Raw genomic sequence first — 57,671 nt, forward strand, 5'->3', positions numbered from 1 at the left:
TGAAAGAACCGGTGGAGCGGTAGTTCAGTTGGTTAGAATACCTGCCTGTCACGCAGGGGGTCGCGGGTTCGAGCCCCGTCCGTTCCGCCACTTATTTGATTATGCCTGCTAATTTTAGCAGGCATAATGTTAAGCGTAATTTAGGGGCGTAGCTCAGTTGGTAGAGCACCGGTCTCCAAAACCGGGTGTCGCGAGTTCGAGTCTCTCCGCCCCTGCCATATCAGAGCCCTTCGCGAAAGCGAGGGGCTTTTTTTTATCTAAAATTCCCTGACTGTTCCCCGCAAACACATTACTCCTCAATGCACACACCTTTCATTGCAGACATTTGCACACTTTAAGCGCAATACCGCCGCTATTTTCGGTTATTTCTGGTCATATTTTGGCTAAATACATGCACTAAATGATTGTTATCCCCATATGTGACCCCGCTCATGCTCCCTTTTTCCCTGTGTACTAAACCTAATCATCGTCTTATGACGACAACCAGAACCTGACATGACTCTTTCCCCCTTTTTACGACGTAATTGTCGTGACGGGTGAATGCGTATATCAGGTGCATGTTCTGGCCGTACCCAACGAGTCATAACAAAAAGTAGCTCAGACTACACGCGAGGAAAGAAACATGTACAAACGCTTATTTGTGGCAGCAGCAGTAGCAACAGCACTTTGTGGTGCGGCACAGGCAGCTCCGCTGGTTGTGGGTTTTTCTCAGATCGGCTCAGAGTCTGGTTGGCGTTCAGCAGAGACTAAAGTGTCTAAGTCAGAGGCGGAAAAACGCGGGATCACACTGAAAATTGCGGATGCTCAGCAAAAACAAGAGAACCAAATTAAGGCAATACGTTCGTTTATTGCACAAGGCGTAGATGCCATCTTTATTGCCCCGGTAGTCGCAACCGGCTGGGCTCCTGTACTGACAGAAGCTAAAGAGGCGAAGATCCCCGTATTCCTGTTGGACCGAACTATTGAAGTCAGCGATCCTTCTCTGTACACCGCCGCTGTCGCGTCTGACAGCGTTTACGAAGGTAAAGTTGCCGGTGACTGGCTGGTGAAAGATGTCGCGGGTAAGCCTTGTAACGTGGTCGAACTGCAGGGAACCGTCGGCGCAAGCGTCGCGTTAAACCGTAAAAAAGGGTTTGCGGATGCGCTTAAAGCGGCACCAAATGTAAAAATCATCCGCTCACAGTCTGGTGACTTTACCCGTAGCAAGGGTAAAGAGGTCATGGAAAGCTTCATCAAAGCTGAACAAAATGGCAAAAACATTTGTGCCGTCTATGCACATAACGATGACATGGCAATCGGTGCAATCCAGGCCATCAAAGAAGCGGGTCTGAAACCAGGTTCGCAGATCAAAATTGTCTCCATCGACGGCGTTCCTGATATCTATAAAGCCATGCTGAATGGCGAAGCCAATGCTTCTGTCGAGCTGACACCTAACATGGCCGGTCCTGCATTCGATGCATTAATCGCCATGAAAAAAGACGGTACTCAACCGAAGAAATTTATTCAGACTCAGTCCGCTTTGATCTTGCCGGATATGGCTCAGAAAGAATACGACATGAAAAAAGACATGGGTTATTAAGCCGATTTTACCGGTCTGTCTGATGGCAGGCCGGTAGAAATTATTCCCTTTCCGCCGATGGCGGATGCAGCAGGAGTAGTGACGTGACGGATAATCCAGGTTCAGCAATGCTGCTCGATGTGCGCGGCCTCTCTGTAGAATTCCCCGGCGTTAAGGCGCTGGAAAATGTCGACTTTACCCTCGAACGTGGTGAAATAGTTGCTCTTTTAGGCGAGAACGGTGCCGGTAAATCTACAATGATTAAAGCCCTGACGGGCGTCTATAAACGCTCTGCCGGACAGGTATTTTTGAATGGTACATCCATCGAGCCTGTTAATACCGCGCATGCCCAATCACTGGGAATCGGTACGGTTTATCAGGAAGTGAATCTCCTGCCCAATATCTCTGTTGCAGCTAATCTTTTCATCGGGCGCGAACCTACCCGTTTTGGTCTGGTGAATCAGCGCAAGATGGAACAGCAGGCCGGGGCGCTTCTGGAAGGCTACGGGCTGCATCTGGATGTCAGTCAGCCACTCTCAACTTACTCCATTGCGATTCAGCAAATCGTGGCAATTGCCCGCGCCGTTGACCTTTCTGCGCAGGTCTTAATCCTTGATGAACCCACCGCCAGCCTTGATGCAAAAGAAGTCAGCATGCTGCTCGATATTCTCGTCCAGCTTCGGGACAAAGGCGTGGGGATGATCTTTGTGACCCATTTTCTTGATCAGGTTTACCGAATCAGCGATCGCATCACGGTGTTGCGAAACGGCAAACGTGTGGGTTCCGAGCGTACCGTGGATTTACCGCGTATCGATCTTGTTCCAATGATGCTGGGCCACAGCTTTGATGAAAGCCTGCTCAAACGTACGGAACACAGAAATGTCACTGGCGAACCGCTGGTCGATTTTAAAGATTATGGCCGCCGTGGTGTGGTTGAGAATTTTGATCTTCACGTTCGTCGTGGCGAAATTGTCGGTCTGGCAGGATTACTTGGATCCGGACGGACAGAAACTGCCCAGCTGATTTTTGGCATAAAAGGTCATGACAGCGGTAAAGCGCAGGTCGATGGGCGGGCAGAAACCATCAGTACGCCGCGCAAAGCCGCAAAGCTTGGGTTTGGTTATTGCCCGGAGGATCGCAAAACTGACGGTATTATTGGCGCGGCCACGGTGAGAGAAAACATTATTCTCGCCTTACAGGCTCAGCGCGGTTGGTTACGTCCTTTGCCGTTGAAAGAACAGCATCAGATCTCTGAAAAATTCATCAAACTTCTTGGTATTCGTACTCCCGGAACCGAGCAGGAAATCCAGTATCTCTCCGGCGGAAATCAGCAAAAAGTGTTGCTGTCCCGCTGGCTGGCGACCAATCCCCGCTTTCTTATCCTTGATGAACCCACCCGCGGTATTGATGTGGGTGCGCATGCTGAAATCATTCGTCTGATTGAAAAACTGTGCGATGAGGGGCTGGCGTTGCTGGTGATTTCTTCTGAACTGGAAGAGCTGGCGGGTTATGCCGATCGGATCGTGGTACTGCGCGATCGTCGTCATGTCGCCGAAATTGAGCAGGCTGAGATCTCCGTGCCAGCCATTATGAAAGCCATTGCGGCTCAGTGAGGAGATAGCGATGAGTAACAGGAGTCTGCCGATGACAGGAACACCGCGCAAAGTTCGATGGGTATTTCCTAAGGGCGCCACTCAAATCGGGGCGTTCATCGCAATATTATTGATCGACAGCCTGGTGGCACCGGGCTTTTTCTCCATCCACATTCAGGATGGCCGCCTGTTCGGCAGTCTGGTTGATATCTTCAATCGTGGTGCACCGGTGGCGCTGCTTGCACTTGGAATGACGCTGGTGATTGCGACCGGTGGTATCGATCTCTCCGTCGGTGCCGTCATGGCTATTGCCGGTGCGACGGCAGCCACCATGACGGTTCAGGGTTATCCGCTGATGATGGTGCTGCTGGCTTCTGTGGGGGTCGGCGCCGTGTGTGGCCTGTGGAATGGTTTTCTGGTTGCCGTTCTGCAGATTCAGCCGATTGTCGCAACTTTGATGCTGATGGTGGCCGGGCGCGGTATTGCACAGCTCATCACTGAAGGGCAAATCGTTACCTTCGAACATAATGGCTTATCGCAGTTTGGCAGCGGCTCTCTATTTTACCTGCCGATGCCGGTCATCATTGTGGTCGTGATGCTGTTCCTGGTGTGGGCGCTGACGCGGAAAACGGCGCTTGGCTTGTTTATTGAGTCAGTTGGGATAAACATCCGCTCGGCTTATAACGCGGGTGTGAATGCGCGTCTGGTGCTGATTTCCACTTATGTGATTTGCGGGATCTGCGCGGCGGTTGCCGGCGTGATTGTGACCGCCGATATTCGCGGTGCGGATGCCAATAATGCGGGGTTGTGGCTGGAGCTGGACGCAATTTTGGCCGTGGTCATTGGCGGTGGGTCGTTGCTCGGCGGGCGCTTCAATTTGCTTCTCTCGGTCATTGGGGCGCTGATCATTCAGGGTATGAATACTGGCATCCTGCTCTCAGGTTTTAAGCCTGAATTTAATCTGGTGCTGAAAGCGCTGGTGGTACTGGCCGTCCTGGTGGTGCAGTCGCCACGGGTATCGCTCAGTAATCTGTTCCGGAGGAAGGGATAATGCTGAAAAGAAATTTGCCCCTGCTGATTACTATCGTGGTGTTCCTTGCCGGATATGGTTATTGCTTCACGCAATTTCCCGGATTCGCCTCCACGCGGGTCTTCTTTGATTTACTGACCGATAACGCGTTTCTTGGGATTGTCGCCGTCGGTATGACGTTCGTCATTCTCTCTGGTGGTATCGACCTTTCCGTGGGCTCTGTCATTGCCTTTACCGGCGTGTTGCTGGCAAAACTGATTGGCGAATACGGTGTCGCGCCCGGCTATGCGTTTGTGATTGTCCTGCTGATGGGGGCGATGTTTGGCGCGCTGATGGGTTGGATTATCGACACCTTAAAGCTCCCGGCTTTTATCATCACCCTTGCCGGTATGTTTTTTGTGCGCGGGATGAGTTTTATCGTGTCGGAAGAGTCGCTGCCCATCAATCATCCTGTTTATGATTTTCTCGCCAATTTCGCGTGGAAAATGCCGGGAGGAGGCCGCTTTACTCTGTTGGCGCTGGTCATGCTCATGGTGGTTTTCGTGGGGATTATTCTGGCGCACCGTACCCGTTTTGGTAACAACGTTTATGCGGTCGGCGGCAGTAATGTTTCGGCTGCGCTGATGGGCGTTCCGGTCAGACGCACCACGATTTATATCTACATGCTGTCGAGTACGCTGGCGGTTCTTTCCGGCATTGTGTTCTCACTCTACACCTCTGCGGGCTACGCACTGGCTGCCAGCGGCGTAGAGCTGGATGCTATCGCCTCGGTGGTGATTGGCGGTACGTTACTCAGCGGCGGTGTAGGCACCGTGCTCGGAAGCCTTTTCGGCGTGCTGATTCAGGGTTTAATACAAACTTACATCACCTTCGACGGCACGCTCAGCTCCTGGTGGACCAAAATCGTCATGGGCATCCTGCTGTTTGTCTTTATCGGCTTGCAGAAGGGCATGGGGTCATTCTGGACCGCCAGAAGAGCACGTCACCCGCGCCCTGAGCCAACCTGATCGCGGCAGGCTCAGAGATGAGTGATCAGCGGTGTTTTGAGTAACTGACGGATCAAAACCTGCTGATCGCTGTTTTGCAGCCACACCGCGTAGAGCGGGCGGATCACCGGTGGAACGTCTTCATGCACCGCAAGTTGTGGGTATTCTTTTGCCCAGTGTGCAGGCAGGAAAGCACAACCACCGGTTTGTTCAAGCAACTGACGCGTCAGATGTGCCGACGTTGTTGTCAGCACCGGCTCCTGATCGCTGTTCTGCAATTTTTCCTGCTGTGGAAAATCTGCCCCCCATTCCAGCTTCACGTAAGGTGAATGCTCGCTTCTGACCGTTTTCTGCGATGAAAAGAGTCGTAACGAGAAATTACCCAGCAACTGGCTTGAGAGTTCATCCATCTTTGGCGGCTCGGTAGTGATCAGCAAATCCAGTTGTCTTTCATGCAATTGCTTCACCAGTGACTGGCGTAACGCGATGCGCGCTTCCAGCCGTAACGTGTCACGTTGCACATAGAGAGACTGCATCCAGGGGGTCAGATACGCTTCCCAGAGCGATGCCGTGGCACCAATCGACAATTCTGTGTGCTGTAACGAGCGTATCACCTCTTTTTTCGCCAGTTGCCAGGTAGACATCAGATTTTCGGCGTAAGGCAGCAGGCGCTCTCCTGCGGGCGTTAAGCGGATATTATTTCGATGGCGGGTGAATAAATTCGCACCAAGTTGAGTTTCCAGTTGCCGGATACGAAAGCTGACAGCGGATTGCGTAAGATAGAGAGATTCCGCCGCCCGACCAAAGTGGCGAGTTCTACTGACCTCCAAAAAGGTTTTCAGTAATTCCGTGTCCAAAACCATCTCCAATTATTTTTGTCGTTAAGATTTAAATGTTTTGTTTTACACAATGTCAAGCCTAACTAATACTCCGCGCCATAACAGCACGACCATGAGAGAATTAGGAGCGTGTCAGATGGCGGAAAGCTTCACCACGACAAGTCGTTTTTTTGATAATAAACATTACCCTCGCGGGTTCTCCCGGCATGGCGATTTCACCATTAAAGAAGCGCAAATGCTAGAACGTTACGGCTTTGCCTTTAACGAACTGGATTTGGGAAAACGCGAGCCAGCAACCGACGAAGAAAAGCTGTTCCTTGAGGTTTGCCGCGGTACGCGTGAACCGGTAACGGATGCAGAAAAAGTGTGGAACAAATACATTGTCCGCACGCGTCGTCCGAAGAAATTCCACACGTTGTCTGGCGGTAAGCCGCAGGCTGACGCTGTAGAAGACTACACGGAAAGCGACGACTAATGAAACGGGGCTCTGCCCCGTTTTTTTATGCCAGACTCTTATGCAGCGTTAACAATAGCCTATCCATGCTGCGATAGCTCAGCGCCTCCGCAATATGTTTGCGTTCAATGGCTTCACAGCCCCCCAAATCGGCCAGCGTTCTCGCGACTTTAAGAATGCGATGCCAGGCTCTCACCGACAATCCCAGTTTATGCAGCACCTCTTCCAGAAATTCCGCATCCGCTTTGGTTAAAACACAATACACCTCAACTTCACTGCTTTTGAGATGGGCGTTAATTTTCCCCGCCCGGTTTAACTGAATGTCCCTGGCGATCAACACCCGCTCCCGCACTTCTGCGCTACTTTCCCTCACGACAGGCGCATGATTTTGCTGGCTCAAAATACCCGGCGGTAAAAGCGGTACTTCAATCGATAAATCGAAACGGTCAAGGAAAGGCCCTGATAGCCGGCTCAGATAGCGTAAAACCTGCTGTGGCGGCGTGCGGTTATGGACGCCCTGATAATGTCCGGTTGGGCTGGGATTCATCGCGGCAATCAGTTGTGCTCTTGCCGGATAGCGTACTTTCGCCCGGGCGCGGGAAATGGTGATTTCGCCGGACTCCATTGGCTGGCGCAGAGCATCCAAAACCTGACGCTGAAATTCAGGCAGCTCATCAAGAAACAGAACACCGTTGTGGGCCAGAGAAATTTCTCCCGGTCTGGGCAACGAACCGCCGCCAACCAGCGCACTCATTGACGTGCTGTGATGCGGCGCGCGAAACGGGCGAACGCGGGAAAACTCGCCGTCTTCCTCCGGGTTATACACCAGGCTGGCGATGGCCGCGGTTTCCAGTTTTTCTTCATTGCTCAGGGGCGGCAGCAATCCGGGTAACCGGCTGGCGAGCATGGTTTTGCCTGTGCCAGGCGGGCCAATCAGCAGTAAGTTATGGCCGCCTGCAGCGGCGACTTCCAGCGCTCGCTTGGACTGCTCCTGACCGATGATTTCGGCAATGTCGGGCGGATTCACCTGAGCGGAAGGCTGCGCCGGGTATTCGATGGTCGGCAGGTTGTCTTCGCCCTGAAGAAAGGCGCAAACCTGTAGCAAATGTCCGGCGATGCGCGCGACGCCGGGATCCAGCAGCGTCATTTCCGCCTGATTGTTTTGCGGGAGGATCAGGATGCGCCCCTCTTTTTGCGCCTCAAGTGCGGCCGGGATCGCGCCGTTAACGCTGCGCAATGCGCCTGAAAGCCCGAGTTCGCCTAAGAATTCATATTCATTCAGCTTATCTCCCTGCAATTGCTCAGAGGCCACCAGAATCGCCAGGGCTATCGACAGATCGTAGCGGCCGCCTTCCTTGGGTAAATCTGCGGGCGCGAGGTTCACGGTGATGCGCTTTGCCGGGAAAGTGAATCCGCAGTTAATGATTGCGCTGCGCACACGGTCCCTGGCTTCCTTAACGGTGGTTTCAGGCAATCCGACCAGCGTCAGCGCGGGTAAGCCGTTGCTGATATGCACTTCGATAGAGACGCCGGGTGCCTGAACGCCCAGCGATGCGCGCGTAAATACCACGGCTAATGACATGCTTTTTCCTTTGCGGTGAAAATTCCTGACAACAGCATGCCGTAATGCCCAACAGTTGCGGAAATAAGATCTCAGCCCTGCGCAACGTTACGCAAAAAATCTCATGAAGTTAGCAAATGAAATCAAAGGGCTGTGCGGCGTCTCGCATAACTCGCAACATCCTCTAACAGCTTGTGGTGTCTGGAAACAAATTAGCGGGCTAATTAAGTTGCTGGTTTGTGCATCAGCGGTGTTTAATTTGAATGTATTTAACAATAAACAAACAAATACCAATTATTAATTAACATCTCTCTGCCTCACCGAGGATTTTCCGGATCGGCTCGTTGAGCGCATTGCCTGCATCTTTCCGGAATAGGGATACACCCATGTTTGGTTGGACTTCACGGCAGCGAAACGTTGCCATCGCCAGTTTTTTGAGCTGGACTCTCGACGCCTTCGATTTCTTTATTTTAGTCTTTCTTCTCAGTGATATAGCGGCCGCATTTCAGGTGGATATCAAAGAGGTCACGCTGGCTATTTTACTGACGCTGGCAGTGCGGCCGATTGGCGCGCTGGTGTTTGGGCGGGCAGCGGAAAAATACGGGCGTAAGCCGGTGCTGATGGTGAACATTGCCTGCTTTTCCATCTTCGAACTGTGTACGGCAGCAGCACCGTCGCTGACCATTTTCCTGATCCTGCGTGTGATTTACGGGATCGCGATGGGCGGTGTCTGGGGCGTGGCGTCATCACTGGCGATGGAAACCATCCCCGACCGTTCACGCGGCATGATGTCGGGGATTTTCCAGGCCGGTTATCCGTTTGGTTATCTGCTGGCGGCGGTGGTGTACGGGCTGTTCTCAGAACTGGTTGGCTGGCGCGGAATGTTTGTGATCGGTGCGGTGCCCGTTTTCCTGCTGCCGTTCATCTGGTTCAAAGTGCAGGAATCACCTGTCTGGCTGGCCGCCCGTGAGCGAAAAGAAAGTACAGCGTTGCTGCCGGTGCTGAAATCGCACTGGAAACTCTGCGTCTATCTGGTGGTGCTGATGGCGGCGTTCAATTTCTTCAGCCACGGAACGCAGGATCTCTACCCCTCATTCCTGAAAGTTCAGCATGGTTTTGATGCACATACGGTCAGCCTGATCGCCATCAGTTACACCATAGCCTCGATCATCGGCGGTATCTTCTTTGGCACGCTGTCAGAGAAAATCGGGCGGAAAAAAGCCATTATTATCGCGGCCTTACTCTCATTACCGGTGATCCCTCTGTGGGCTTTCTCCAGCGGAACCTGGACCATCGGGCTGGGGGCTTTCCTGATGCAGTTTATGGTACAGGGCGCGTGGGGCGTTATTCCGTCTTATCTCACCGAGCTGGTGCCGGCCAATACCCGCGCGGTGCTGCCCGGTTTTGTTTATCAGCTTGGGAATCTGCTGGCGTCGGTCAATGCCACGTTGCAGGCAAGCATTGCTGAAAGTCACGGACATAACTACGGGCTGGCGATGGCCATTGTGGCCGGGACGGTGGCGATCGTGATTTCTGTGCTGGTGGCGTTTGGCCGGGATACGCGCGGAAAAGCGATAACAGGAGCAATAAATAATCAGGCGACCGATCAACCCGCTAAGGTTTGATTTTTCACTGAATTTTTCGCTGATGCTGCGACGGGCCGCAATTAATAACGCAAGAAAAATGTTGTCATTAAATGCATTACTGTGATAACTCTGTAGGCAATCGTTCGCAATATGAATTATAGAAACCGAAAAATGAAAGCCCTTCTCCTCGTAGTTAGCCTAGTCGTGATTAGCGTGGTGGTGATTATTATCCCACCGTGCGGGGCTGCACTTGGACGAAGAAAGGCTTATTAAACAAGCCTGAACCTGAAAAGAAACCCCGCACCGAAAGGTCCGGGGTTTTTTTTTGGGTCAGGAATTTCAGAGAACAGTGAAGCGGGGTCGGAAAATGAGCAACAGCATAATGTTCTGCACTTGTCGCAAAAAGGCAGGAGAATAAGGATGAACGGAGCACAGTGGGTAGTACAAGCGTTGCGTGCGCAGGGGGTAGATATGGTGTTTGGTTATCCCGGCGGGGCAATCATGCCGGTATACGATGCACTGTATGACGGCGGCGTGGAACACCTGTTGTGCCGGCATGAGCAAGGTGCCGCAATGGCCGCCATCGGCTATGCCCGTTCAACCGGAAAAGTCGGCGTGTGTATTGCCACTTCCGGCCCTGGCGCGACCAACCTGATCACCGGTCTGGCCGACGCGCTGTTAGATTCCGTTCCGCTGGTGGCCATCACCGGTCAGGTCGGCTCCGCCTTTATCGGCACCGACGCTTTCCAGGAGATCGACGTTTTAGGTTTGTCCCTGGCCTGCACCAAACACAGTTTCCTGGTGGAATCGCTGGACGCACTGCCGGAAATCATGGCTGAAGCGTTTGCCATCGCCAGCTCAGGCCGTCCGGGCCCGGTGCTGATCGACATCCCGAAAGACATCCAGCTGGCGACCGGCGAACTGCCACCCCATCTGCTGGCGGTGGAAGAATCTTTCCCGCACCCGGTTGCTGAACTGGAACAGGCCCGCGCCATGATCGCCGCCGCTCAAAAACCGATGCTGTATATCGGCGGCGGTGTCGGGATGGCGCAGGCTGTTCCGGCATTACGCGATTTTATCTCGGTCACCGGCATTCCTGCGGTGGCCACGCTGAAAGGCCTGGGCGCGCCGGATGCCACTGACCCCTGCTATCTGGGCATGTTGGGAATGCACGGCACTAAAGCGGCGAATCTGGCGGTTCAGTCTTCTGACTTACTGATCGCCGTTGGGGCTCGCTTCGATGACCGTGTGACCGGAAAACTGAACACCTTTGCGCCGCACGCAGCGGTTATCCATATGGATATCGATCCGGCTGAGCTGAACAAACTGCGTCAGGCGCACGTGGCGTTGCAGGGTGATCTGAATGCGCTGTTACCGGCGCTGCAACAGCCACTGAAGATCAACGCATGGCGTGATGAAGTGATGACGCTGAAAGCGCAGGGCGAATGGCGCTACGACCATCCGGGCGAAGCGATTTATGCGCCGCTGCTGCTGAAACAAATCTCCGATCGTAAATCGGCGAATACCGTGGTGACGACTGACGTCGGCCAGCATCAGATGTGGACCGCGCAACATATGCAGTTCACCCGCCCGGAAAACTTCATCACCTCCAGCGGTCTGGGCACGATGGGCTTTGGCGTTCCGGCAGCCGTCGGCGCACAGGTTGCCCGCCCGGATGACATGGTGATCTGCGTTTCCGGTGACGGTTCCTTCATGATGAATGTTCAGGAACTGGGCACCATCAAGCGAAAACAGTTGCCCGTTAAAATCCTGCTGCTGGATAACCAGCGGTTAGGGATGGTTCGACAGTGGCAGGAATTGTTCTTCGACGGACGCTTCAGTGAAACCAACCTCTCCGATAACCCCGATTTTGTGACGCTGGCCAGCGCATTTAACATCCCCGGCCAACGTATTCACCGTAAAGACCAAGTCGATGCCGCTCTGGACGCCTTCTTCAACAGCGAAGGTCCGTATTTGCTTCAGGTTTCCATCGACGAAAATGAAAATGTCTGGCCTCTGGTGCCACCGGGCGCAGGCAACGAAACCATGTTGGAGAAAATGTCATGATGCAGCATAACGTCTCAATCCAGGCCCGTTTCCGCCCTGAAATGTTGGAACGCGTATTACGCGTTGTTCGCCACCGTGGTTTTCAGGTATGCGCGATGAACATGACCCCGATGGTCAATGCGGAAAACATAAATATCGAATTGACCGTTGCCAGCCAGCGGCCGGTAGATTTACTGTCTTCACAGTTACGCAAACTTATGGATGTCGCCTGTGTCGAGATCCAGCAACACACATCACAACAAATACGCGCGAATGCGTGAGTAATAGGGACGATAAGAATGACGAAGAAAGCTGATTACATTTGGTTCAATGGTGAGATGGTTCCGTGGGCAGACGCGAAGGTTCACGTGATGTCACACGCGTTGCATTACGGCACGTCTGTTTTCGAAGGCGTACGTTGCTACGACTCCCATAAAGGTCCGGTCGTCTTCCGCCACCGTGAACATATGCAGCGTCTGCGCGATTCCGCCAAAATCTACCGTATGCCGGTTTCTCAGAGTGTTGATGAGCTGATGGAAGCCTGCCGCGAAACCCTGCGCAAAAACAATCTGGTCAGCGCCTATATCCGTCCGCTGGTGTTTGTGGGCGATGTCGGCATGGGCGTGAATCCACCGGATGGCTACAAAACTGACGTGATCATTGCCGCCTTCCCGTGGGGCGCCTATCTGGGTGAAGAAGCGCTGGAACAGGGCATCGACGCGATGGTGTCTTCCTGGAACCGCGTTGCCGCCAACACCATTCCCACTGCCGCGAAAGCCGGTGGTAACTACCTGTCCTCATTGCTGGTCGGCAGCGAAGCGCGTCGCCACGGTTATCAGGAAGGTATCGCGCTGGACATTCACGGTTATGTCTCTGAAGGTGCAGGCGAAAACCTGTTTGAAGTGAAAGAAGGCATTCTGTTCACGCCTCCGTTTACCTCTTCCGCGCTGCCGGGTATCACCCGTGACGCTATTATTAAACTGGCGAAAGATATGGGTCTGGAAGTGCGTGAGCAGGTATTGTCCCGTGAATCCCTGTATCTGGCAGATGAAGTCTTCATGTCCGGCACCGCCGCAGAAATCACGCCAGTACGCAGCGTGGACGGCATTCAGGTCGGCATCGGCAAACGTGGTCCGGTGACCAAACAAATTCAGGATGCGTTCTTCGGCCTGTTCACCGGCAAAACCGAAGACAAATGGGGTTGGCTGGATCCTATCAATCCACAGTAGTCAAAAGAATAAGAATTGCGCAGGTAGCGATTTCGCTGCCTGCTAAACAGAAATGATTTGGAGTGAACAGAGCATGCCTAAGTACCGTTCCCACACCACGACTCATGGCCGCAACATGGCTGGCGCCCGCGCATTATGGCGTGCCACCGGCATGACCGATGACGATTTCGGTAAGCCCATTATTGCCGTCGTCAACTCCTTTACCCAGTTCGTACCGGGCCACGTTCACTTGCGCGATCTGGGTAAACTGGTTGCCGAGCAAATCGAAGCCTCCGGCGGCGTAGCGAAAGAATTTAATACCATCGCCGTGGATGACGGGATCGCCATGGGTCATGGCGGCATGCTGTATTCATTGCCTTCGCGCGAACTGATCGCGGATTCCGTGGAATACATGGTGAACGCACACTGCGCCGATGCCATGGTGTGTATTTCCAACTGCGACAAAATCACCCCGGGAATGCTGATGGCGTCACTGCGCCTGAACATTCCGGTGATCTTCGTTTCCGGCGGTCCGATGGAAGCCGGTAAAACCAAGCTGTCCGACAAAATTATCAAACTCGACCTGGTCGATGCGATGATTCAGGGCGCAAACCCGAACGTCAGCGATGCTGACAGCGAACAGATCGAACGTTCTGCCTGTCCGACCTGTGGTTCCTGTTCCGGTATGTTCACCGCCAACTCCATGAACTGTCTGACCGAAGCGCTGGGCCTGTCTCAGCCGGGTAACGGTTCATTGCTGGCGACCCACGCCGACCGCCGGGATCTGTTCCTGAATGCCGGTCGTCGTATCGTTGAGCTGACCAAACGTTATTACGAAAAAGATGATGAATCCGCGTTGCCACGCAACATCGCCAGCAAAGCGGCATTCGAAAATGCCATGACGCTGGATATCGCCATGGGCGGTTCCACTAACACCGTTCTTCACCTGCTGGCTGCGGCGCAGGAAGGCGGCATCGAATTCGATATGATCGACATCGACCGTCTGTCACGCGTTGTACCACACCTGTGTAAAGTGGCACCGAGCACGCCGAAATACCATATGGAAGACGTTCACCGCGCCGGTGGCGTGCTGGCAATTCTGGGCGAGCTGGATCGTGCGAACCTGCTGAACCGCGACGTGAAAAATATCCTGGGCCTGAATCTGACGCAGACGCTTGAACAGTACGACATCATGCTGACCAAAGACGAAGCGGTGAAAAAAATGTTCCGCGCAGGCCCGGCAGGTATCCGTACCACGCAGGCATTCTCTCAGGATTGCCGCTGGGACACGCTGGATGATGACCGCGCGGAAGGGTGTATCCGCTCGCTGGAACATGCGTTCAGCAAAGACGGCGGTCTGGCCGTGCTTTACGGCAACATCGCCGAAGCGGGCAGTATCGTGAAAACCGCAGGCGTGGATAAATCCAACCTGACTTTCCGTGGCCCGGCCAAAGTGTACGAAAGCCAGGATGATGCGGTTTCCGCAATTCTCGGTGGCAAAGTCGTGTCCGGCGACGTCGTGGTTATCCGCTACGAAGGGCCAAAAGGCGGTCCGGGCATGCAGGAAATGCTGTATCCGACCACCTACCTGAAATCCATGGGTCTGGGCAAAGAGTGTGCGCTGATCACCGACGGTCGTTTCTCCGGCGGCACTTCCGGCCTGTCCATCGGCCACGTTTCTCCGGAAGCGGGCAGCGGCGGCATGATTGCGCTGGTGGAAGATGGCGACATCATTGATATCGATATTCCGAACCGCAAAATGGTACTGGACGTTCCTGCGGCTGAACTGGCTGCCCGTCACGAGGCCGAACTGGCGCGCGGCGACAAAGCCTGGACGCCGAAGAACCGCGAACGCGTGGTGTCTCTGGCGCTGCGTGCTTACGCATTGCTGGCGACCAGTGCCGATAAAGGCGCCGTTCGCGACAAGTCTAAGCTGGGAGGCTAAAGGCCATGGCGGTATCTCAACCTCTGCCCGATCAACCGGGTGGTGCCGAATATCTGCGCGCCGTGCTGCGTGCGCCGGTTTATGAAGTCGCACAGGTGACGCCTTTGCAGGTCATGGAAAAGATCTCTTCCCGGCTGGGTAACACCATTCTGGTGAAGAGGGAGGACCGCCAGGCTGTTCACAGTTTTAAACTGCGCGGTGCGTATTCCATGATCGCCAGCCTGACCGAAGAGCAGGCCGCGCGCGGCGTGATTACGGCTTCTGCCGGTAACCACGCACAGGGCGTTGCGCTGTCGGCCACCAAAAAAGGCATTAAATCGCTGATCGTGATGCCGGTGGCGACCGCTGACATCAAGGTCGATGCCGTGCGTAATTTCGGTGGCGAAGTGCTGCTGCATGGTGCGAATTTCGATGAGGCGAAAGCCAAAGCGATAACGCTGTCGCAGGAACAGGGCATGACCTTTGTGCCGCCGTTTGACCATCCGGCGGTGATCGCCGGCCAGGGCACGCTGGCGATGGAACTGCTGCAACAGGATGCGCATCTGGACCGCGTCTTCGTGCCTGTCGGCGGCGGTGGTCTTGCGGCGGGTGTCGCAGTACTGATCAAACAGCTGATGCCGCAGATTCAGGTGATCGGCGTTGAAGCGGAAGATTCGGCTTGTCTGCGCGCGGCGCTCGATGCCGGTGAACCGGTTGATCTGGCGCGTGTCGGGTTGTTCGCCGAAGGCGTGGCCGTGAAGCGCATCGGGACGGAAACCTTCCGCCTGTGTCGTGAATATCTGGATGATGTGATCACCGTTGACAGTGATTCCATCTGCGCGGCCGTGAAAGATTTGTTCGAAGATGTGCGTGCGATTGCTGAGCCTTCCGGCGCGCTGGCGCTGGCGGGGCTGAAGAAATACGTTCAGCAGCACAACATTCAGGGCGAGCGTCTGGCGCATGTGCTTTCCGGCGCGAACGTGAATTTCCACGGTCTGCGTTATGTGTCAGAACGCTGCGAGCTGGGCGAGCAACGCGAAGCGCTGCTGGCGGTGACCATTCCTGAGCGCAAAGGCAGCTTCCTGAAATTCTGTCAGCTGTTGGGTGGCCGTTCGGTAACGGAGTTCAATTACCGTTATGCCGATGCCGACAACGCCTGCATTTTCGTCGGCGTGCGTCTGACGCGCGGACATGCGGAACGTCTGGAAATCATCGATGAACTGAATCACGACGGTTATCAGGTGGTCGATCTTTCTGATGATGAAATGGCGAAACTGCATGTGCGTTACATGGTGGGCGGGCGTCCGACCAAGCCTCTGCGCGAGCGGCTTTACAGCTTTGAGTTCCCGGAATCCCCCGGCGCTTTGCTGAAATTCCTGCACACGCTGGGCACGCACTGGAATATTTCGCTGTTCCATTATCGCAGCCATGGCACCGATTTTGGTCGCGTGCTGGCAGCCTTTGAGCTGAACGAGGAAGAGCCGGAGTTCGAACAGAACCTGAAGGCGTTGGGTTATGACTGTCACAACGAAAGTGATAATCCTGCATTCCGCTTCTTCTTAGCGGGCTGATAACGAAAACGGGACGCCTGAAAAGCGTCCCGTTTTTTATTGCCTGAAAGGCTCAGAGTAACTGCCAGAACGCGTCAATCAGCGGTTCGTTGAGGCGTTTTTTCTGCACGCAGACGCCCAGCTCCAGCGGTGCGCCGACCGCAACGTTATCCAGAATGGTAATGCGGTTGCGGATGGATTCCGGGCTGTTGTCGACCACGACCGACGGGATCAGCGCAATGCCGCAGCCAAGCGCGACCATCGAGACAATCGCTTCATGGCCGGACACCGTGGCGTAAATCAGCGGATTAGTCAGACGGTTGCGTTTGAACCAGATGTCGATACGTTTTCGCGCCGGGCCATGCTCGGGAAGAATAAACGGGATCCGCGACCAGTCGGGATGAGGTTCGCTGACCTGGGTGCGCACCGCGCAGGGCAGCGAAGGCGAAATCAGGATCATTGAGATTTCGCCAATCTTTGCGAAATCGACGCTGCCCGGCAAACTTTCAGGATGTCCGGCGATACCTAAATCCGCGTCGGTAGACTGCACTTTTTCGACCGCATCGGCGGCATCGCCGGTGGTCAGTTTAATTTCGACCAGCGGATGCTGTGCGCGGAAGCGGTCCAGAATCGGCGGCAGATGGCTGTAGGCGGCGGTCACCGAGCAAAACAGACGCAGTTCGCCGCTCAGCGTCGGGCCATGCTGATCCAGCCCGCTGCGCAGTTGCTGGTAATGCAGCAGCGTCTGCTGGGCAAAGTTTCTGAGCTGTTCGCCCGCACTGGTCAGCTGCACGGTGCGGTTATCACGCTGAAACAGCGGCTGGCCGAGCTCCTCTTCCAGCCGCTGGATCTGGCGCGAAAGCGTGGACGGGCTGACATGCATCGCCTTCGATGAACGGCCAAAATGGCGGCTTTCCGCCAGATGTAAAAACAGTTTCAGATCACGTAAGTCCATAACGATTACCCGGTTTTCTCGCATTAAAGATGGCTGTTCAGGAGTATTGCATAATCTGCAACGTCATCTTCGTAATATATCAATTTAAGCAATATGTCGCATGACATATAGTGAATTCACGGCGTTCACCGGCTCACCGGTGAAACAAAAAATAACAGCACTTACCTCGAAAGAACGGAGCAAGACATGGCTAACTATTTCAACACACTGAACCTGCGTCAGCAGCTGGCACAACTGGGCAAATGCCGCTTCATGGGTCGCGATGAATTCGCCGACGAAGCCAGCTACCTCAAAGGTAAAAAAGTGGTGATCGTGGGCTGTGGCGCACAAGGTTTGAACCAGGGTCTGAACATGCGTGATTCTGGCCTGGATGTGTCATATACCCTGCGTGCAGAAGCGATTGCCGAGAAGCGCGCTTCATGGCGTAAAGCGACTGAAAACGGCTTTAAAGTCGGCACCTACGAAGAACTGATCCCGCAGGCGGATCTGGTCGTTAACCTGACGCCAGACAAACAGCACAGCGCGGTAGTAAAAGCCGTTCAGCCTCTGATGAAGGATGGCGCAACCCTGGGCTATTCCCACGGTTTCAACATCGTTGAAGTGGGCGAGCAAATCCGTAAAGACATCACCGTGGTGATGGTTGCGCCGAAATGTCCGGGTACCGAAGTACGTGAAGAATACAAACGCGGTTTCGGTGTACCGACGCTGATCGCAGTTCATCCGGAAAACGATCCGAAAGGCGAAGGCATGGCGATTGCTAAAGCCTGGGCAGCAGCCACCGGCGGCCACCGTGCGGGCGTTCTGCAGTCTTCCTTCGTTGCCGAAGTGAAATCTGACCTGATGGGCGAGCAGACTATCCTGTGCGGTATGTTGCAGGCCGGTTCTCTGCTGTGCTTCGACAAACTGGTTGCTGACGGCGTTGATGAAGCTTACGCAGAAAAACTGCTGCAGTTCGGCTGGGAAACCATCACCGAAGCGCTGAAACAAGGCGGCATCACGCTGATGATGGATCGTCTGTCCAACCCGGCGAAACTGCGTGCTTATGCACTGTCCGAACAACTGAAAGAGATCATGGCGCCACTGTTCCAGAAACACATGGACGACATCATCTCCGGCGAATTCTCCAGCGGCATGATGGCTGACTGGGCGAACGACGACAAAAATCTGCTGACCTGGCGTGAAGAAACGGGCGCCACCGCGTTCGAAAACGCACCACAGTTCGACGGTAAAATCTCCGAGCAGGAATACTTCGACCACGGCGTTGTGATGATTGCGATGGTGAAAGCGGGCGTTGAGCTGGCCTTCGAAACCATGGTGGCTTCCGGCATCATCGAAGAATCCGCTTACTACGAATCACTGCACGAACTGCCGCTGATCGCCAACACCGTTGCACGTAAGCGTCTGTACGAAATGAACGTGGTAATCTCTGATACCGCTGAATACGGTAACTACCTGTTCGCTAACGCCGCCGTGCCGTTGCTGAAAGAGTTCATGACCACGCTGCAGGCGGGCGATTTGGGCAAATCAGTGGCTGAAACGCAGGTTGATAACGCACAGCTGCGTGATGTTAACGAAGCGATTCGCAATCACCCGATCGAGTCAATTGGCCGCACTCTGCGTGGCTATATGACTGACATGAAACGCATTGCGGTAGCGAGTTAATTCGTTAACCCTCAGGTATGAAATAGAAATAAAAAGGGCACTGCATGAAAATGCGGTGCCCTTTCTTTTGGTTCTGACAGAGGCAGAACTTAGTTGCGGTACAAAATCTTAATGATGTGGTAACCGAACTGAGTGTGCAGCGGGCCTTGTGGCTCGATCAGCGGTGCAGAGAAAACCACTTTGTCGAAAGCCGGCACCATTGCGCCTTGCTTGAATTCACCTAAATGGCCGCCTTTCTTACCTGACGGGCAGGTAGAGTGCTTCTTAGCCAGCTTCTCAAAATCGCCACCGTTCTTCAGTTGTTCCAGAAGTTCCAGTGCCTGTGCTTCTTCCTTTACCAGGATATGCATTGCTGCAGCAGTTTTTGCCATGATGTAGACCTTTTTGCGAGAGTGTTTCCAGACGCGTAATGTAACATCTGCAACGGCGCATGGGGAATCCGGCCTGCGTTCCGGGATAACAAATTGCACGGTAAAGCCTGTCAATCTCAGCCGACGTTTCTGCTACAATCGCCGTCCTTGTCTATCAGGTGAGCAAAAATACGCCATGCGATTAAACCCCAGCCAACAACACGCCGTCGAATCTGTCACCGGACCCTGCCTGGTTCTGGCGGGTGCCGGCTCCGGCAAAACCAGGGTGATTACCAATAAAATCGCACACCTGATCCGTGAATGTGGCTATCAGGCACGTCACATTGCGGCCGTGACCTTTACCAACAAAGCCGCGCGCGAAATGAAAGAGCGTGTCGGGCAAACCCTCGGGCGCAAAGAAGCGCGGGGGCTGCTGATTGCCACCTTCCATACGTTGGGGCTGGAAATCATCAAACGCGAATTTGCTGCGCTGGGCATGAAATCTAACTTTTCTCTGTTTGACGATCAGGACCAGCTGGCGCTGCTCAAAGAGCTGAGCGAGAAGTGGCTGGAGAACGACAAAACGTTATTGCAGCAACTGGTGTCCACGATCTCAAACTGGAAAAATGATCTGGTGGATCCTTCTCATGCCGCCGGGCTGGCGCGTTCGGAACGCGATCAGATTTTCGCGCATTGCTACAGCCTTTATCACGACCACATGCGCGCCTGTAATATTCTCGATTTCGACGACCTGATACTGCTGCCGACGCTGCTGTTGCAGAAGAATGAAGAAGTGCGCGAGCGCTGGCAGAACAAGCTGCGTTATCTGCTGGTCGATGAATATCAGGACACCAACACCAGCCAGTACATGATGGTGAAACTGCTGGTGGGTAACCGCGCGCGCTTTACGGTGGTAGGGGACGATGACCAGTCGATTTACTCCTGGCGCGGCGCACGACCGCAAAACCTGGTGCTGCTGAAAGAAGATTTCCCGCAGTTGCAGGTGATCAAGCTGGAGCAGAACTACCGTTCCACGCAACGCATCCTGAAAGCCGCCAACATCCTGATCGCCAATAACCCGCATGTGTTCGAGAAGCGTCTGTTCTCTGAGCTGGCTTACGGCGAATCACTGAAAGTTGTGACGGCGAATAATGAAGACCATGAAGCGGAACGCGTCGTGGGCGAGCTGATCGCTCATCACTTCATCAATAAAACCGCTTACGGCGATTACGCGATTTTGTACCGCGGTAATCACCAGTCACGTCTGTTTGAAAAAATGCTGATGCAGAACCGCATTCCGTACCGGATTTCCGGCGGCACCTCTTTCTTCTCACGCCCGGAGATCAAAGACCTGCTGGCGTATCTGCGCGTGCTGACCAACCCGGACGATGACAGCGCTTTCCTGCGTATCGTGAATACGCCGCGTCGCGAAATCGGTGCCGCCACCTTACAGAAACTGGGGGAGTGGGCGAATCAGCGTAACAAAGGGTTGTTCAAAGCCAGTTTTGATATGGGGCTGAGCCAGTCCCTGACCGGTCGCGGGCTGGAAGCTTTGCAACGTTTCACCCACTGGATGGGCAGTATTTCCGAGCTGGCAGAACGTGAACCTGTCGCCGCCGTGCGGGATTTGATCCACGGCGTTGATTACGAAAGCTGGCTGTTCGAAACGTCGCCGAGCCCGAAAGCCGCCGAGATGCGCATGAAAAACGTCAATCAGCTGTTCAGCTGGATGACCGAAATGCTCGAAGGCACCGATCTGGATGAGCCGATGACGCTCACGCAGGTGGTCACGCGCTTTACGCTGCGTGACATGATGGAACGCGGTGAAAACGACGAAGAGTTGGATCAGGTCCAGCTGATGACGCTGCACGCCTCAAAAGGCCTTGAGTTCCCGTATGTCTATCTGGTCGGTATGGAAGAGGGGCTGTTGCCGCACCAGAGCAGCATTGATGAAGATAACGTGGATGAAGAGCGGCGTCTGGCTTATGTGGGCATTACCCGTGCGCAGAAAGAGCTGACGTTTACCCTTTGCCGTGAGCGTCGCCAATATGGTGAGCTGATCCGCCCGGAACCGAGCCGTTTCCTGATGGAATTACCGCAGGACGATCTGGCGTGGGAAAGTGAACGTAAAGTGGTGAGCGCGCAGGAACGCATGGTGAAAGGGCAGAGCCATCTGGAAAAAATCCGTGAACAACTGGCGAAAGCCAAAGGCGGAAACTGACAGACAAAGAAAAGGCAGGGGATAAACCCTGCCTTAGTAGTATGACGGTGTGTCGAAAAATTCAGCTCTGCTCTTCGACAAACAGCGGCCAGTGGACATAACTCTGCCAGTGACTTTCCTGTTCTAACTCTTCCGCACGCAGCGGATGCTGTTCCAGCCAGCCCTGCGGCACAATCACACTCAGCTCATCATCGTTAGCGCGTAAACGCACGGCAGGCAATGTGTCGTCGCGACGACGGCTGGCAAAGATAATCGCCAGGCGCAGAATTCGGCAAAGGCGCTGCGCCAGACGAGGCGGCAAAGCATTTTGCTCATTCAGCAACGGCAAATCGAGTGTGCTGTTCTGGTTTTGCAGAAGGGTCGCCAGCAGTTTTTTCTGTGCCGGAGTGAAACCCGGTAAGTCTAAATGCCGGATCAGATAAGCCGCGTGTTGCGGGGCTTTTTTGAAATCGACGCTCAAACCTATTTCGTGGATCAGACAGGCGCTGTTGAGTAACTCACGGGCGCGGGCATCCAGCTTCCATTCCTGTGCCACCTGCAGCGAGAAGTTCTCCGCCAGTTGTGCCACGCGTTGCGCCTGCTCGTTATCCAGCAAATAGCGACGTTGCAGATTACGCAATGTACGCTGGCGGATATCGTGCTCGATCGGCAAATGCAGCATGCCGTACACCAGACCTTCGCGCAGCGCGCCGCCGGCCAGTGTCATCGTTTCGATGTTCAGCGTTTTGAAAATGGCGATCAGAATGGACAGTCCGCTTGGGAAAACCAGCGCACGTTCGAGAGTCAGGCCTTCAATTTCCAGCTCTTCCAGTTTGCCGCACTGAATCGCGCGCTGTTTGAGCTGCTGAAGTTTTGGCAGAGTGATGCGCTCATCCATGCCTTGCGCGACCATGATTTCCTGCAAAGCCTGGACGGTGCCGGAAGCACCGACGCAGATTTGCCAGCCGTTCGCGATAAGATCCGGTGCCACCGGCAGGATCATCTCGATCGCAGCCTGTTCGGCCTGATCGAAGTTTTCCTTTGCCAGATTGCGGTCGGTAAAATAGCGCTCCAGCCAGGTCACACAGCCCATTGGCATGCTGAAAAGGGTAATCGCCTGTGCGCCGACACCGGTCACTAATTCGGTGCTGCCGCCGCCAATATCCACCACCAGACGTTTATCCGGACCCCCCGTGGTATGGGCGACGCCGTGATAAATCAGGCGGGCTTCCTCTTCACCGGTAATCACCTGAATCGGGCAGCCAAGGATTTCCTGCGCTTTGATGAGAAATTCATCGGCATTACTGGCAAGCCGCAGCGTCGCCGTGGCGACCACGCGGATTTGTGCGCGTGGGATATCCTGCAATCTTTCAGAAAACAGCTTCAGGCATTGCCAGCCGCGTTGCATGGCTTCCTGAGAAAGCAGGTTCTGCTTATCCAGACCGGCAGCCAGACGCACTTTGCGCTTGATTCTGGCGAGGGTCTGGATACTGCCTGCCACCTCACGAACAACCAGCATATGAAAGCTGTTAGAGCCCAGATCGATTGCTGCGTAGAGTGAGGTGGAGCTTAGCATAGGTTATCAGCCCGGACGTTTACGGTTGCTGCGCGGTGCACTGCTGCGACGCGAAGACGAATTGCTGTTACGACGCGGACCATTGCCGGTACGTGAACGTGCCAGACGTTTTGGCGCAGGCAAATCAGTCAACAGTGCTTCGCTGCTGTATTTGCTGACCGGAATACTGTGGCCGGTATAGGTTTCGATCGCCGTCAGGTTCAGGGCATATTCTTCACATGCCAGGCTGATGGAATGACCGCTCAGACCAGCACGGCCGGTACGACCGATGCGGTGAACGTAATCTTCACAGTCATCAGGTAAGTCATAGTTGAAGACGTGTGTCACGGCAGGAATGTGCAAGCCGCGCGCAGCCACGTCGGTGGCAACCAGAATATCCAGCGTGCCTTTGGTGAAGTCTTCCAGAACGCGCAGGCGTTTTTTCTGAGGAACGTCACCGGTCAGCAAACCGACGCGATGACCATCGGCAGCCAGATGGCCCCAGACGTCTTCACAGCGGTGCTTGGTATTGGCGAAAATGATGCAGCGGTCTGGCCATTCTTCTTCAATCAGCGTCTGCAACAGGCGCATCTTTTCTTCATTGGAAGGATAGAACAGCTCTTCCTGAATACGGTGACCCGTTTTTTGCTCCGGTTCGATCTCAATCGACTCGGCATTATTCATGTTTTCAAACGCCAGTTCTTTCACGCGATAGGAAAGCGTTGCTGAGAACAGCATGTTCAGACGTTCAGTAGCAGGCGGCATCCGGCGGAAGATCCAGCGGATATCTTTGATGAAGCCCAGATCGAACATGCGGTCTGCTTCATCCAGTACCACCACCTGAATCGCGCCCAGGTCGATGTGGTTCTGTTTTGCGTAATCGATAAGACGGCCAGTGGTCCCAATCAGGATGTCCACGCCGCTTTCCAGAACTTTAAGCTGTTTGTCGTAGCCATCACCGCCGTATGCCAGACCTAATTTCAGGCCGGTAGACTCGGATAATGCTTCGGCATCGGAGTGGATCTGCACCGCGAGTTCACGTGTAGGTGCCATGATCAAGGCACGCGGCTGGTTGGTCTTACGACCCTCCGCAGCAGGGTGAGAAAGCAGATAATGGAAAGTAGACGCTAGAAAAGCCAGCGTCTTGCCGGTACCGGTTTGCGCCTGACCTGCAACATCACGCCCAGCGAGCGTGATTGGCAATGCTAATGCCTGGATAGGTGTGCAGTAATGGAAGCCTTTCTTTTCAAGGGCTTCCACTGCAAGCGGGTGCAGGGCGAAGTCGGAAAACTTCTTTTCGGTCAAGTGTGTTTTGCTCATAGTGTGGTAGAATATCAGCTAACTATTGCTTTACGAAAGCGTATCCGGTGAAATAAAGTCAACCTAATGTTGGTTAATGCTACATCAACAAGGTAAAGATAATCCTTTGGAGTAGAACATGAGCGATAAAATTATTCACCTGACCGATGACAGTTTCGACAACGACGTATTGAAAGCCGAAGGGCTGGTGCTGGTCGATTTCTGGGCTGAGTGGTGCGGACCATGTAAAATGATCGCTCCGATTCTGGATGAAATTGCCACTGAGTTCGAAGGCAAGCTGACCATCGCGAAGTTGAACATCGACGAAAACCCAGGTACTGCACCTAAATACGGCATCCGTGGTATTCCTACCCTGCTGTTATTTAAAGGCGGCGAAGTCGCAGCAACTAAAGTTGGCGCACTGTCGAAAGGTCAGCTGAAAGAGTTCTTAACAGCTAATCTGTAAGCGGTCGGGATGACCCAAGCCAGGTGTTTAGCGGGCTGCCGTGTTTTTCACAATGTCCGCTAGACGCCTGTCAAGAAGCGTGCTAAGTTTACGCTTACTGCAAATAGAGCTTACCTGTAGTTTGATTCTTACGTTTTACTCTGTTGTGTCAAAAACATCTGCCTGATAGTTTCTTTGAATAAAAATTAAATTGAACTGGCACTGTGCTTGACCATCTAACGGTTTTGAAAAAATCGGCTTTAAGACACCTCAATATCAGTTTGCCCCTCTAGAATCGCTCGCTGGCGACTGCCTGCGGCTGGATTTTTAAGCTGTTACTTGAGTGTTCTACACAAACAGGCATGGATGACCCTGCCATACCCATTCACGACAGATGTTCGAGACATACCCCGAGTTTAAGAACCCACCATTATGAATCTTACCGAATTAAAGAATACGCCGGTCTCTGACCTGATTGCACTCGGCGAAAATATGGGACTGGAAAACCAGGCCCGCATGCGCAAGCAAGACATTATCTTTTCAATATTGAAGCAGCATGCTAAAAGCGGAGAAGATATCTTCGGTGATGGCGTCCTCGAGATATTGCAGGATGGATTTGGTTTCCTCCGCTCCGGAGACAGTTCCTACCTCGCAGGCCCCGACGACATCTACGTATCTCCAAGCCAAATCCGCCGCTTCAACCTTCGCACTGGCGACACCATTTCCGGTAAAATCCGCCCACCTAAAGAAGGTGAACGCTATTTTGCCCTGTTGAAAGTTAATGAAGTTAACTTCGACAAACCAGAAAACGCCCGCAACAAAATCCTGTTTGAAAACTTAACCCCTCTGCACGCAAATTCACGTCTGCGCATGGAACGTGGTAACGGTTCAACCGAAGATTTAACGGCACGCGTACTGGATCTGGCTTCTCCAATTGGTCGCGGTCAACGTGGTCTGATTGTTGCTCCGCCGAAAGCCGGTAAAACCATGCTGCTGCAAAACATCGCAACCAGCATTGCGTACAACCATCCTGACTGTGTGTTGATGGTTCTGCTGATTGATGAACGTCCGGAAGAAGTGACCGAGATGCAACGTCTGGTGAAAGGCGAAGTTATCGCATCCACCTTTGACGAACCGGCTTCCCGCCACGTTCAGGTAGCCGAAATGGTTATCGAAAAAGCGAAACGCCTGGTTGAGCATAAGAAAGACGTCATCATCTTGCTGGACTCCATCACTCGTCTTGCTCGTGCTTACAACACCGTGGTTCCGGCGTCAGGTAAAGTCCTGACCGGTGGTGTTGATGCCAACGCCTTACACCGTCCAAAACGTTTCTTCGGTGCAGCACGTAACGTGGAAGAGGGCGGAAGCCTGACCATCATCGCGACCGCGCTGGTCGATACCGGTTCTAAAATGGATGAAGTTATCTATGAAGAATTTAAAGGTACCGGCAACATGGAACTGCATCTGGCGCGTAAAATCGCTGAGAAACGTGTGTTCCCAGCCATCGATTACAACCGTTCTGGTACCCGTAAAGAAGAGCTGTTGACCACGTCTGAAGAGCTGCAAAAAATGTGGATCCTGCGTAAAATTATCCATCCAATGGGTGAAATTGACGCGATGGAATTCCTCATTAACAAGCTCGCCATGACCAAAACCAATGACGATTTCTTCGACATGATGAAGCGTTCGTAATTTGGTGTAAAAGTCAGCTAACGCCACGCTAAGCCGTGGCGTTTTTTGCATTTGGTGGCTACCATAATGCAACTTCGGAGAAATAGTCAGATTATTCGGATAATAACTGATGGTTTTTCCATTGCCCTTTCTTTATTTTGTCGGCGGACTGTCTGATGACATAAAGAAAGGGCAACAGATAAGGTATTGCCTGAGACAAACCATCACTGTCACCCCATGATTAGATATAAGACTGTGAGGTTTATGATGTTCTTGCGCTCAACTCCACGCACCTTATTTTTGCAGAGATCTCTTAACTGTGAACTTACTCAATATGAGTACTGAACTCGTCGTCGTTTTCTTATTTTCATTCCTGTTTTTATTCGTTGCCAGGAAGGTTGCGTATAAAATCGGGCTGGTCGATAAACCCAATTTCCGCAAACGCCATCAGGGTATGGTTCCACTGGTCGGCGGTATCTCCGTTTATGCAGGGATCTGCTTCACCTTCCTCATTACCGATTATCGAATCCCCCACGGTCAACTTTATCTGGTCTGCGCAGGCTTGCTGGTGCTCGTCGGTGCGCTGGACGATCGCTATGACATCAGCGTAAAAATCCGTGCGCTGGTGCAGGCGACGGTCGCGGTCATCATGATGAGTTTTGCGAACCTCACGCTGCGGAATCTCGGCCATCTGATCGGCCCGTGGGAAATGGTGCTCGGGCCGTTTGGCTATCTCTTCACGCTCTTTGCTGTCTGGGCTGCGATCAATGCTTTTAACATGGTCGACGGCATAGACGGTTTACTGGGCGGACTTTCCTGCGTCAGCTTTGGTGCGATGGGCATCATCATGTACGACAGCGGACACATGGAGCTGGCATTGTGGTGCTTCGCGATGATTGCGGCGACGTTGCCTTACATCCTGCTTAATCTGGGTGTTTTGGGCCACCGCTACAAGGTCTTCATGGGCGATGCGGGCAGTACGCTGATTGGCTTCACGGTGATTTGGATCCTGCTGCAAAGCACGCAAGGCGAATCACACCCGATGAATCCGGTGACCGCGCTGTGGCTCATTGCCATCCCGCTGATGGATATGATTGCTATTATGTATCGTCGGCTGCGCAAAGGCATGAGCCCGTTCTCGGCCGACCGCCAGCATATTCATCATTTGATCATGCGCGCCGGTTTTACTTCCCGGCAGGCCTTTGTTTTGATCACCCTTGCGGCTGCAATCCTTGCGGTTATTGGCGTAATTGGAGAACATCAGCCGCTGGTGCCTGAATGGCTGATGTTGGTTTTATTCTTCCTCGCATTCCTGCTTTACGGCGTGTGCATTAAACGCGCCTGGCGGGTTGCACGGTTTATTAGACGGGTAAAAAGGCGTTTACGCCGCTCCTCCGTTCACTGATCAATTTTAACCCGAGGCTTACTGGCTGTGGATAAATCAGAAATGACAAGTAACCAGAATGAACGCGCCATCGAAAACGAACTCGATATCCGCGGCCTGTGCTGCACTTTATGGAAAGGTAAATTCTGGATTGCGGGTCTGGCAATACTGTTCGCACTTGTCGCTCTCGGCTCCTCCTATCTGATGAAACAAGAGTGGAGTTCAACGGCGATCACCGACCGCCCGACGGTAAACAACTTGTCTTCCTATTTCTCTCAGGCGCAGTTCCTGCGCAATCTGGATATGCGTACTGCGCCGCAGACTGATGCGAGCCGGCCACCGATTTCAGATGAAGCCTACAACGAGTTTGTGATGCAACTGGCGGCTTATGACACCCGCCGGGATTTCTGGCAGCAATCTCCTTACTACAAACAGCGTAAGGAAGGTGATGCGCGTGCGGATGCCGTCTTACTGGATGAACTGATTAACGATATCCAGTTCACCGCACGCGACGGCATCAAAGTGCCGAACGATATTGTCAAACTGACCGCTGAAAACTCCGCCGATGCTAACAAGCTGCTGCGCCAGTATGTGAATTTTGCCAGCGCCCGCGCCTCTCAGTATCTTTACGATGAACTTCAGGGCGCATGGGCCGCACGTACGCAGTCGATGAAAGCGCAGGTAAAGCGTCAGGAAGAGGTCGCACAAACCATTTTCAAACGTACTGCGAATAACACCGAGCAGGCGCTGAAAATTGCTCAGCAGCAGAATATTAATAAGAGTATGACGGAAACCCCCGCTGAAGAACTGCCGGACTCCGACATGTTCCTGCTCGGTGTACCGATGCTAAAAGCGCGCCTTGAACTGCTACAAGCTTCAGGCCCTGGCTACGATCTGGAGTATGATCAGAACCGCGCGATGCTTTCGACGCTAAATGTTGGCCCGACGCTGACCGCGAAGTTTCAGACTTACCGTTATCTCCGTACGCCTGAAGAGCCTGTAAAACGTGACAGCCCGCGCCGCGTATTCCTGATGATCATGTGGGGTATTGTCGGTGGTCTGATCGGAGCAGGCGTTGCCCTGACGCGTCGTAAAAATAAGAGAAACACATTGTGAAAGTGTTGACGATCTTCGGCACCCGTCCGGAAGCCATAAAAATGGCGCCGCTGGTGCATGCTTTGTCGCAGGATGCGGCATTTGAATCCAAAGTTTGTGTCACGGCACAGCACCGTGAAATGCTCGACCAGGTATTGCGTCTCTTTGAAATTACACCGGATTATGATCTCAATATCATGAAGCCGGGACAGGGATTGACTGAAATTACCTGCCGGATTCTGGCCGGGCTGAAACCCGTGCTGGATGATTTCAAGCCTGATGTCGTGCTGGTTCATGGCGATACCACGACCACGCTGTCCGCCAGTCTGGCGGCGTTTTATCATCAAATCCCGGTGGGTCACGTTGAAGCCGGATTACGCACCGGCGATCTCTCGTCGCCGTGGCCGGAAGAAGCCAACCGTCTGCTGACGGGGCATCTGGCCAAATGGCATTTCGCGCCGACGGAAAATGCCAAAGCGAATTTGCTCAGGGAAAACATCCCCGCGCAGGGGATTTACGTTACCGGCAATACGGTGATTGATGCCTTGCTGTGGGTCAGGGATCGCTTCAGCAGCGATGATTCACTGGCGCAACAACTCGCCGCCAGCTATCCCTTCCTGGACGCAGATAAAAAGCTGATTCTGGTCACCGGTCACCGCCGTGAAAGCTTTGGTGGCGGGTTCGAGAGGATTTGCACTGCGCTTGCTGACATCGCCCGCCAGCACCCGGATGTCCAAATTGTGTATCCGGTGCACCTCAATCCTAACGTCACCGAGCCGGTGAATCGCATTCTGCATGGCATCGATAACATTGTGCTTATCGACCCTCAGGACTACCTGCCGTTTGTCTACCTGATGGACAAAGCCTATCTGATCCTGACGGATTCCGGCGGTGTGCAGGAAGAAGCGCCGTCGCTGGGTAAACCGGTGCTGGTGATGCGGGAAACGACAGAGCGTCCCGAAGCCGTTGATGCCAAAACAGTCCGGCTGGTTGGCACGGATACCGCTAAAATTGTAGAGGAAGTGACCCGCCTGCTGACGGATGAAGATGAGTACGACAGCATGAGCCGGGCGCACAATCCTTACGGTGACGGACATGCGTGTCACCACATTCTTGACGCATTGAAAAATCATTGGGTATCGCAATGAGCTTTAACACGATCTCTGTTATCGGACTGGGTTACATCGGTCTGCCTACCGCCGCTGCTTTTGCTTCGCACCAGAAAAAAGTGGTGGGCGTGGACATCAATCAGCACGCGGTCGACACCATTAACCGTGGCGCCATTCATATTGTTGAGCCCGATCTTGATCTGCTGGTGAAGCAGGCAGTCGACGACGGATTCCTGCGTGCCGTGACTCAACCGGAACCCGCAGACGCTTTCCTGATTGCCGTGCCGACGCCATTCAAAGGCGATCATCAGCCGGACATGAAATTCGTCGAATCTGCCGCGCGCTCACTGGCACCGGTGCTGAAGAAAGGCGACCTGATCATTCTGGAATCGACATCGCCGGTCGGCGCGACGGAGCAGATGGCCGCATGGCTGGCAGAAGCGCGTACTGACCTGAGTTTCCCGCAACAGGCGGGTGAGCAGGCAGATATCAGCATTGCGTATTGTCCGGAGCGTGTATTGCCAGGGCAGGTGATGGTCGAGCTTATCAAAAACGATCGTGTTATCGGTGGCATGACGGCGCGTTGTTCGCAGCGTGCCAGCGAGCTGTATAACATTTTCCTCAAAGGGGAATGTGTCGTTACCAATTCCCGCACCGCCGAAATGTGCAAGCTGACTGAAAACAGCTTCCGCGATGTGAATATCGCTTTTGCCAATGAGTTATCGCTGATTTGCGATGCGCAGGGGATTAACGTCTGGGAGCTGATTGCGCTGGCGAACCGCCATCCACGCGTGAATATTTTGCAGCCAGGCCCTGGCGTGGGCGGTCACTGTATTGCCGTTGATCCGTGGTTTATCGTCGCGCAAAACCCTGAGCTGGCGCGGATTATCCGCACCGCCCGCGAAGTGAACGACAGTAAACCGCACTGGGTGGTCGATCGCGTGAAAGCGGCGCTGGCAGATTGCCTGACCGCCACCGGAAAACGTGCCGCCGATGTGAAAATCGCCTGCTTTGGCCTGGCATTTAAACCCAATATCGACGATTTGCGCGAAAGCCCTGCGGTTGAAGTTACGCATCTGATTGCTGACTGGCATGCCGGCGAAACCTGGGCAGTCGAACCGAATGTTCATCAGCTTCCCGCTTCTCTGGCCGAAAAAGTCACCCTGCATTCTCTGGAAGAGGCGCTGGAAAGTGCCGATCTGCTGGTCATGCTGGTTGATCATGCGTCCTTTAAAGCGATCCCCGCCGCTCAGGTTGTTCAGGCATGGATCGTGGATACAAAAGGCGTATGGCGATAAGCCTGCGCGGCACGCTTGACCCCCTCAGCTGGGAGAGTGAATTCTTCCGGTTGCAGAGCGCGAAGCTGACGCTCGATGATTCTGCAGGCGACGTCACGGCGCAGGCTCTGGCAGCGTATGCGCTGGTGCAGGTGAAAGTCGCCGCCGACCAGCTGCCCACGCTGGATGCGCTCTCTGCGCTGGGCTTTCGTCTGGCGGAAGGCGAAACTGACGTGTGTATCAATGTGGTAGCGCAGGATAGCGCGCTGACCGCAGGGCGCCTGGCTGTGCCGGAAGAGATCCACGATGTGGTGGCGATCGCCCGTCAGGCGTTTCACCTCAGCCGTTTCCGCGCACCCTGGTATCAGCCGGATGACAGCGCCCGTTTCTATGCTATGTGGGCAGAAAAAGCGGTGCTCGGCACCTTTGATCATCTTTGCCTGTGGGCAGAGGATCAGGGGAAGGACGCCGGATTTGTGACGCTGCGAAAGCTGTCGACAGATGAAGCAAGAATTGGCCTGCTGGCCGTCAGACCTGAGTGTCAGGGGCGGGGAGTGGGCAGAATATTAATGGCGGCTGCGAAACAGTGGTGTGCTGAACAGGGAGTGTCGCGTTTACACGTCGCCACCCAGACCGGCAACCTCGCGGCCTTAAACCTTTATCTCGCCAGCGGTGGCAAAATCACCCGCGCGGCGTACTGGTTGTACAGGTGAAACAATGATCCCTTTTAATGCGCCGCCGATCGTCGGTACTGAAATTGATTTTATGCGTGAGGCAATGAGCAGCGGCAAATTGTGCGGCGATGGCGGGTTTACCCTGCGTTGCCAGAAATGGTTTGAGCAGCGTTTCAATTGTCCGAAAGTGTTGCTGACGCCGTCCTGTACCGCCTCGCTTGAAATGGCCGCGCTTCTGCTGGATATCCAGCCCGGCGACGAAGTCATCATGCCGAGTTTCACCTTCGTTTCTACCGCCAATGCGTTTGTGCTGCGCGGCGCAAAAATCGTCTTTGTGGATATCCGTCCCGATACCATGAACATCGACGAAACCCTGATTGAAGCGGCGATCACCGACAAAACCAAAGTGATTGTGCCCGTGCATTACGCCGGCGTGGCCTGTGAAATGGACACGATTATGGCGCTGGCTGAAAAACACCGTCTGTTTGTGGTGGAGGATGCGGCGCAGGGCGTCATGTCGACTTACAAGGGCAAAGCGCTGGGCACCATCGGCCATATCGGCTGTTTCAGTTTCCACGAAACCAAGAATTACACGGCAGGCGGGGAAGGCGGTGCAACGCTGATTAACGATCCGGCGCTGATTGACCGTGCCGAAATCATCCGCGAAAAAGGCACTAACCGCAGCCAGTTCTTCCGCGGACAGGTGGATAAATACACCTGGCGCGATATCGGCTCCAGTTATCTGATGTCCGATTTGCAGGCGGCGTATTTGTGGGGAAATCTGGACGCTGCCGAAAAGATTAACCAGCGCCGCCTTTGTGTCTGGAATGAATATTACGAGGCATTGCAGGATCTGGCTGATGCCGGCCGCGTCCAGTTGCCGGGTATTCCGCAAGATTGTGTGCAGAACGCCCACATGTTCTATCTGCGTCTGAAAGATATCGAGGATCGCGATGCCTTTATCCGCCACATGAAGGCCGCGGATATTCTGACGGTATTTCATTACATTCCGCTGCACGCCTGTCCGGCGGGGGAAGATTTTGGCCGTTTTAACGGCACCGATCGCTTCACCACGCAGGAAAGCGAACGTCTGGTGCGCCTGCCGTTGTTCTACAACATGAGCGATGACACGCAGCGCACGGTGATTGCGGCCTTGCTGCAATACTTCGCCTGATATGTCGCTGGCAAAAGCATCAGTCTGGACCGCCGGTTCCACGCTCATCAAAATCGGTGCCGGGCTGCTGGTGGTGAAACTGCTGGCGGTGGCATTCGGCCCTGAGGGCGTCGGTCAGGCAGGCAATTTCCGTCAGATGGTCACGGTGCTCGGTGTATTGTCCGGCGCCGGAATTTTCAATGGCGTCACCAAATACGTCGCCGAACACCATGAAAATCCTGAGCGCCTCAGTGCCGTGCTGGGCACGTCGTCATCGCTGATTTTAGGGTTTTCGACGCTGCTGGCCGCGGTTTTTCTGCTGGCCGCGGCGCCGGTCAGCGTTGGCCTGTTCGGGCACGATCGCTATCAGGCCGTGGTTCGCGCCGTGGCTTTTATCCAGATGGGCATCGCCTACGCCAACTATTTTCAGGCGATCCTCAAAGGCTATCGCGATGCGGCAGGCAACGCGCTGGCCGTGATCGGCGGCAGCCTGATCGGGTTACTGGCCTTCGCACTGTGTTTCAAACTGGGTGGCTATGAGGGCGCGCTGGCCGGGCTGGCGCTGGTGCCTGCGCTGGTGATTCTGCCTGCCGGCGGCATGCTGTGGCGGCGTAAACCTTTTCCGCTGCGGTATCTGAAACCGGGCTGGGATCGCTTTATCGCCAGCCATCTGGGCAAATTTACGCTGATGGCGCTGATCACCTCTGTCACTATTCCGGTGGCGTACGTGATGATGCGAAATCTTCTCGCGGAGCATTACAGCTGGAAAGAAGTGGGGATCTGGCAGGGTGTCAGCAGTATTTCTGATGCGTACCTGCAATTTATCACCGCCTCTTTCAGCGTTTATTTGTTGCCGACGCTGTCGCGACTCAAGGATAAACAGGCGATTTCTCAGGAGATCGTCAGGTCGCTGAAATTCGTGCTGCCCGCCGTGGCCGCCGTCAGTTTTTCGGTCTGGCTGTTGCGCGATTTCGCCATCTGGTTGCTGTTCTCCAAACAGTTTATGGCGATGCGCGATTTGTTTGCCTGGCAGCTGGTCGGTGATGTGCTGAAAGTCGGCTCGTATGTGTTTGGTTATCTGGTGATCGCCCGTGCGTCGTTGCGTTTTTACGTGCTGACTGAAATCAGCCAGTTCGCATTACTGACCGGATTTTCACACTGGCTGATCCCGATTCACGGTTCTCTGGGCGCGGCTCAGGCCTATATGGCGACTTACATCGTCTATTTCGCCCTGTGTTGCACCGTATTCCTTCTTTATCGTAGACGAGCATGACAACGCTGATTCACGTTTTGGGATCTGACATTCCCCACCATAATGTCACCGTACTGCGCTTCTTTAATGACGTACTGGCTGAGTGCGCGCCTGAAAAACTGATCTGCCATTTTATGGTGGCCGCGAAAGATGCCTCGGCGTTTGCTGAATTCTCGCGTCTGGATATCCGCGTATATCCGGATAAAAAATCGCTGGCGGCCGCGGTGATCACCCGCGCGCAAGAACGGATGCACCATTTTTTCTTTCACGGGCAATTTAACCCGACGCTCTGGCTGGCTATTCTGACCGGCAAAATCAAATCGCAGCAGGTCAGCTGGCATATCTGGGGCGCAGATTTGTATGAATCTGCGGGTAGCCTGAAATTCCGTCTGTTCTATCTTCTGCGCCGTCTGGCGCAGGGCCGTATTGGACATGTTTTCGGTACGCGCGGCGACCTGATTCATTTTCATCAACGTCACCCGCGGGTGCCGTCGTCGTTGCTCTATTTCCCGACCCGGATGGATCCTGCGCTGACGCAGCCGTCTGACATCCCGGAGCCCGAAGGGCCGATGACGGTGCTGGTCGGGAATTCCGGCGACCGCAGTAATCGCCACATTGAAGCGCTGCGTTCGCTGCATCAGCAGTTCGGCGCAGATATCCGCGTGATTATCCCGATGGGCTATCCGGCCAATAATCAGGCTTATATCGAACAGGTGCGGGCCGAAGCGCTGGCACTGTTTGCCCCTGCTCAGGTGGAACTGCTGACGGATGCGATGGCCTTTGAGGATTACCTCAACGTGCTGCGCCGCTGCTCGCTGGGCTATTTTATTTTCGATCGTCAGCAGGCGATTGGCACGCAGTGTTTACTGATTCAGTTCGGCGTACCTTTTGTGGTCAGCCGCCAGAATCCGTTCTGGCAGGATCTGGCGGAACAGCATCTTCCGGTGTTGTTCTACGGTGATGCTCTGGATGCGAAAACCGTGGCAGAGGCACGCAGGCAGTTGCTCAATACTGACCGGCAGAACATCGCTTTCTTCAATCCAAACTACGTCACGGGCTGGCAACAGGCGTTGTTGCTGGCGGCGGGAGAAGCATCATGACGCTGGCACAGTTAGGCGGCCTGTCTGTGGTTTATGCGCTTTCGCTGCTGTTTATACTGACGCTGACCTACAAAGAATTTCGCCGGGTGCGGTTCAATTTCAACGTCCTGTTTTCGCTGCTGTATCTGCTGACGTTTTACTTCGGATTTCCGCTGACCTGTCTGCTGGTTTTCCAGTTTGACGTCAAAGTGGTGCCGGTGGAAAACTTGTTGCAAGCCATGCTGGCCGCGACCTGCTTCTACGGCATTTACTATGTCTGTTATAAAACGCGGCTGAAGGCGAAACATGACGGCCCGTCGCGCCCGATATTTACCATGAACCGGGTGGAAACTCACCTGACCTGGATTTTGCTGGCGCTGATTGCCGTGGTGACGGTGTCGATCTTCTTTATGCACAACGGTTTTTTACTGTTTAAGCTGAAGTCGTACAGCCAGATTTTCTCCAGTGACGTCTCGGGCGTGGCGCTCAAACGCTTCTTCTATTTCTTCATTCCGGCCATGCTGGTGCTGTTTTTCCTGAAACCCGACGTCCGCCGCTGGCTGTTTTTCCTCGCCAGCACCGTTGCCTTTGGTTTCCTCACGTATGTGATCGTGGGCGGCACGCGTGCCAATATCATCATCGCCTTCGCACTGTTTCTGTTTATCGGGATTGTCCGTGGATGGATATCGTTGTGGATGCTGGCGGCAGCAGGCGTGCTCGGAATTGTCGGGATGTTCTGGCTGGCGCTGAAGCGCTACGGTCTGAACGTCAGCGGGCCGGAGGCGTTTTATACTTTCCTGTACCTGACGCGCGATACGTTCTCACCGTGGGAAAACCTGGGGCTGCTGTTGCAGAATTACGACAAAATCAGCTTCCAGGGGCTGGCGCCTATCGTGCGAGATTTCTACGTGTTTATCCCAAGCTGGTTATGGCATGACCGCCCGAGCATTGTTCTTAACTCCGCCAACTATTTCACCTGGGAAGTGCTGGATAACCATTCCGGCCTGGCGATCTCCCCGACGCTGATTGGTTCACTGGTCGTCATGGGCGGCGTATGGTTTATTCCGCTGGGGGCTGTCGCAGTGGGGATGATCATCAAATGGTTTGACTGGTTGTATGAGAAAGGCAAAGCCGACACCAACATATATAAAGCAGCCATTTTGCAAAGTTTCTGTTTCGGTGCCGTTTTCAATATTATCGTGCTGGCCAGGGAAGGGGTGGACTCGTTCTTTTCCCGTGTGGTCTTTTTCTGTGTCGTGTTCGGGGCCTGTCTGGTCGCGGCCAAAATGTTGTACTGGATGCTGGACGCCGCAGGGCTTATCCGCGCCAAGATGCCGCGCCGGGAACACCGTGTCGCGACGGTCGCTGTAGGGAAAGCTAATGAACTCTGAAAATAATACCATTCCACACTATGACATCCGCGGGATTCGCCTCTGGGGCTTTCGCGATATGGCGCATTTCATTGATTATTTGTTTGCCGGTCGTCAGGTGAAAACCGGTGCGCTGGTGGCGATAAATGCTGAAAAAGTGCTGACCATTGAAAGTAATCCGGAGCTCAGCACGCTGATAGGTGAAGCCGAATACAAATACGCCGACGGTATCAGCATCGTCCGCGCTATCCGCAAGAAATATCCGCAGGCCAGGGTGTCGCGCATTGCCGGGGCAGACTTGTGGGAAGGCCTGATGCAGCGCGCAGGCGCAGAAGGTACGCCGGTGTTTCTGATCGGCGGCAAACCGGACATTCTCCAACAAACCGAAGACAAACTGCGTGCGCAGTGGAACGTCAATATTGCGGGCAGCCAGAACGGATATTTCACTCCCGACCAGCGCGAGGCCTTATTCGAAAGAGTCAAAGCCAGCGGGGCGGCCATTGTGACGGTGGCAATGGGCTCGCCGAAACAAGAAATCCTGATGCGTGATTGCCGCCGGGTACATCCGGATGCGCTGTATATGGGCATCGGTGGCACTTATGATGTGTTTACCGGCCACGTGAAGCGTGCCCCTAAGATCTGGCAGAAGATGGGGCTTGAGTGGCTGTATCGCCTGATTTCCCAACCCAGCCGTCTGCGCCGTCAACTGAAACTCCTCAAATTCGTCCGTTATTACTACACAGGCCGTCTGTAAAACTTGCGCCGCGACTGATTTTCAGCGCGGCGTTTTACCTCTCATTTCTCACCTTCGCTTACCCTCTCTTACATCCCTCCGTGTCTACTGATGCGTATCTTTCTCAATTGTGGTTTGCAACTCATCCTGAAATGCGGAACCATAACGCCGTTTTTCCGCCCCATGCGGGCATTATCACAATAAAAAAATAACATTCCGGTCATTCCGGAAGGCAAACACAACACTGAGAAACAGAGGAATTATGGCGAATCAAGAAGAAAAGGGTGGGCTACACCGGGGGCTGGAAGCCAGACACATTGAGCTGATAGCCCTGGGCGGTACCATCGGTGTCGGGCTGTTTATGGGCGCGGCGAGCACCCTGAAATGGGCGGGGCCTTCTGTTTTACTGGCGTACATTCTGGCCGGTATTTTTGTCTTCTTTATCATGCGTTCGATGGGCGAAATGCTGCATCTGGAGCCGGTGGCCGGTTCGTTTGCGGTCTACGCACATAAATACCTCGGGCCTTACTATGGCTATCTGACGGCGTGGAGTTACTGGTTTATGTGGATTGCGGTGGGGATTTCTGAAATCACCGCGATCGGTGTTTATGCACAATACTGGTTCCCGGAATTACCGCAGTGGATCCCGGCGCTGATGGCCGTGGCGATTGTCGCAGCGGCCAACCTGGCCGCGGTGAAACTCTACGGTGAGATGGAGTTCTGGTTTGCGCTGATCAAAATCACCACCATTATTGTGATGATTGTGGTCGGTCTGGCGGTGATCTTCTTCGGCTTCGGTAATCACGGCGAGCCGGTGGGCTTTGCGAATCTGACTGCGCACGGCGGCTTCTTCGCCGGAGGCTGGAAAGGTTTCCTTTTTGCGCTGTGTATCGTCGTGGCGTCCTATCAGGGCGTCGAACTGGTGGGAATTACCGCCGGTGAAGCGAAAAATCCACAGGTGACGCTTAAACGCGCCATCAATAACATCCTGTGGCGGATCCTGATTTTCTACGTCGGTGCCATTTTCGTCATCATCACCATCTTCCCGTGGAACGAAATGGGCACCCACGGCAGCCCGTTCGTCCTGACGTTCGCGAAGATCGGCATTGCCTCGGCGGCAGGTATCATCAACTTTGTGGTGCTGACGGCGGCGCTCTCCGGCTGTAACAGCGGAATGTACAGCTGCGGGCGCATGCTCTATGCATTGTCGAAGAATCGCCAACTGCCCGCATTCCTGAGCAACGTCTCAAAAAGCGGCGTCCCTGTTTACGGTATCGCGATCACGATTTTGTGTTTGCTGGTCGGTTCGTGCCTGAATTACCTGATCCCGAATCCGGAGAAAGTCTTTGTTTACGTTTACAGCGCCAGTGTTCTGCCGGGAATGGTGCCGTGGTTTGTGGTACTGATTAGTCAGTTGCGTTTTCGTGAAGCGCATAAAGAGAAATTGAAGAACCACCCGTTTAAATCGATTCTCTTCCCTTATACCAATTATCTGACGCTGATTTTCCTGGCCTGCGTGCTCGTGGGTATGGCAATTAACCCGGATACGCGAATTTCTTTGCTGGTAGGCGGGATTTTCATCGCGGGAGTGTCACTGATATACTTCGGCCTCGGCATGCATAAGCGTGCTGCGCTGACGGCAGAAAAGGCAAAATAGCGTCTTAAGTCATGGGTGGGGGAGGTTGGGCGCTTACTTTTAATGCGTATTGGACAAAGCGTAATCAAACGCAATATTTCTGAAAAAAAGCACTAGACAGCCATGCGTTAAAACCGTAGTATCCCCACCCGCAACGGCGCTAAGCGCCCGTAGCTCAGCTGGATAGAGCGCTGCCCTCCGGAGGCAGAGGTCTCAGGTTCGAATCCTGTCGGGCGCACCATTAAGTTTGCGCTAGAGTTGCGGTGGTCTTGTTTGAAGTTAAGCAGTCCACGATGTAGAAGAGTTTGAAATGGTGGCTATAGCTCAGTTGGTAGAGCCCTGGATTGTGATTCCAGTTGTCGTGGGTTCGAGCCCCATTAGCCACCCCAAATTTTTTAAATGATTTTGTGAATGTGACATGCGATGGTGGCGGAATTGGTAGACGCGCTAGCTTCAGGTGTTAGTGTCCTTTGGATGTGAGGGTTCGAGTCCCTCCCTTCGCACCACACACACAAAATGCATTTAAATGATGCAGTTAGCGTCAAGAAGTAGTAAGATGCACGACATCGGCGAGTAGCGCAGCTTGGTAGCGCAACTGGTTTGGGACCAGTGGGTCGGAGGTTCGAATCCTCTCTCGCCGACCAATTCAAATAAAGAGCCCTGCAGAAATGCAGGGCTTTTTGTTTTCTGCTTTTAAAAAACTGCTCTCACGTCTCTTCCTGGTCTTGTTGTTTATCTGCGACATACGCACTTTTCTCTGTCTCTTTCAGGAGACACTTATCTTATTGATAAATAAGGACTCACCTAAGCTGACATTTCTGCGTCGTTCACTGGCGACAGAATGGGGGATTGCCGGAGCGTATCCGCCTTCTGAGAAACAGAGCGCCGGTGTGTTATAAAAATAAAGTTGTTAATTATCAGTGCGATAAAAAATTATAAACAGATGCTTGCCATTCTGGCACGCGTCCTGCAATATTCCCGCCGTAGATGCTCATTCCACCCATTATGTTTGCTCCGGCTTCATAAACCTGGGAATGATGCAGAGCCAATTTACAGTGCCTATTGTCATCCTGACCGATAACGCGCAAGCGCTATCACCCAGAAGGCAAAACGTTGAGTGAGGCACTAAATCTGTTGTCCTAGACCTGATTGTTTTTAGACACTTGTCCTTCAGACAAGTGTTTTTTTTGCCTGAAATTTAGCGCAGGCATAAAAAAGGCTCCAGAAGGAGCCTTAACAGACAGCAAGATTGTTACGGTTGCTGCGAATTGTTCAGGGTTAACATCAGCCCTGCACGGCGCATCTCCGCCGCTTCAGCCGGTTTATGAAGCTTATCCAACGCATCTGCCAGCCAGGCGTAATCATACGCATCAGGACGCTGTTTCAGCGCTTCACGGAAGGCCTCGCTCGCTTGTTGCCATTCCCCATGCTTCATCAGCAACTGACCGAGCGTGCTGCTCAGCAATGGCGATGTCCCATTTTGCTTGATCAAATTCCGTAATGTTTTTTCCAGCTGCTCCGGATCGCCGGAACGCAGTTTCGGCATCAGTGCGATCAAACGTTCGTCATACTGGCGTTTCAGCCCGTCGAGAATCACTTCCTGCGCCAGATCCTGATCGTTACATTCAATCAGATGCGTCGCCATTGCCACCTGAAGGGCAACTTCATGACGGGTTTTACGGTTCTGGTCTTTCCACCAGCGCTTCAGGCCATCGCTGCCTTCTTCCGCCATCAGCTGGTTCATCATGCCGATATAAGCCTGCTCCTGCAGGACGCGGATTTCGTCATCGGTATGAATATCCGCTTTCGCCATAGAAGGCAGAATCTCCAGCAATGACCCGTAGGCGCCGGTACGCAGAAATGCCTGTTCTGCCAGACGTAAGATCTCCGGATGGCGCGGCGACTGACCGAGCAAACGATCCACGCCATGGCGTGCAGCGTGGATTTCGCCCTGCGCCAGCTGGATGCGTACGCGGGTGATGTCCACCGGCATCTGGTCGGTATCCGCGATTTCAGCAGCACGTTCCAGATACTGATTGGTGCGAATGGTGTCACCACGCTGTTGCGCCGCTTCTGCTGCCAGCAGGTAGTTCACCACCGGCTGATCGGCATGGTCGGCATTACGCGCCAGCAATTTCTCCATTTTGCGGTGATCGCCTTCTGCCAGTTTGAGCATGGCTTCTTTGGTTTGCTTACGCGCTTTAGAACTTTTACGCCCGGCAAACCAGCCGCGTGTGCGTGCGCCGGTGCGCAGAACGCGCCGCAGGATCCATTCGATAAAGAACAGCACCAGAACCAGAACGATCAGCATAATCACTAAGCCGGTCACGCTGGTTTCAATGTTGTAGTTATCGGTCTGGATCAGCACATAACCCTGATGACCGGCCAGCATCGGGCCGACGATAATCCCGGCAAACACAATCAGGAATAACACGAAAACTCGTAACATGCGTTATTCCCCCTGCGTTGCGGCGGCGGGCTGCTGAAGCAGGTTACGCACGCGGGTTTGCATCAGTTTTTCCAGCATCGGCTGGCTTTTCAGCTGATCAGGCACGTCCATCGAAATGGATTGCTGGCTGAGATTGTCCAGCTCCTCGAGGAAGGCTTTGGTCGAAGGATCTGTGGTATCAAAATACGCCCGTACCCATGTCGATACGCTCTCCAGCGACTGTGTATACACTTCATCCTGATGGCGCGGTACAGCCTGTGCGGCAATCAGCAGTCTTGAGCGGATATTCTCACGCAGGTAGACGTCCTGATTAGGTGCCAGCAGGGGTTCTGCGGTGGAATCACGACGACGGATGGTGATGAAATCATCCATAAAGTTGTGCCAGCTTTTGGTCAGGTTCTGACGCCATTCGGTCAGTGAACCAGAAAGACTGGTGCTGTCGCTGTCCATCGGCGAATCGTCATTATCATTGTCGGCCAGACGCAGGTTATCCACCTGATTAGACAGCTGGTTGAGTTTCAAAATGATGCCGTCGAAATCAATCTGCGTTACCGCAGACAGGCTGCTCACGTCTTCATTCAGTGCGCGGCGAACGTCGATCAGGCTTGGATCATTCATATCTGCCAGGCTGGCATCCGCGCTTTTCAGCAGCGCTGCGGCCGTGGTGACATCCTGATCGCTCCACAGTTTGCGGCCCGCCAGTTTCACCAGATAATCAGCCTGAGCCAGTAACCAGGTTTTAGCATCGCTGCCGGAAATGCTGGCGACTTTATCCTGGAGTTCATTCAGCTGACGGCCAAATGAGGCCTGCTGACGATCGGCGGTTTGCTGGTTTTTATCCTGTTGAGCCAACAAGGTCGCGATTTGCTGTTTGTCCTGTTGCTGGCTTTTTTGCAGGGCGTCGAGTTGTTCAGAAAGTGCTTCATCAGAAGCGGCTTTGGCCAGCGCCTGCTGGTGCCCGTGATAGTAAAGACCGGCGCCAAGCGCGATCACTAACACAATGGCGATAGCGCCTAATACCGGTGCGGTACGCTGTTTTTTACGCAACGTCTTCATCTCCTGATCCCGTACGGAAGCATCTGGCTGGGGGCTCTCAACCGCCGGGGCGATAACAATCTCATCATCCGGTACGGAAGGATTTTTTTGTTCCGTCATTTTGGCACATCCCTTAGTCAGGTAATTGTAATGCGCGAATCAGCGCATCATTGTCTGCATTCTCGGCAACCCGAATAGCGTGCCAGCCGAGCTGGCGGGCAAGGGTTGCCAAACGTTCGCTGACCACCACCAGGCTACAGCGCAGTAACCATGAATGTCGGTAGTAATCAGGAACTAACTGGTACAGCTGTTGCAGCATTTCGCCGCTGGTGACCACCAGCGTATCTACGCCGGCACGTTGCCAGACGGCGCTTTGCTCACTGGCATCGTAGTGAATCGGGCTGCGTTGATAACACTCGCAGTACGACACTTCAACACCGCGTTCAGTCAGCGTTTCCGCCAGCTTTTCGCGCCCGCCGTTGCCACGCAGTATCAGCGCTTTCTTGCCCTGAATGCGTTGCAATGACGGAAGATTCAGTAATGTCTCGCTGGTTTCGCTGTCCTGAGGATAGAGAACCGGCAGACTGCTGGCACGATGGAACAGCAGGCCCGTCGTACGGCCAATCGCGTAATAACAAAGTGTGTCCGGCCAGCGGGTAGCAGACTGTCGTAATGCGCGATCGGCGTAATTCACGGCATGTTGTGAAAGCACAAACACCAGATCCTGCTGATCTAATGAGGATAGCAGGTTCGGCAGCGATGCGAGTTGGTTCCCCGGCGCAAATTCAATGAGCGGAGAATGGAAGGCGACCCGACCCAGAGCGCGCAGCCGACTGACCAGCGTTTCTCCTGCCGGAGAAGGACGGGTTACCAGAATGGTCATTTTGGTGCGTTCCCCTGATAGACCTCTTGCAGAATTTCACGCGCGCCATTCGCCAGCAATTCATCCGCCAGATCAATGCCCATGCTTTCTGCATTGGCTGCCGGGCCGCGACGTTCGCCGCACACCATCTGACTACCGTCCGGCGCGCCAACCAGTGCGCGCAACCACAGCTCGTCGCCGTCGAGTTCGGCATAGCTGCCAATAGGCACCTGACATCCGCCTTCGAGACGCATATTCATGGCGCGTTCCGCCTGAACGCGCAAGGTCGTTTCACGGTGCGCCAGAGGAGCAAGCAATTCGCGGGTGAAATGATCGTCGAGACGGCATTCGATACCGACAGCACCTTGTCCGACCGCAGGCAGACACTCTTCCGGCGTCAGCGCAGCACGGATACGGCTCTCCAGGCCAAGGCGTTTCAGCCCGGCGACCGCCAGAATGATGGCATCATAATCGCCGTTATCGAGTTTGGATAAACGCGTACCGACGTTGCCGCGTAAATCGCGGATGTGCAGATCGGGACGTTGCTGACGCAACTGACACTGGCGGCGCAGGCTTGAGGTCCCGACCACGCTGCCGTGCGGTAATTCAGCCAGACTGGCGTAGTGATTGGAGACGAACGCATCGCGCGGGTCTTCACGTTCACAAATGGTCACCAGACCTAAGCCTTCGGGGAATTCTACCGGTACATCTTTCATGGAATGTACGGCAATATCCGCGCGGCCATCGAGCATCGCCAGCTCAAGTTCTTTCACAAACAAACCTTTGCCGCCCACTTTGGCCAGAGGAGTATCTAAAATGATATCGCCTTTCGTGACCATAGGAACCAGTTCAACCTGCAAACCGGGATGACAAGCCATTAACTGAGTTTGAACATATTGTGCCTGCCACAGAGCCAGCGGGCTCTGGCGGGTGGCAATTCGAATGATTTTGTCTAACATTTTTGTTACCGTTTATCTGTCTCTGTGACCATCCTACCACTGACAATAGAAAGCTGTCAGCGTAAGAAGCCATTCGTAAAAGAAGGGTAACGGTCGTAAAGGAGATTTGTTCTGTTTGACGGCAAACGGTAAAATCGAGAGAAGCGGAAGAGTAATTGTGGTGCGTTACTTTCTTTACGGTCAATCAGCAAGGTGTTAAATTGATCACGTTTCCAGCAATAATTCGTCAACTATTTGCACAATCGCGGTTGTTCAAAGCATAAGCATCACGATAAATGACGGATTTGGAACGGGGTTCTTTCCAGACACTGAATAATCAGGCGAAACGTCTTGTACCTCTACATCGAGACACTGAAGCAAAGATTGGATGCGATCAACCAGTTACGAGTCGATCGTGCACTGGCGGCAATGGGTCCTGCGTTTCAACAGGTCTACACGTTGCTTCCCGTCTTTCTACATCATCATCACCCTCTGATACCGGGATACCTTGAAGGTAAGGTTCCGCATGGTATCTGCCTTTTCACGCCTGATGACTCTCAAAAAACCTATCTGACTGACCTCGAAGACAAATGGGGCAGCGCGCTTGAGCCTCTGGCGAAAGGCGAATTGCCGATCACCGGCGTCTATTCGATGGGCAGCACCTCATCTATTGGGCAAAGTCAGAGTTCCGATCTGGATATCTGGGTCTGCCATCAGTCCTGGCTTGATAATGAAGAACGCAACCGCTTACAGCAGAAATGCAGCCTGTTGGAAAAATGGGCCGCCTCGCTGGGCGTGGAAGTCAGCTTCTTCCTGATCGACGAAAACCGTTTCCGCCACAATGAAAGTGGCAGTCTGGGCGGTGAGGATTGCGGTTCCACTCAGTACATCTTATTGCTTGATGAATTCTACCGTACCGCGGTGCGGATGGGCGGTAAGCGTATTCTGTGGAATATGGTGCCGGGTGAAGAAGAAGCGCATTACGATGAATACGTGCTTTCGCTTTACGCCCAGGGCGCGCTGACGCCAAATGAATGGCTCGATCTTGGCGGGCTCAGTACCCTGTCGGCGGAAGAGTATTTCGGCGCCAGCCTGTGGCAGCTGTATAAAAGCATCGATTCGCCCTACAAAGCCGTGCTGAAAACCCTGCTGCTGGAAGCCTATTCCTGGGAATATCCTCAAACGCAGTTACTGGCTATGGACATCAAACAGCGTCTGCATCAGGGGGAAATCGTCTGCTTCGGGCTTGATTCCTATTGTATGATGCTCGACCGAGTGACCCGTTACCTGACCCAGATTGAAGATACGACCCGCCTTGATTTAGTCCGCCGCTGTTTCTATTTAAAAGTCTGCGAAAAACTCTCCCGCGCCCGTGCGTCGGTGGGCTGGCGTCGTGAAATTCTCAGCCAGCTGGTGGCGGAATGGGGTTGGGACGAAGAGCGTCTGGCGATTCTGGATAACCGGGCGAACTGGAAAATCGAACGGGTGCGCGAAGCTCACAACGAATTGCTCGATGCGATGATGCAAAGTTATCGCAATCTGATCCGCTTTGCCCGTCGCAACAATTTAAGCGTCAGTGCCAGCCCGCAGGATATTGGCGTGCTGACCCGTAAGTTGTACGCCGCCTTCGAAGCGCTGCCGGGAAAAGTCACGCTGGTTAACCCGCAGATTTCGCCCGACCTGTCAGAGAACGATTTAACCTTTATTCATGTACCGATTGGCCGCGCCAACCGCACGGGCTGGTATCTGTATAATCAGTCGCCGTCGATGGAATCGATCGTCAGTCATCAGCCGTTGGAATATAACCGTTACCTGAATAAACTGGTGGCATGGGCCTATTTCAATGGTCTGCTGACCTCCACCACGCGGCTGCACATTAAAAGTGGCGGCCTGTGTGATATCGCCAAATTGCGCGAGCTGGTGGCGGATGTTTCACACAATTTCCCGCTGCGACTGGCTGCGCCGACGCCGAAAGCGTTGTACAGCCCGTGTGAAATCCGGCATCTGGCGATTATCGTCAACCTTGAGCATGATCCGACTGCCGCCTTCCGTAATCAGGTTGTGCATTTTGATTTCCGTAAGCTGGATGTCTTCAGCTTTGGGCAGAATCAGGAATGCATGGTGGGCAGCATTGATCTGCTTTATCGCAACTCGTGGAATGAAGTGCGAACACTGCATTTCAGCGGCGAGCAGGCGGTTCTCGAAGCGCTGAAAACCATTCTGGGCAAAATGCATCAGGACGCTGCGCCGCCGGAGTCAGTGGAAGTGTTCTGCTACAGCCAGCATCTGCGCGGTCTTATCCGCACGCGTATTCAGCAACTGGTCACCGAGTGCATCGAGCTGCGTCTGTCGAGCAAACGCCTCGAACCGGGCCGGTTCAAAGCCGTGCGCGTTGCCGGGCAAACCTGGGGTCTGTTCTTCGAGCGCCTGAGCGTGTCGGTGCAGAAGCTGGAAAATGCGATTGAATTCTACGGTGCGATCTCTAACAACAAGCTGCACGGTTTATCCGTGAAGTTACAGACCGATCAGGCGCACCTGCCGGCGGTGATTGACGGCTATGCCAGTGAAGGGATCATTCAGTTCTTCTTTGAAGACAGCTCAGACGATATTGGCTTTAACATCTATATTCTCGATGAGTCGAACCGCGTAGAGGTTTATCACCATTGCGAAGGCAGCAAAGAAGATTTGGTGCGCGACGTCAGCCGTTTCTATTCGTCTTCCCATGATCGTTTCACTTACGGCTCCAGCTTTATTAACTTCAACTTGCCGCAGTTCTACCAGATTGTGTCGCTCGACGATCGTATTCAGGTGATCCCTTTTCGCAGCAATGCGTTATCCGCAGTCTGCGCTCCACCGCCCGAGAGCGAGATCGAACCTTCGCGGCTGAAACAGCAATTCCAGCTGCATTAGAAAAGCGTGATGTACCGCCTGCACGCGGCAGATTCTCTGGCTTTCCTTCTCTTTAAATCCTGAAAGTGTGCCTGCGGGTTTTATCGATTCCTGTTGCTTTTCATGATCCACCTGCGATTATAGAGGCCTTGGTCGCATGAATTACGGGCATTCATAAAATGAAAAACGCTTTACGCTGGTCTCTGGCCGCGACGATATTATTTTCTCTCTCCGGTTGCGGACTGAAAGGGCCGTTGTATTTCCCGCCTGCGGATAAATCTTCTACGCAGAAAACCAGTCAGGTTCCGGGAACCAGCAACGACGGTTCCTCGCAGCAAAAAGGTGTATCACCAGAAAAACTCTCGACGAATTCCAGAGATTAATCAGCCTGCGGGCTAAGGTTCCGGCAGTTTTCTGCCGGGTCCACATCATGAAGGGATCATCGCGACTGGATTTGACCAGCGGTAAACGGAGTCAGTTATGCAGTTCTCCAAAATGCACGGTCTGGGCAACGACTTTATGGTTGTTGACGCCGTGACTCAAAATGTCTATTTCTCCCCTGAGTTGATCCGCCGTTTGTCCGATCGCCACCGTGGCGTAGGTTTTGACCAGCTGCTGGTGGTAGAGCCACCTTACGATCCTGAATTAGATTTTCATTACCGCATCTTCAACGCTGACGGCAGCGAAGTTGCGCAGTGCGGCAATGGCGCGCGTTGTTTCGCCCGCTTTGTCCGTATCAAAGGTCTGACCAACAAACGTGATATCCGTGTCAGTACACAGACCGGCCGCATGACGCTGACCGTCACCGAAGATGAAACCGTGCAGGTGAACATGGGCGAGCCTGTTTTCGAACCGCAGCAGGTGCCTTTCCGCGCGGCGAAACCGGAAAAGACCTATATTCTGCGGGCTGAAGAGCGCACAGTATTTTGCGGTGTTGTCTCGATGGGTAACCCGCACTGCGTATTGCAGGTTGAAGACGTACTGACAGCGGAAGTGGAGTTGCTCGGGCCAATACTTGAAAGCCATGAGCGTTTCCCGGAGCGCGTGAACGTAGGATTCATGCAGATAATCAGCCCGGAAAGCGTGAAACTGCGCGTGTACGAGCGTGGTGCAGGCGAAACACAGGCGTGCGGAAGCGGTGCCTGTGCTGCGGTCGCTATCGGCATTCAGCAAGGTTTGCTTGCAGAGGAAGTACAGGTGGAACTGCCGGGAGGCAGCCTCGATATTCGCTGGCAAGGGCCGGGTCATCCGCTGTATATGACCGGACCTGCCACTCATGTTTACGACGGATTTATTCATCTATGAACAATCTTGATGACCAGATTGACCCGGTGATAGCACTCGACGACGACAGCGTGATGCAGTATCTGCTGCAAAACCCGGATTTCTTTATTCGCAATGCGCGCAGCGTCGAGCAAATGCACGTACCGCATCCGGTGAAAGGCAGCACTTCGCTGGTGGAGTGGCAACTCGGGCGTCAGCGTCATCAGATTGCTCAGCTTGAAGAAGAGATTACGCTGCTGATGGAGCAGGCCTCGATCAATGAATCCCTTTTCGGGCGAATGATCGAACTCCAGGCCACGCTCGCCGCCGCCAGCGGTTTGCAGGATATGCTGAACCGCCTGCAACGCTGGGCCCGTACGCTCGGCCTGGCGGGGGCTAACGTGCGCCTGTTCGGCGAGAGCTGGCGCATTGGCGCGCCGTCTGACTTTACTCATCTGGCCGTCAGCCGCAGCGCGTTCGAATCCATGCGCATTCAGCGTCTGGGTGAAACGCCGCATTATCTCGGCAGCCTGAACGGCCCGGAATTACTGCTGCTTTTACCGCAAGCGAAAGCGGTCGGTTCAGTCGCGTTATCGCTGATGGGCGAACAGGGTGAACTGGGCGTGCTGATTTTCAGCAGCCGTGACCCGCAACATTATCAGCCTGGCATGGGCACCGTGTTGCTCGACCAGCTGGCAAAAATGTTGCCCGGTTTACTGGAACGCTGGATCGAACGGGTATGAATCATACCGAATCGCCTCTCTATCCTGCAGTCGAGGCGTTTCTGCGTTATCTGCACGTCGAGCGTCAGCTCAGTCCGCTGACCTCCACCAATTACAGCCGTCAGTTAGATGCGCTGATCGCGATGGCCGCTGAAATCGGTGTTTCCGACTGGCAACAGCTTGACGCGCCCAAAGTCCGCATGCTGCTGGCGCGCAGCAAACGCGCAGGGTTAGGCCCGGCGAGTCTGGCGCTGCGGATGTCTTCGCTGCGCAGTCTCCTGGACTGGCTGGTACGTCAGGGCGTCCTGAGCGCCAATCCCGCGAAAGGCATCTCAACGCCGCGGTCCCCCAAGCATCTGCCAAAAAATCTCGACGTCGATGAAGTGAATAAGCTGCTGGAAATCAATCTCGACGATCCGCTTTCCGTCCGCGACCGCGCAATGCTGGAAGTGATGTACGGCGCCGGGATCCGCTTATCGGAACTGGTTGGCATCGACTGCAAACACGTCGATATGGCATCCGGTGAAGTCCGCGTGCTGGGGAAAGGCAGCAAAGAGCGTAAAGTGCCGATTGGCCGTACCGCAGTCACCTGGCTCGAACACTGGCTGGCGCGTCGCACGCTGTTTGGTCCGCAGGACGACGCGATGTTTTTATCCAGTAAAGGCAACCGCATTTCAGCGCGAAACGTCCAGAAACGCTTTGCTGAGTGGGGCGTCAAACAGGGTGTGAACAGCCACATTAATCCGCACAAACTGCGGCATTCCTTTGCGACGCACGTTCTTGAATCGAGTGGCGATCTGCGTGCCGTGCAGGAATTGCTGGGTCACGCGAATCTGTCCACGACCCAGATCTATACCCACCTCGACTTTCAACATTTGGCGACGGTATACGATGCCGCCCATCCCCGCGCAAAACGAGGCAAAACCTGATGAAGTTCTATCGGCCGCTGAAACGCATTGAAGCGATCACATTCGACTTAGACGATACGCTGTACGACAACTACGACGTTATCCGCCGTACCGATACTGAAACCCTGAAGTCTATTCAGGGCTTTCACCCCGCGCTGGCAGACATGTCGCCGGATGCGATCCGTCAGATGCGCACAGAATTACTGGCGCAGGACGCAGAGATTTATCACGACGTGACCGAATGGCGACGTCAGGCGGTGCATCTGGCCATGACCCGTGCGGGTCTGAGTGATGACGATGCGAAGCATGGCACTAAAGTGGCGATGGAAACCTTCGCGAAGTGGCGCAGCCGGATTTATGTTCCCGGCGAAAACCACGACGCACTGGCGGCGCTGGCCGAACGCTGGCCTTTAGTGGCGATCACCAACGGCAACGCCGATCCGCACGCCTGTGGTCTGGCGCAGTATTTCCAGTTCACCTTGCGCGCGGGCGATCATGGCCGGGCAAAACCTTACGCCGACATGTATAAAAAGGCGTCGATGAAGCTCGATATCCCGCTGGAAAATATTCTGCATGTGGGAGACGATCTCACCACCGACGTGGCGGGTTCCGTGGCCTGCGGGATGCAGGCGTGCTGGATAAACCTGCGTGAAGGCAACCTGATGCACATCCGCGATGCCCGTCTGTTACCGCATATTGAGATTTCGCAGTTGGCATCGCTGACAGCATTGCTATAATCCCTTCATTAAATACTCTGTATAAATTCACAGTAGAAAAGCGTTCACGGCGGCATTGATCGCGTGAGTGCTTTTCTCATTCTGACAAACGGTGCCTATGGACGTTTCTGACCTGCTCGACAGCCTCAATGAAAAACAACGTGAAGCCGTGGCCGCGCCGCGCAGCAATCTGTTGGTGCTGGCCGGGGCAGGCAGTGGCAAAACCCGCGTACTGGTTCACCGTATTGCGTGGCTGCTGTCGGTGGAGAATTGCTCGCCGTATTCGATAATGGCCGTCACCTTTACCAACAAAGCGGCGGCGGAAATGCGCCACCGTATCGATCAGCTGATCGGCACCAGTCAGGGCGGCATGTGGATCGGTACTTTCCACGGGCTTGCACACCGTTTACTGCGTGCACATCATCTGGATGCCAAACTGCCGCAGGATTTCCAGATCCTCGACAGCGACGACCAGATGCGTCTGATTAAACGTCTGATCAAAGCGCTGAACATCGACGATAAACAATGGCCGCCGCGTCAGGCCATGTGGTACATCAACGGTAAAAAAGATGAAGGTCTGCGCCCGCAGCACGTCGAAACCTATAACAACCCGATTGAAGCGACCTGGTTGCGGATTTATCAGGCCTATCAGGAAGCCTGCGACCGCGCCGGGCTGGTGGATTTCGCCGAGCTGTTATTGCGCGCCCATGAGCTTTGGCTGAACAAGCCGCATATCCTGCAACATTACCGCGAACGCTTTACCAACCTGATGGTGGACGAGTTCCAGGACACCAACAGCATTCAGTACGCGTGGATCCGCCTGCTGGCAGGCGACAACAATAACGTGATGATTGTCGGCGACGATGACCAGTCGATCTACGGCTGGCGCGGTGCGCAGGTCGAAAATATTCAGCGCTTCCTGAAAGATTTCCCGAATGCGGAAACCATCCGTCTGGAGCAGAATTACCGCTCCACCAGCACCATTCTGAAAGCCGCCAACTCGCTGATTGAAAACAACAGCGGCCGTATGGGCAAAAACCTGTGGACCGAAGACGGCGAGGGCGAGCCGATCTCCCTGTATTGCGCGTTCAATGAGCTGGATGAATCGCGCTTTGTGGTTAACCGCATCAAAACCTGGCAGGACAACGGCGGCGCGCTGAAAGATTGCGCCATTCTTTACCGCAGCAACGCCCAGTCGCGCGTGCTGGAAGAAGCGTTATTGCAGATGGCGATGCCGTACCGCATATACGGCGGTCAGCGATTCTTCGATCGTCAGGAAATCAAAGACGCACTGGCCTATTTGCGCCTGATGGCGAACCGCAATGACGATGCCGCCTTTGAGCGCGTGGTGAATACCCCGACGCGCGGCATTGGCGACCGGACGCTTGACGTGGTGCGGCATACCGCGCGTGACCGTCAGCTGACGATGTGGCAGGCAACGCGTGCCTTGTTGCAGGACAAAGCCCTGGCGGGCCGTGCAGCCTCTTCGCTGCAACGCTTTACCGAACTGGTGGACGCGCTGGCACATGAAACCGCCGATATGCCGCTGCACGTGCAGACTGACCGGGTGATTAAAGATTCCGGCCTGTTCATCATGTATGAGCAGGAAAAGGGCGAGAAAGGCCAGGCACGTATCGAAAACTTAGAGGAACTGGTGACGGCAACGCGTCAGTTCAGCTATCAGGATGAAGACGAAGATCTGATGCCATTGCAGGCGTTCCTGTCTCATGCCGCGCTGGAAGCGGGCGAAGGTCAGGCCGATGCGAATCAGGATGCTGCGCAACTGATGACGCTGCACTCAGCCAAAGGGCTGGAGTTCCCGCAGGTCTTTATCGTCGGTATGGAAGAGGGCATGTTCCCGAGCCAGATGTCGCTGGAAGAAAGTGGCCGTCTGGAAGAAGAACGCCGTCTGGCTTACGTGGGCGTGACCCGCGCCATGCAAAAATTGACCCTGACCTACGCCGAAACCCGACGTTTGTACGGCAAGGAAGTGTCGCACCGTCCTTCACGTTTTGTCGGTGAACTGCCTGAGGACTGCGTAGAGGAAGTACGAATGCGGGCTAACGTCTCCCGCCCGATGAGCAACCGCAGCGTCGGCACGCCGACCAGCGTCAGCGACACCGGTTTCAAACTCGGCCAGCGCGTGGTACATCCTAAATTCGGTGAAGGCACCATCGTCAATATGGAAGGCAGCGGCGAACACAGCCGTCTGCAAGTCGCATTCCCGGGGGAAGGGATTAAGTGGCTGGTCGCCGCTTATGCTCGCCTCGAAGCCGTTTGATTTTTAACTCTTCCCCCTTCGCAGGGGGAAGAGCAAAGAACTAAAGGCTAAAAACCTCACCCACTTCCGCTGTCGCATACCATTTCAGCGTGTCTTTTACGCCTTCTTCGCCTTCCGGCGGGGTGCCTGGCAGACAGTCTTGTTCCTGAACGGGTTGATACGCGCCGCGTTTCACTTCAAAAATCACGCCGCCTTCGTCGAGGGATAATACGCTGTGCCAGGTATTGGCCGGGATTTCCAGCAGACGGGTTTCTGCGCCGAGCCACAGACGTTCAGTGACTTTGCCGCTGTTATCGTAAATCAGTACCAGAAAACGCCCGCGCAGCGCGGTCAGCATTTCCCAGGTATGCGGATGGCGGTGAATGCGCACGTAAGTGCCCGGCTCCATCGCAATCGCCAGGCGCTGTACGTCATCTTCCGGCGCAGGATGAATGTTCAGATTCTGACGCAGGCGGGGAGAATGCGCAGCCTGGGTGATCAGGTCGCACAGTGTGTCTTGGGAAATCTGCTTAATCATTGTTGGCTTCTGGAAAGGAGGAGGGATCAGGCCTCTGAGTGTAGCCAAAAAACCGGTCAGACATAAGTCAGTAAAGGTTATCATCTGAGCAAGATTTTTATGCCGAAATGTTGCCAGATTAGATTTGTTGGCGGTTGACAGTCTTTTTATTCCCGGCGTAACATGCGCGCACTATTATCAATGAGGAACTTCGCCTTGGACACACCCAGTAGATACTGGCTCAATAACCTGTTCATTAGGTACCACTTCTAAGGCCCTCCTCTTTGCTGATGGCCTTAGTGGTTGTCAGCGACCCCCGTTCTGTCGCTGTGAGTCAGATCTGAATTTGGTCTGAATTACGCCGGTGACTCTTTTCGCCCCGTGATTTTCTGTGCTTCAACGCGTTGTCCACTTTCTGTAATTCTTGGGAGAACGGGCACATGCTGAGTGCTTTTAAATTAGAAAACAGCCGCTTATCCCGTTTAGAGCTGGACGAGGCAGACGATCTCAAAACCTCATTGTGGGTAGATTTAGTCGAGCCTGATGAGCAAGAGCGCGAACGCGTTCAACATGAATTAGGGCAAAGCCTGGCAACACGTCCCGAGCTGGATGACATCGAAGCCTCGGCGCGTTTCTTCGAAGATGAAGACGGCCTGCACATTCACTCCTTCTTTTATTATGAAGATGCCGAAGACCACGCCGGTAACAGCACCGTCGCATTCACCGTGCGCGAAGGCCGTCTGTATACCCTGCGTGAACGCGAATTACCGGCATTTCGTCTTTACCGTATGCGTGCCCGCAACCAGACGCTGGTCGACGGCAATGCCTACGAACTGCTGCTGGATTTGTTCGAAACCAAAATCGAACAGCTGGCGGATGAAATCGAAAACATCTACAGCGATCTTGAAAAACTCAGCCGCGTGATCATGGAAGGGCATCAGGGCGATGAGTATGACGCCGCGCTCTCCACGCTGGCAGAGCTGGAAGATATCGGCTGGAAAGTCCGTTTGTGTCTGATGGATACTCAGCGCGCCCTGAATTTCCTGGTGCGGAAAGCGCGTTTGCCGGCAGGCCAGCTGGAGCAGGCGCGTGAAGTGTTGCGCGATATCGAATCCCTGCTGCCCCATAACGAATCCCTGTTCCAGAAAGTGAACTTCCTGATGCAGGCGGCGATGGGTTTTATCAACATCGAGCAGAACCGCATCATCAAGATTTTCTCGGTGGTATCGGTCGTTTTCCTGCCGCCAACCTTGGTGGCATCCAGCTACGGGATGAACTTCGAATTCATGCCTGAGCTGAAATGGGCGTTTGGCTATCCGGGGGCGATCGGGTTGATGATCCTCGCGGGTCTGGCGCCTTACCTGTATTTCAAGCGCAAAAACTGGCTGTAACGTTCTGTTATTTAGCCAATAAAAAAGCCCCTCACCGCAAAAACGGAGAGGGGCTTTTTCGATCGGTCAGGCTTTTGCCGTCACGCCCCGGCGCAGGCGGCCCTGCGTATAGAGCGCGTCAGTGATAAAGCACAGCAGCCCCACCCAGATAAAGCCGAAGGTGATGAGCTGCGAGGTATTTACGGTTTCGCCGTAGAACACCACCGCCAGCAGGAACATCAGCGTCGGGCCGAGATACTGGAAAAAGCCCAGCGTCGACAACTTCAGACGCGCCGCCGCCGCCGTGAAGAACAGCAGAGGGATAGTGGTGATAATCCCGGCAGCCATCAGCAGTAAATCCAGTGACCACGGATTAGCCGACAGATTACTGGTCGGGCTGTTGGCGATAAAGAACAGATAAATGCCCGCCAGCGGCAGCAGCCAAAGCGTTTCGATCAGCATACCGGTCTGGGAATCCACGCCGATTTTCTTACGCAGCAGCCCGTAAAAAGCGAAGGTGAGCGACAGTCCCAGCCCGATAATCGGCACTGAGCCAAACATCCAGACCTGGATCAGCACACCGGCGAACGCCAGAACCACGGCGAGCCATTGCAAACTTCGGAACCTTTCGCGCAAAAACAGCATGCCCAGCACGACATTCACCAGCGGGCTGATAAAGTAACCGAGGCTGGCTTCAAGGATGTGATTGTTATTGATCGCCCAGATAAAAATCAGCCAGTTCGCCCCGATAAACAGCGCGGTGACGAGCAGCATGCCGACTTTCTTAGGTTGTGCCAGCACCCGCCGGACATCGCCCCAGCTGCGGCTGACGGACAGCAGCACTAACATAAAGAAGAAGGACCAGATCACCCGATGGGTAAGAATTTCATCGGCGGGCACTTCTTTGATCAGCTTGAAATACGCCGGTGCGATCCCCCAAATCAAATAGGCGATAAAGGCAAAAATAACGCCTTGCCGGGTACGTTGTGCATCCATGTGGGTACCTGAAAAGAAAGAGATTAACGGATCGCGAGTGTACCTGATTTACGCTGCCAGATTTCTTTTTCAGCAACGTGTTAAGCAGATTTTAGCCGACCATGTAGGTCGCCGTGGTGGTCGCGATATGAATGCCGCTGTCGTTGTGCAGATCGACGCGGGCCACAGAGATTTTATTTCCGGCGCGGATCAGGCTGGCAGAGGCGATGAAGAAGTCGCCACGGCCGGGGCGAAGATAATCGACGCGTAAATCGACGGTGCCCATTTTTGCTAACCGCTGGCGCATTTCAGCCTCAAGCAGAGGATGATCGGGTTTATCGCGCCGGATGAGCGAGCTGGTCACGCACACCAGCCCGGCCGCGACGTCGAGCACGGCCGCGATAACGCCACCGTGTAAGATTTTTTGCGCAGCGTTGCCGACCAGTTTGGTCTGATTGGCAAATTTCAGCTCCGCGTAATCGCAGTCGAGACGTTTAAGTTCCAGACCGAGTTCGCGGTTAAAAGGCATGTCATAAACGAAAATATTACCAATCAGTTGCAGAGCAGCTTCGTGGCTTAGGGATGACGCAGACATGAAAGGTTTCCTGATCCAAACGACAAGAGCGCTATAGTCGCGCAAAGAGTTAATGGAATGTTGATCTTAAGTGCCGGAGGCGAGGAATTCTACCTCGTGCGCGATAAATCTATTCAATACTCTTGTCGGAATGTATATGTGTGTAAAATGCTCTGCTTTCTCAGTTTCTGAATACCGGCCGGCAGCCGGCTATTTTAAACCACAAAGACTAACAACATTATTTAACACTAAAGGGTGAGGACAAATGCGTAAAATTTGGGCTGTCGGGGCCACCATGTTGGCGTTGCCATTACTGGGACATGCAGAAGAAGCAACGGTACAAGAAGTGCATGATAAGCCCGCCGTGCGTGGCAGCATCGTCGCCAGCATGTTGCAGGATCACGATAACCCTTTTACGCTTTACCCTTATGAGTCGAACTATCTGCTTTACACCGACACCAGCAATATCAATAAGAAAGCCATTGAATCTTATGACTGGGCTGATAAAGCCCGTCATGACGAAGTGGCATTCCAGCTGAGCCTGGCCTTCCCGCTGTGGCGCGGCATTGCCGGTGACAACTCGGTGCTTGGCGCGTCCTACACGCAGAAATCGTTCTGGCAGCTGTCGAACAGCGGCCAGTCTTCACCTTTCCGTGAAACCAATTACGAACCACAGCTTTTCCTGGCGTGGGCGACGGACTACGATTTCCTGGGCTGGACGCTGCGTGAAGCCGAGTACGGTGTTAGCCACCAGTCAAACGGTCGCTCAGACCCGACGTCCCGCAGCTGGAACCGCGTGTATGCCCGCTTTATGGCGCAGAACGGTAACTGGCAGGTGGATCTCAAGCCCTGGTACCGCATTCCTGAAAGCGATGAAAACGACGATAACCGTGACATCACCAAATACATGGGTTATTACCGTCTGAAAGTAGGCTACGCCTGGGGCGACAGCGTCTTTAG

General features: G+C 54.0%; 49 protein-coding genes and 6 tRNA genes (1 of these 55 running past the window's edge). 42 read left to right on the forward strand and 13 right to left on the reverse strand.

What is annotated here, in order from left to right:
- Positions 1 to 13: 13 nt before the first annotated feature.
- The 6 genes from ED901_RS15870 (at position 14) to yjfF (ending at position 5,187) form a co-directional block, all read left to right on the forward strand.
- Positions 14 to 90 (forward strand) — tRNA-Asp (locus ED901_RS15870).
- Positions 91 to 142: 52 nt separating this feature from the next.
- Positions 143 to 218 (forward strand) — tRNA-Trp (locus ED901_RS15875).
- 404 nt (positions 219 to 622) lie between these two features.
- On the forward strand, positions 623 to 1,579 hold the full coding sequence (gene ytfQ / locus ED901_RS15880; protein WP_056772381.1) for a galactofuranose ABC transporter, galactofuranose-binding protein YtfQ: 957 nt from the start codon (positions 623 to 625) through the stop codon (positions 1,577 to 1,579).
- A gap of 107 nt (positions 1,580 to 1,686) precedes the next feature.
- Entirely contained in the window at positions 1,687 to 3,171 is a 1,485-nt protein-coding gene (gene ytfR, locus ED901_RS15885; RefSeq protein WP_122096497.1) for a galactofuranose ABC transporter, ATP-binding protein YtfR, read from the forward strand.
- Between the two features lie 10 nt (positions 3,172 to 3,181).
- Complete coding sequence (ytfT, locus tag ED901_RS15890; RefSeq protein WP_122096498.1) at positions 3,182 to 4,201, forward strand: galactofuranose ABC transporter, ATP-binding protein YtfT; 1,020 nt, start codon at positions 3,182 to 3,184, stop codon at positions 4,199 to 4,201.
- Positions 4,201 to 5,187, forward strand: a complete 987-nt coding sequence (gene yjfF, locus ED901_RS15895) for a galactofuranose ABC transporter, permease protein YjfF (RefSeq protein WP_056772370.1) — start codon at positions 4,201 to 4,203, stop codon at positions 5,185 to 5,187. Before ytfT ends, yjfF begins: the two co-directional genes overlap by 1 nt.
- Before the next feature lie 11 nt (positions 5,188 to 5,198).
- Here yjfF and hdfR read toward each other — a convergent pair whose 3' ends face one another.
- Complete coding sequence (hdfR, locus tag ED901_RS15900) at positions 5,199 to 6,023, reverse strand: HTH-type transcriptional regulator HdfR (RefSeq protein ID WP_056772412.1); 825 nt, start codon at positions 6,021 to 6,023, stop codon at positions 5,199 to 5,201.
- A 118-nt stretch (positions 6,024 to 6,141) separates the two neighbouring features.
- On the opposite strand from hdfR, the gene ED901_RS15905 reads away from it, so the two are divergent.
- Entirely contained in the window at positions 6,142 to 6,480 is a 339-nt protein-coding gene (locus tag ED901_RS15905) for a DUF413 domain-containing protein (protein WP_056772365.1), read from the forward strand.
- 25 nt (positions 6,481 to 6,505) lie between these two features.
- On the opposite strand, the gene ED901_RS15910 is transcribed toward ED901_RS15905, so the two are convergent.
- A complete protein-coding gene (locus ED901_RS15910; RefSeq protein ID WP_122096499.1) occupies positions 6,506 to 8,041 on the reverse strand; it encodes a YifB family Mg chelatase-like AAA ATPase in 1,536 nt (511 codons plus the stop codon).
- A gap of 365 nt (positions 8,042 to 8,406) precedes the next feature.
- Here ED901_RS15910 and ED901_RS15915 point away from each other — a divergent pair, with 365 nt between their 5' ends.
- The 7 genes from ED901_RS15915 to ilvA all read left to right on the forward strand — a co-directional run bounded on the left by ED901_RS15915 (position 8,407) and on the right by ilvA (position 16,355).
- On the forward strand, positions 8,407 to 9,645 hold the full coding sequence (locus ED901_RS15915; protein ID WP_122096500.1) for an MFS transporter: 1,239 nt from the start codon (positions 8,407 to 8,409) through the stop codon (positions 9,643 to 9,645).
- 132 nt (positions 9,646 to 9,777) lie between these two features.
- Positions 9,778 to 9,879, forward strand: a complete 102-nt coding sequence (ilvL, locus tag ED901_RS15920; protein WP_015699153.1) for an ilv operon leader peptide — start codon at positions 9,778 to 9,780, stop codon at positions 9,877 to 9,879.
- A 147-nt stretch (positions 9,880 to 10,026) separates the two neighbouring features.
- Complete coding sequence (gene ilvG / locus ED901_RS15925) at positions 10,027 to 11,673, forward strand: acetolactate synthase 2 catalytic subunit (protein ID WP_056772357.1); 1,647 nt, start codon at positions 10,027 to 10,029, stop codon at positions 11,671 to 11,673.
- A complete protein-coding gene (gene ilvM, locus ED901_RS15930; RefSeq protein ID WP_013577547.1) occupies positions 11,670 to 11,933 on the forward strand; it encodes an acetolactate synthase 2 small subunit in 264 nt (87 codons plus the stop codon). The genes ilvG and ilvM overlap by 4 nt, the downstream gene beginning before the upstream one ends.
- An 18-nt stretch (positions 11,934 to 11,951) precedes the next feature.
- Complete coding sequence (locus ED901_RS15935) at positions 11,952 to 12,881, forward strand: branched-chain amino acid transaminase (RefSeq protein WP_122096501.1); 930 nt, start codon at positions 11,952 to 11,954, stop codon at positions 12,879 to 12,881.
- Between the two features lie 73 nt (positions 12,882 to 12,954).
- Complete coding sequence (gene ilvD / locus ED901_RS15940) at positions 12,955 to 14,805, forward strand: dihydroxy-acid dehydratase (RefSeq protein ID WP_122096502.1); 1,851 nt, start codon at positions 12,955 to 12,957, stop codon at positions 14,803 to 14,805.
- 5 nt (positions 14,806 to 14,810) lie between these two features.
- Positions 14,811 to 16,355, forward strand: a complete 1,545-nt coding sequence (ilvA, locus tag ED901_RS15945; protein ID WP_122096503.1) for a threonine ammonia-lyase, biosynthetic — start codon at positions 14,811 to 14,813, stop codon at positions 16,353 to 16,355.
- 52 nt (positions 16,356 to 16,407) lie between these two features.
- Here ilvA and ilvY read toward each other — a convergent pair whose 3' ends face one another.
- Positions 16,408 to 17,289 (reverse strand): HTH-type transcriptional activator IlvY, encoded by an 882-nt coding sequence (ilvY, locus tag ED901_RS15950; RefSeq protein ID WP_056772346.1) that lies wholly within the window; start codon positions 17,287 to 17,289, stop codon positions 16,408 to 16,410.
- A gap of 186 nt (positions 17,290 to 17,475) precedes the next feature.
- On the opposite strand from ilvY, the gene ilvC reads away from it, so the two are divergent.
- Positions 17,476 to 18,951, forward strand: coding sequence for a ketol-acid reductoisomerase (gene ilvC / locus ED901_RS15955; protein ID WP_056772344.1), 1,476 nt, complete (start codon positions 17,476 to 17,478; stop codon positions 18,949 to 18,951).
- Between the two features lie 89 nt (positions 18,952 to 19,040).
- Here ilvC and ppiC read toward each other — a convergent pair whose 3' ends face one another.
- Positions 19,041 to 19,322, reverse strand: coding sequence for a peptidylprolyl isomerase PpiC (gene ppiC, locus ED901_RS15960; protein WP_056772340.1), 282 nt, complete (start codon positions 19,320 to 19,322; stop codon positions 19,041 to 19,043).
- A gap of 175 nt (positions 19,323 to 19,497) precedes the next feature.
- Here ppiC and rep point away from each other — a divergent pair, with 175 nt between their 5' ends.
- Positions 19,498 to 21,522 carry a DNA helicase Rep gene (rep, locus tag ED901_RS15965; protein WP_122096504.1) on the forward strand — a complete coding sequence of 675 codons (2,025 nt, stop codon included), beginning with the start codon at positions 19,498 to 19,500 and terminating at the stop codon, positions 21,520 to 21,522.
- Positions 21,523 to 21,583: 61 nt separating this feature from the next.
- Here the strand turns inward: rep and gppA are convergent, their stop codons facing one another.
- Both gppA and rhlB read right to left on the reverse strand, forming a co-directional pair.
- Positions 21,584 to 23,077, reverse strand: a complete 1,494-nt coding sequence (gppA, locus tag ED901_RS15970) for a guanosine-5'-triphosphate,3'-diphosphate diphosphatase (RefSeq protein ID WP_122096505.1) — start codon at positions 23,075 to 23,077, stop codon at positions 21,584 to 21,586.
- 6 nt (positions 23,078 to 23,083) lie between these two features.
- On the reverse strand, positions 23,084 to 24,376 hold the full coding sequence (rhlB, locus tag ED901_RS15975; protein WP_056772328.1) for an ATP-dependent RNA helicase RhlB: 1,293 nt from the start codon (positions 24,374 to 24,376) through the stop codon (positions 23,084 to 23,086).
- 118 nt (positions 24,377 to 24,494) lie between these two features.
- Here rhlB and trxA point away from each other — a divergent pair, with 118 nt between their 5' ends.
- The 17 genes from trxA to ED901_RS16060 all read left to right on the forward strand — a co-directional run bounded on the left by trxA (position 24,495) and on the right by ED901_RS16060 (position 39,877).
- A complete protein-coding gene (trxA, locus tag ED901_RS15980; RefSeq protein ID WP_013577537.1) occupies positions 24,495 to 24,821 on the forward strand; it encodes a thioredoxin TrxA in 327 nt (108 codons plus the stop codon).
- Positions 24,822 to 25,232: 411 nt separating this feature from the next.
- Complete coding sequence (gene rho / locus ED901_RS15985) at positions 25,233 to 26,492, forward strand: transcription termination factor Rho (RefSeq protein ID WP_056772325.1); 1,260 nt, start codon at positions 25,233 to 25,235, stop codon at positions 26,490 to 26,492.
- 298 nt (positions 26,493 to 26,790) lie between these two features.
- A complete protein-coding gene (gene wecA, locus ED901_RS15990; RefSeq protein WP_072158058.1) occupies positions 26,791 to 27,876 on the forward strand; it encodes a UDP-N-acetylglucosamine--undecaprenyl-phosphate N-acetylglucosaminephosphotransferase in 1,086 nt (361 codons plus the stop codon).
- 42 nt (positions 27,877 to 27,918) lie between these two features.
- Entirely contained in the window at positions 27,919 to 28,971 is a 1,053-nt protein-coding gene (gene wzzE, locus ED901_RS15995; RefSeq protein WP_122096506.1) for an ECA polysaccharide chain length modulation protein, read from the forward strand.
- Positions 28,968 to 30,098: a non-hydrolyzing UDP-N-acetylglucosamine 2-epimerase gene (gene wecB / locus ED901_RS16000; RefSeq protein ID WP_056772316.1), complete on the forward strand. Its 1,131-nt coding sequence runs from the start codon at positions 28,968 to 28,970 to the stop codon at positions 30,096 to 30,098. Before wzzE ends, wecB begins: the two co-directional genes overlap by 4 nt.
- Positions 30,095 to 31,357 (forward strand): UDP-N-acetyl-D-mannosamine dehydrogenase, encoded by a 1,263-nt coding sequence (wecC, locus tag ED901_RS16005; protein ID WP_122096507.1) that lies wholly within the window; start codon positions 30,095 to 30,097, stop codon positions 31,355 to 31,357. The genes wecB and wecC overlap by 4 nt, the downstream gene beginning before the upstream one ends.
- Entirely contained in the window at positions 31,324 to 32,049 is a 726-nt protein-coding gene (gene rffC / locus ED901_RS16010) for a dTDP-4-amino-4,6-dideoxy-D-galactose acyltransferase (RefSeq protein WP_122096508.1), read from the forward strand. The genes wecC and rffC overlap by 34 nt, the downstream gene beginning before the upstream one ends.
- Positions 32,050 to 32,053: 4 nt before the next feature.
- On the forward strand, positions 32,054 to 33,184 hold the full coding sequence (rffA, locus tag ED901_RS16015) for a dTDP-4-amino-4,6-dideoxygalactose transaminase (protein WP_056772309.1): 1,131 nt from the start codon (positions 32,054 to 32,056) through the stop codon (positions 33,182 to 33,184).
- A gap of 1 nt (position 33,185) precedes the next feature.
- Positions 33,186 to 34,436 (forward strand): lipid III flippase WzxE, encoded by a 1,251-nt coding sequence (wzxE, locus tag ED901_RS16020; RefSeq protein WP_122096509.1) that lies wholly within the window; start codon positions 33,186 to 33,188, stop codon positions 34,434 to 34,436.
- A complete protein-coding gene (locus ED901_RS16025) occupies positions 34,433 to 35,515 on the forward strand; it encodes a TDP-N-acetylfucosamine:lipid II N-acetylfucosaminyltransferase (RefSeq protein ID WP_122096510.1) in 1,083 nt (360 codons plus the stop codon). Before wzxE ends, ED901_RS16025 begins: the two co-directional genes overlap by 4 nt.
- Complete coding sequence (gene wzyE / locus ED901_RS16030; protein WP_122096511.1) at positions 35,512 to 36,885, forward strand: ECA oligosaccharide polymerase; 1,374 nt, start codon at positions 35,512 to 35,514, stop codon at positions 36,883 to 36,885. The genes ED901_RS16025 and wzyE overlap by 4 nt, the downstream gene beginning before the upstream one ends.
- Positions 36,875 to 37,618 carry a lipopolysaccharide N-acetylmannosaminouronosyltransferase gene (gene wecG / locus ED901_RS16035; protein ID WP_122096512.1) on the forward strand — a complete coding sequence of 248 codons (744 nt, stop codon included), beginning with the start codon at positions 36,875 to 36,877 and terminating at the stop codon, positions 37,616 to 37,618. Before wzyE ends, wecG begins: the two co-directional genes overlap by 11 nt.
- 241 nt (positions 37,619 to 37,859) lie before the next feature.
- Positions 37,860 to 39,254, forward strand: coding sequence for an amino acid permease (locus tag ED901_RS16040; RefSeq protein WP_056772293.1), 1,395 nt, complete (start codon positions 37,860 to 37,862; stop codon positions 39,252 to 39,254).
- Between the two features lie 143 nt (positions 39,255 to 39,397).
- Positions 39,398 to 39,474 (forward strand) — tRNA-Arg (locus ED901_RS16045).
- 72 nt (positions 39,475 to 39,546) lie between these two features.
- Positions 39,547 to 39,622: transfer RNA gene (locus ED901_RS16050), tRNA-His, on the forward strand.
- Between the two features lie 31 nt (positions 39,623 to 39,653).
- A tRNA-Leu gene (locus ED901_RS16055) sits at positions 39,654 to 39,739 on the forward strand.
- Between the two features lie 61 nt (positions 39,740 to 39,800).
- Positions 39,801 to 39,877: transfer RNA gene (locus tag ED901_RS16060), tRNA-Pro, on the forward strand.
- Between the two features lie 608 nt (positions 39,878 to 40,485).
- Here the strand turns inward: ED901_RS16060 and hemY are convergent.
- From hemY to hemC, 4 genes are read right to left on the reverse strand one after another with little or no spacing between them, the layout of a single operon-like run.
- The gene (hemY, locus tag ED901_RS16070) at positions 40,486 to 41,682 is read right to left on the reverse strand and encodes a protoheme IX biogenesis protein HemY (protein WP_056772290.1); all 1,197 of its coding nucleotides are present in this window, start codon (positions 41,680 to 41,682) and stop codon (positions 40,486 to 40,488) included.
- Positions 41,683 to 41,685: 3 nt separating this feature from the next.
- Entirely contained in the window at positions 41,686 to 42,837 is a 1,152-nt protein-coding gene (gene hemX / locus ED901_RS16075; protein ID WP_122096514.1) for a uroporphyrinogen-III C-methyltransferase, read from the reverse strand.
- A gap of 13 nt (positions 42,838 to 42,850) precedes the next feature.
- Entirely contained in the window at positions 42,851 to 43,600 is a 750-nt protein-coding gene (gene hemD / locus ED901_RS16080) for a uroporphyrinogen-III synthase (protein WP_056772283.1), read from the reverse strand.
- Positions 43,597 to 44,538 (reverse strand): hydroxymethylbilane synthase, encoded by a 942-nt coding sequence (gene hemC / locus ED901_RS16085; RefSeq protein ID WP_056772280.1) that lies wholly within the window; start codon positions 44,536 to 44,538, stop codon positions 43,597 to 43,599. Before hemC ends, hemD begins: the two co-directional genes overlap by 4 nt.
- 330 nt (positions 44,539 to 44,868) lie before the next feature.
- Here hemC and ED901_RS16090 point away from each other — a divergent pair, with 330 nt between their 5' ends.
- The 7 genes from ED901_RS16090 to uvrD all read left to right on the forward strand — a co-directional run bounded on the left by ED901_RS16090 (position 44,869) and on the right by uvrD (position 53,296).
- The gene (locus ED901_RS16090) at positions 44,869 to 47,427 is read left to right on the forward strand and encodes a class I adenylate cyclase (RefSeq protein WP_056772276.1); all 2,559 of its coding nucleotides are present in this window, start codon (positions 44,869 to 44,871) and stop codon (positions 47,425 to 47,427) included.
- Between the two features lie 158 nt (positions 47,428 to 47,585).
- Positions 47,586 to 47,789, forward strand: coding sequence for a lipoprotein (locus ED901_RS16095; RefSeq protein ID WP_122096515.1), 204 nt, complete (start codon positions 47,586 to 47,588; stop codon positions 47,787 to 47,789).
- A gap of 97 nt (positions 47,790 to 47,886) precedes the next feature.
- Positions 47,887 to 48,711, forward strand: a complete 825-nt coding sequence (gene dapF / locus ED901_RS16100) for a diaminopimelate epimerase (protein ID WP_056772273.1) — start codon at positions 47,887 to 47,889, stop codon at positions 48,709 to 48,711.
- Positions 48,708 to 49,412, forward strand: a complete 705-nt coding sequence (locus ED901_RS16105; protein WP_056772269.1) for a DUF484 domain-containing protein — start codon at positions 48,708 to 48,710, stop codon at positions 49,410 to 49,412. Before dapF ends, ED901_RS16105 begins: the two co-directional genes overlap by 4 nt.
- The gene (xerC, locus tag ED901_RS16110; protein ID WP_122096516.1) at positions 49,409 to 50,320 is read left to right on the forward strand and encodes a tyrosine recombinase XerC; all 912 of its coding nucleotides are present in this window, start codon (positions 49,409 to 49,411) and stop codon (positions 50,318 to 50,320) included. Before ED901_RS16105 ends, xerC begins: the two co-directional genes overlap by 4 nt.
- Positions 50,320 to 51,036, forward strand: a complete 717-nt coding sequence (yigB, locus tag ED901_RS16115) for a 5-amino-6-(5-phospho-D-ribitylamino)uracil phosphatase YigB (RefSeq protein ID WP_056772265.1) — start codon at positions 50,320 to 50,322, stop codon at positions 51,034 to 51,036. The genes xerC and yigB overlap by 1 nt, the downstream gene beginning before the upstream one ends.
- Positions 51,037 to 51,133: 97 nt before the next feature.
- Positions 51,134 to 53,296 carry a DNA helicase II gene (gene uvrD / locus ED901_RS16120; RefSeq protein ID WP_056772262.1) on the forward strand — a complete coding sequence of 721 codons (2,163 nt, stop codon included), beginning with the start codon at positions 51,134 to 51,136 and terminating at the stop codon, positions 53,294 to 53,296.
- A 40-nt stretch (positions 53,297 to 53,336) separates the two neighbouring features.
- Here uvrD and ED901_RS16125 read toward each other — a convergent pair whose 3' ends face one another.
- Entirely contained in the window at positions 53,337 to 53,813 is a 477-nt protein-coding gene (locus ED901_RS16125; protein WP_056772260.1) for a WbuC family cupin fold metalloprotein, read from the reverse strand.
- A gap of 419 nt (positions 53,814 to 54,232) precedes the next feature.
- Here ED901_RS16125 and corA point away from each other — a divergent pair, with 419 nt between their 5' ends.
- The gene (gene corA, locus ED901_RS16130) at positions 54,233 to 55,183 is read left to right on the forward strand and encodes a magnesium/cobalt transporter CorA (RefSeq protein WP_056772255.1); all 951 of its coding nucleotides are present in this window, start codon (positions 54,233 to 54,235) and stop codon (positions 55,181 to 55,183) included.
- Positions 55,184 to 55,249: 66 nt separating this feature from the next.
- Here corA and rarD read toward each other — a convergent pair whose 3' ends face one another.
- Positions 55,250 to 56,158, reverse strand: a complete 909-nt coding sequence (gene rarD / locus ED901_RS16135) for an EamA family transporter RarD (protein ID WP_122096517.1) — start codon at positions 56,156 to 56,158, stop codon at positions 55,250 to 55,252.
- A gap of 91 nt (positions 56,159 to 56,249) precedes the next feature.
- Positions 56,250 to 56,732 carry a thioesterase family protein gene (locus ED901_RS16140; protein WP_056772249.1) on the reverse strand — a complete coding sequence of 161 codons (483 nt, stop codon included), beginning with the start codon at positions 56,730 to 56,732 and terminating at the stop codon, positions 56,250 to 56,252.
- 244 nt (positions 56,733 to 56,976) lie between these two features.
- Here ED901_RS16140 and pldA point away from each other — a divergent pair, with 244 nt between their 5' ends.
- Positions 56,977 to 57,671, forward strand: the 5' portion of a protein-coding gene (gene pldA, locus ED901_RS16145) for a phospholipase A (protein ID WP_122096518.1). The gene runs 184 nt beyond the window's last position; 695 of the gene's 879 nt are visible here — the first part of the coding sequence; the start codon lies at positions 56,977 to 56,979; its stop codon lies beyond the right edge, outside the window.

The sequence above is a fragment of the Rahnella sp. Larv3_ips genome, assembly GCF_003697865.1.
GTDB lineage: Bacteria > Pseudomonadota > Gammaproteobacteria > Enterobacterales > Enterobacteriaceae > Rahnella > Rahnella rivi.

Coding starts and splice junctions, on each gene's coding strand:
- rffC (WP_122096508.1), top strand. CDS start 31,324: ATGGATCGTGGATACAAAAGGCGTATGGCGATAAGCCTGCGCGGCACG.
- uvrD (WP_056772262.1), top strand. CDS start 51,134: ATGGACGTTTCTGACCTGCTCGACAGCCTCAATGAAAAACAACGTGAA.
- yjfF (WP_056772370.1), top strand. CDS start 4,201: ATGCTGAAAAGAAATTTGCCCCTGCTGATTACTATCGTGGTGTTCCTT.
- ilvY (WP_056772346.1), bottom strand. CDS start 17,289: ATGGACTTACGTGATCTGAAACTGTTTTTACATCTGGCGGAAAGCCGC.
- ilvL (WP_015699153.1), top strand. CDS start 9,778: ATGAAAGCCCTTCTCCTCGTAGTTAGCCTAGTCGTGATTAGCGTGGTG.
- rarD (WP_122096517.1), bottom strand. CDS start 56,158: ATGGATGCACAACGTACCCGGCAAGGCGTTATTTTTGCCTTTATCGCC.
- ED901_RS15935 (WP_122096501.1), top strand. CDS start 11,952: ATGACGAAGAAAGCTGATTACATTTGGTTCAATGGTGAGATGGTTCCG.
- wzzE (WP_122096506.1), top strand. CDS start 27,919: ATGACAAGTAACCAGAATGAACGCGCCATCGAAAACGAACTCGATATC.
- ED901_RS16040 (WP_056772293.1), top strand. CDS start 37,860: ATGGCGAATCAAGAAGAAAAGGGTGGGCTACACCGGGGGCTGGAAGCC.
- hemD (WP_056772283.1), bottom strand. CDS start 43,600: ATGACCATTCTGGTAACCCGTCCTTCTCCGGCAGGAGAAACGCTGGTC.
- rho (WP_056772325.1), top strand. CDS start 25,233: ATGAATCTTACCGAATTAAAGAATACGCCGGTCTCTGACCTGATTGCA.
- rhlB (WP_056772328.1), bottom strand. CDS start 24,376: ATGAGCAAAACACACTTGACCGAAAAGAAGTTTTCCGACTTCGCCCTG.
- hemY (WP_056772290.1), bottom strand. CDS start 41,682: ATGTTACGAGTTTTCGTGTTATTCCTGATTGTGTTTGCCGGGATTATC.
- ytfT (WP_122096498.1), top strand. CDS start 3,182: ATGAGTAACAGGAGTCTGCCGATGACAGGAACACCGCGCAAAGTTCGA.
- wecG (WP_122096512.1), top strand. CDS start 36,875: ATGAACTCTGAAAATAATACCATTCCACACTATGACATCCGCGGGATT.
- ED901_RS16095 (WP_122096515.1), top strand. CDS start 47,586: ATGAAAAACGCTTTACGCTGGTCTCTGGCCGCGACGATATTATTTTCT.
- trxA (WP_013577537.1), top strand. CDS start 24,495: ATGAGCGATAAAATTATTCACCTGACCGATGACAGTTTCGACAACGAC.
- ilvA (WP_122096503.1), top strand. CDS start 14,811: ATGGCGGTATCTCAACCTCTGCCCGATCAACCGGGTGGTGCCGAATAT.
- dapF (WP_056772273.1), top strand. CDS start 47,887: ATGCAGTTCTCCAAAATGCACGGTCTGGGCAACGACTTTATGGTTGTT.
- wecC (WP_122096507.1), top strand. CDS start 30,095: ATGAGCTTTAACACGATCTCTGTTATCGGACTGGGTTACATCGGTCTG.
- ED901_RS16140 (WP_056772249.1), bottom strand. CDS start 56,732: ATGTCTGCGTCATCCCTAAGCCACGAAGCTGCTCTGCAACTGATTGGT.
- ED901_RS15910 (WP_122096499.1), bottom strand. CDS start 8,041: ATGTCATTAGCCGTGGTATTTACGCGCGCATCGCTGGGCGTTCAGGCA.
- xerC (WP_122096516.1), top strand. CDS start 49,409: ATGAATCATACCGAATCGCCTCTCTATCCTGCAGTCGAGGCGTTTCTG.
- hemC (WP_056772280.1), bottom strand. CDS start 44,538: ATGTTAGACAAAATCATTCGAATTGCCACCCGCCAGAGCCCGCTGGCT.
- wzyE (WP_122096511.1), top strand. CDS start 35,512: ATGACGCTGGCACAGTTAGGCGGCCTGTCTGTGGTTTATGCGCTTTCG.
- ED901_RS15905 (WP_056772365.1), top strand. CDS start 6,142: ATGGCGGAAAGCTTCACCACGACAAGTCGTTTTTTTGATAATAAACAT.
- ED901_RS16025 (WP_122096510.1), top strand. CDS start 34,433: ATGACAACGCTGATTCACGTTTTGGGATCTGACATTCCCCACCATAAT.
- ytfR (WP_122096497.1), top strand. CDS start 1,687: ATGCTGCTCGATGTGCGCGGCCTCTCTGTAGAATTCCCCGGCGTTAAG.
- ilvD (WP_122096502.1), top strand. CDS start 12,955: ATGCCTAAGTACCGTTCCCACACCACGACTCATGGCCGCAACATGGCT.
- yigB (WP_056772265.1), top strand. CDS start 50,320: ATGAAGTTCTATCGGCCGCTGAAACGCATTGAAGCGATCACATTCGAC.
- wzxE (WP_122096509.1), top strand. CDS start 33,186: ATGTCGCTGGCAAAAGCATCAGTCTGGACCGCCGGTTCCACGCTCATC.
- ED901_RS16105 (WP_056772269.1), top strand. CDS start 48,708: ATGAACAATCTTGATGACCAGATTGACCCGGTGATAGCACTCGACGAC.
- ilvM (WP_013577547.1), top strand. CDS start 11,670: ATGATGCAGCATAACGTCTCAATCCAGGCCCGTTTCCGCCCTGAAATG.
- rffA (WP_056772309.1), top strand. CDS start 32,054: ATGATCCCTTTTAATGCGCCGCCGATCGTCGGTACTGAAATTGATTTT.
- ppiC (WP_056772340.1), bottom strand. CDS start 19,322: ATGGCAAAAACTGCTGCAGCAATGCATATCCTGGTAAAGGAAGAAGCA.
- ED901_RS16125 (WP_056772260.1), bottom strand. CDS start 53,813: ATGATTAAGCAGATTTCCCAAGACACACTGTGCGACCTGATCACCCAG.
- ilvG (WP_056772357.1), top strand. CDS start 10,027: ATGAACGGAGCACAGTGGGTAGTACAAGCGTTGCGTGCGCAGGGGGTA.
- hemX (WP_122096514.1), bottom strand. CDS start 42,837: ATGACGGAACAAAAAAATCCTTCCGTACCGGATGATGAGATTGTTATC.
- ytfQ (WP_056772381.1), top strand. CDS start 623: ATGTACAAACGCTTATTTGTGGCAGCAGCAGTAGCAACAGCACTTTGT.
- gppA (WP_122096505.1), bottom strand. CDS start 23,077: ATGCTAAGCTCCACCTCACTCTACGCAGCAATCGATCTGGGCTCTAAC.
- ED901_RS15915 (WP_122096500.1), top strand. CDS start 8,407: ATGTTTGGTTGGACTTCACGGCAGCGAAACGTTGCCATCGCCAGTTTT.
- corA (WP_056772255.1), top strand. CDS start 54,233: ATGCTGAGTGCTTTTAAATTAGAAAACAGCCGCTTATCCCGTTTAGAG.
- rep (WP_122096504.1), top strand. CDS start 19,498: ATGCGATTAAACCCCAGCCAACAACACGCCGTCGAATCTGTCACCGGA.
- ilvC (WP_056772344.1), top strand. CDS start 17,476: ATGGCTAACTATTTCAACACACTGAACCTGCGTCAGCAGCTGGCACAA.